Source organism: Paenibacillus sp. FW104-T2 (assembly GCF_058789975.1).
In genome coordinates, this window is sequence record NZ_JBYTCE010000008.1 from 114,959 (window position 1) to 172,629 (window position 57,671).

Genomic DNA, 57,671 nt, shown 5'->3' on the forward strand with positions numbered 1-57,671 from the left:
CGGATTAACCTCGGAGATGCCTAGGAAGGTTGCAACAACCGATGATCCTACAGATCCCCGGGAGCCTACCAGATAACCATCCTGATTCGATTTTTTCACCAGACGCTCCGAGATCAGATAGTTGGCGGAGAAACCGTATTTGATGATCGGCTGGAGCTCTTTCTCTAGGCGTGCCACTATGACTTCAGGCAGGTCTTCACCATATATCGACTTTGCCGTATTGTAGCAGGTGTTCCGAATTTCTTCATCCGCACCTTCCAGTATTGGCGTAAACAGTTTGTCCGGGAACAGCTTGATTTCCTCAAAGCGATCAGCAAGTTCTATCGTATTCGTGACGACAACCTCGTAGGCTTTGTCCTGACCCAGGAACTGGAATTCCTCCAGCATTTCTGCAGTGGTTCTAAAATGGGCATCCGGTTTGCGCTGGTCTTTCAGCGGACTGAAACCGGTAATTCCGTGGATGGTAATATCCCGATAGATTTTGTCCCTCGGCTCCAAATAATGCACATTGCCTGTAGCAATAACCGGCTTGTTCAATTTCGCTCCGATATCAACTACTTTACGAACCGCAAGTTTCAGTTCCTCCGGTGTGGCCACAAGTCCCTTGTCCACTAGATGCATATACATCGTGAGGGGTTGAATCTCCAAAATGTCGTAAAACTCGGCGATTTCTTCGGCCTCTTCCAGTGATTTATTCAGAACAGCCTCGAAGAACTCACCTTTTTCACATCCGGATATAATAACCAGTCCTTCGCGCAAGCCGACCAGTTTAGACTTCGGAATACATGGGACACGCTTGAAGTATTCCGTATGAGACAAGGAAACCAGCTTGTACAAATTCTTCTTGCCGACATCATTCAATGCATAAATCCCGCAGTGGAATGGACGTGTATTCGACAGATCAACCCCAACGTAATCGTTCAACCGGTCCAGCATGGTTAAGCCTTTTAACTGGGCTGCATCATTCACAAGTCCATTCAGGATTCCAGCAAGTGCAATCGTATCATCAATCGCCCGGTGATGGCTTTCCAGAGCGACTTTGTATTTGTCAGCCAGTGTGTTCAGTCGGTGGTTTTTCATCTTTGGATACAAAAGCCGTGCCAATTCCAACGTATCCAGCACAGGGTTGGGCAGCTCAGGCATACCCAAATTTTTAAGGGACGCCTGGATAAAGCCCATATCGAATCGTGCATTGTGCGCGACCAGCACGCCATCACCCGCAAACGCAACAAAGTCACGAATGACCGGTTCAAGCTCCGGTGCATCTTTGACCATCTCATCCGTAATGTTGGTCAATTGCTGAATGTTGTACGGAATTCGTTCATGTGGGTTTACAAAGGTGGCAAACCGGTCGATCTCTTTACCCTCTTGTACTTTGACTGCAGCAATCTCAATAATCTTGTTCTGTGTAACGGATAGACCCGTCGTCTCGATATCGAATACGATGTAGGTCGCTGTTTTCAGATCAATTGGCTGTGGTGCCAAGACAACGGCAACGGAATCATTCACTACATTGGCCTCTAGGCCGTATATCATTTTGATGCCGTTTTTCTTCGCTGCTTTGGCTGCCTCCGGATAGACCTGTACTCCACCGTGATCGGTGACGGCAATTGCCGTGTGTCCCCACTCCGCAGCAGTTTTCACATATTTATCGATGGAGGTTACAGCATCCATGGTACTCATGGTTGAGTGCAGATGGAATTCCACCCGTTTCTCCTGCGCGGTATCTTTTCGTGATGGAGGTGCTTTAATTTCGGTCAGATCCGAAGGGATCATGGCCAGTTCAGGAATTTGCATAAACCGGTCGTACTCTACGCGTCCGCGAACCTTGACCCATTTCCCATTGGCCAGAAGGCTCAAGATTTTAACATCCTCTTTTGTCTTCGCAAACATCTTCATCTGCATCGAATCTGTAAAGTCGGTCAGATAGAACGTAAACAGCGTATTTCCGTTCCGCAGCTCCTTGCGGTCCAGACCAAAGATCGAGCCCTGAAGCGTGATTTTCTTCTCTTCATCCTGAACTTCCTGCATCGGTACAGCTGGCTCCTTGATCTCATAGCCCATCTGCAAGCGTACATCGCCCTGATCTTCGTCTTCCGGAGCTTCCATTTCGGTCACTTCGCTCATCATCTGTTCGATGACCTGTCGCTCCTCAACCTTCTTCTGCGCCTGGAACTGCTCCATTGCTTCCTTATTGCTTCCCACTTCACCAACTTGTAGTTTAATGCGGAGCGGGAGATGAAAATACTTTTCATAGAAGGTTGAAATCGCTTGATCAATCTGTTTCTTACGCGCCAGCTCCATCGATGTAGAATCACTCATGGTCAATTGCAGCAAATCTGCTTCACATTCAAAGGTAGTCCGGTTCATCCATCCATTTACGGATGGAATCTCGCGAGTGACCCATTCCAGAAACAGATTCCAATATTCACTGACAATATCACTTGGCTGCACTTGATCAGTATACTTAAAACCAAATGTAATTTTGGCGATATGATTCATTTTCTCCTGAATATGCAGGCTAAACGTACGATAGATCGGTGCAGGAACCAACGTATCCTTACTGATCAGGATATGCCATTCCCGGTTGCTGCGATTCGTCTCTACCTGTTCAATCCATCCGTCCAGAAAATAGGGATCGGTCAGACCTGCAGGTAGCTCTGCCTGTTTCATCAACAATACAAACCGTTTTCGTTTCTCCTCGAATCCACTCATCGTGTTCCTCCTTGTACCCCCTTAAAACATGAAAAGCTTCTGCAATCAAAAATGTCCCCGATCCGAACCCGCACCGACTCATTTTATCCGACAGAAGCCTTCCATTACTTACTCATACGGTGAATATTCCTGTTAATGATGACCTAGTAGGCTCTTGCAAACACTACTGTGTTCTGCGCCTTTTCACCACAAGCCAGGCACGTATGCTTTTCTTCCGCAGGCTGGAACGGAATGTTCCGGCTTGTTGCACCTGTTACTTCTCTTACTTTATCTTCGCAAGCTTCCGAGCCGCACCAGCCGGCCAGCGTAAAGCCGCGTTTGTTTTCCATCAATTCCTTCATCTCATCGAGCGTATCTACAGAGTAGAAGTTATCCGACATAAATGTGCGTGCACGTTCCAGCATATCAGATTGAACCTGATTCAGCATATTCTGAATTTCTTCCACCAGATTCGCCTGCTCTACTACTTTTTTCTCACCTGTGATCCGAGACACAAGTACACATACACCATTTTCCATATCGCGAGGACCAATCTCGAGACGAACTGGAACTCCGCGCATCTCGTATTCATTGAATTTCCAGCCTGGACGAACGTCGCTGCGGTCATCCATTTTAACACGAATACCTGCTTTTTTCAGTTCAGCGAACAATTCGTCCGCACGACCCACAACGGCATCACGCGTTTTTGGCGGTCCAATCGGAATCATCACGACTTGGGTTGGTGCCACTTTTGGAGGAAGTGCCAGACCACGATCATCACCGTGTACCATGATCAGCGCACCGATCAAGCGTGTACTTACGCCCCACGATGTCGTATAAGCATGCTCAAGTACATTTTCACGGCTGAGATACTGAATCTCAAATGCTTTGGCAAAATTAGTACCCATGAAGTGAGAAGTTCCGGCCTGTACGGCACGTCCATCTTTCATCATCGCTTCGATGGAGTATGTATCCACCGCACCTGCAAATTTCTCTGAAGGCGTTTTTTGACCACTGATAACCGGGATAGCCAAATACTCTTCCACAACTTCGCGATAGATTTCAAGCATGCGCATCGTTTCTTCACGTGCTTCTTCTTCCGTCTCGTGAGCCGTATGACCTTCCTGCCAGAGAAATTCGCTTGTCCGTAGGAAAGGCAATGTTCTTTTCTCCCAACGAACAACGTTAGCCCACTGGTTGATCAGAACAGGCAGATCACGATAGGATTGAATCCATTTGGAATACATGTGACCAATGATGGTTTCGGAAGTCGGACGAATGGCCAGACGTTCTTCCAGCTTTTCACCACCAGCTTCGGTAACCCAAGGTAATTCCGGGTTAAATCCTTCAACATGCTCTTTTTCTTTTTGGAAAAAGCTCTCTGGAATGAACATCGGGAAATACGCATTGCGATGGCCCGTTTCGCGGAAACGACGATCAAGTTCATCCTTGATATGTTCCCAGATCTCAAAGCCGTCCGGCTTGAACACAATACATCCGCGAACCGGCGAATAATCCATCAGATCGGCCTTTTTAATAACATCAATGTACCAACGGGAGAAATCCTCGCCCTGTGGTGTGATTTCAGTCACGAATTGTTTATCATTTTCCTTTGACATAAGACTCCAGCGTCCTCCCATAACGACCCTCTCTGCAAATTCAGAGTGTAGTCAAACCATAATTATCCGTTAATTAAACGTAGTATATCATTATATGTTACAGCCAGCATCAGTACAAACAGCATGGCAAAGCCTATAAAGTGAACCATGCCTTCACGGTTAGGATCAACAGGACGTCCTCTCAGCGCTTCAATTCCAAGGAATACCAATCGACTGCCATCCAGCGCAGGTATTGGCAACAGGTTGAAGATTCCAAGGTACAAGCTCAAAATAGCAGCCCATCTTGTTAGCTGTTCAATGCCCTGTTTGGCAATCTGACCTGTTACTTCAAATGTACGTACCGGTCCACCAATGTCGTCCATGTTAAACTGATTAATCAGATGTTTGAAACCTTCAAAGATGACTTTTGTGGTATCCACCATGGCTAAGCCTGATACTTTGAACGTTTCTGCAAATCCAACAGATCGGGTTGGCAGTGTTGGCACGATTCCTACCTTACCACCCTCTTGTCCCTCTACAGTGCGGGGCGTAATCGTTATATTGAACGTTTCATCTCCCCGACGCAGGGTCCATTCCATCGGCTTGTCTTTCGACTCAGCAATCATAGCCACCATTTTTTGCGAATCAATACCTATAGCCGTACCATTGATGGTCTCAATGATATCTCCTTCTTGCAGGTTGGCCTGGTCGGCAGCGCCGCCCTCAAGTACTTCACCGATTTGCAGATTTTTAGGGTTTTCCACAGGAACTCCCGCCATTTGTGCATACACGGCAAACAAGACAAAAGCCAGAATGAAGTTCATCAATGGTCCAGCAAAAATCGCCATCGCCCGCTGTCCAACCGTCTTGCTGCCAAACTGCCGGTCTTTCGGAGCAATTTGTGTTTGTTTACCGCGACTAACGAGCATTGCTTGTGGATGTATGCGGTAGTGTTGTACCTCTCCATCAACATCCAATTGCAGTTTCAACGCATTCTCCATATCAATGGAGATCACTTCACCACGTATTACATTTTTACGATTATCCAATTGGTCCAGATAAATCATTTTCACTTGATCATCCATCGGTCTAACCGCAATGGTCTGACCCTCTTGGATTTCTACAAGCTCGGGGTCTTCACCAGCCATACGTGCATATCCGCCAAATGGAAGCAAACGCAATGTAAACTGGGTCTCGTTTCTTTTATATGAGAACAATTTGGGACCAAAACCGATCGCAAATTCCCTTACAAGAATACCGGCGCGTTTGGCAAAATAATAATGCCCCCATTCATGAACCGTCACGATGACAAAGAACATGAGCACCGTTAGAAATACAACTTGTATGGTTTCCAATCCCTATCCATCCTCCTTCACGGCACGAACCGAAGTCTGTCCCTTTAGATTATCATTATTCCAAGGTGCCGCACAAGAGAATCACTTCTTCCATATTTGTGATGAAAAAAGGATTACAGACTAAAAGCATGTTTACGACTTTCCTGGTCACATCTTGCAATTTCTTCGAGATCAGGATTGTCCACATTGCGGTGTGCATCCAGCACGGAAGCAATAATATCCTCTATTTTAAGGAACGAAATCTCTTTGCGCAAGAAGCGTGCTACAGCAACCTCATTTGCGGCATTAAATGCCGTAGTTGCAGTCCCTCCCATTTTACCACACTCATAAGCCAGTCTTAAACAAGGGAACCGTTCCATATCCATCTCACGGAATTGCAGCTTGCCTGCTTGGGCCAAAGATAGTCGCTGTGCTGGTGAAGGCAGCCGATCCGGATAAGTTAACGCGTACTGTATCGGAACACGCATGTCCGGATTGCCAAGTTGAGCAATGATGCTCGTATCCTCAAATTCAACATAGGAATGTATGATACTCTCTGGGTGAAGCAGCACGTCAATCTGGTCATAGGTCAACCCGAACAGCCAGTGAGCCTCTATCACTTCCAAGCCTTTATTCACCATCGTTGCGGAATCAATCGTGATTTTGGAGCCCATCGACCAATTGGGATGCTTCAGGGCATCTTCAACTGTAACATCCCGCAGCTGTTCACGTGAGAAATCGCGGAAAGAGCCCCCTGAGGCCGTAAGGGTAATTCCTGCTACCCGGTTACGGTTTTCTCCGTTCAAACATTGAAATATCGCAGAGTGCTCACTATCAATCGGCAGCAGAGAGACACCTTTTTCCACAGCTCGCGCTGTCACAATATGTCCTGCCGTCACCAGTGTTTCCTTATTGGCAAGCCCTATTTGTTTGCCAGCTTCAATGGCAGCCAGTGTTGATTCGAGCCCTACGCTCCCCATGACAGCTGTCACCACAGTATCTGCGTCTGTCCCGGCTGCTACTTCCACCAAGCCCTCTTTTCCATAGAAGAGCTGCGTTCCCGCAGGTAAGTGCGGGGCGACCGTCTCAGCTAACTCTTTGGTACCTACCGATACCTTTTTTGGCCGATAGTGATTGGCTTGTTTGATTAAAAGTTCAGTATTCCCTCCGGCAGCCAGGCCCTCCACCTGAAAAAGCTCAGGATGCATGTCAACGACATCCAATGTTTGAGTTCCAATCGAACCGGTGGATCCGAGAATTGCTATTTTCTTCATGCTGCACCTCATCTTTATTTATCCATTGCGTGCATAATTTCGAATCCATCTGTTATACACGTCTTATGTTCAAAACATTAGTAAGGCAGAAGCATTAGTATATGTACAAATGGAAACACAACAATCCAGCTGTCGCACCGATCCAGAATACCTCCATGCCCCGGAAGAAGGTTGCCGGAATCCTTAATATTGTACACACGTTTGTAAGCGGATTGGATTAAGTCTCCCATTTGGCCGACTACAGCACATGCGAGCCCAATCAATATTGCTCTCTGCCAAGATAACAAGCCATCTGATAACATCGCAAACACAACAGATGTTACAACGGCAATCACAATACCGCCCAACGCGCCCTCCACCGTTTTGTTAGGACTTATTGATGGCCATAATTTGTTTTTCCCCATAAGCTTCCCAACAAAGTAGGCACCAGCGTCACTGGCCCAGATCGAGCCTAATAATAGGAACGTCCAAAAGAGCCCGTGATGAAGATGTCTGGACTCAGCAATATAATAAAAACCGATGCCTGTATACAGCACACCCAAAAAGAGCATGCCTATTGTATTCACAGGAATCCTGTTCTTGGTTATCACCGAGGCCGTCATTAAAACAAGCATAACCAGCCAACTGATCTGGAACAGCGTTAGAGGTCTGCCTTCCCACACCATTTCCCATGGAAAGACAAGCGCAAAAACACCTGCATATCCAATCAGGGCTACACCTGAAAAAGGTTGTACCCCCGTCATTTTCACAAATTCATAATAACCGATGAGAGCCATAAGCAGTACCAGGCCATGATACCAAGGTCCACCCAGCATGCAAAAACCCAAAAACAACACACCTGCTACTATCCCTGTCGTTAATCGCTGTTTCAACGGCTTCATCCTCCATCTATTTCAAACCGCCGTAACGCCTTGTTCTGCGCTGATATTCGGCTACTGCTTCAAGCAAGTGCTGTTTGCCAAATTCGGGCCAGTATATATCCGTAAACCATAGCTCGCTATATGCAAGCTGCCAAAGCATAAAATTACTGAGCCTTAATTCTCCACTTGTCCGGATTAACAGATCCGGATCAGGCATATCCACAGTCAACATATGTTTGTCTATGAGCTCAGGTGTAATGTCTTCTGCCGAGAGTTCCCCTGACTGGACCTGCAGCGCAATCTGCTTCACACAGTCCGTCATTTCTCGACGACTTCCATAATTCATTGCAAAGTTCAATACAAGCCCCGTATTGTGTTCCGTGAGACGAATTGCTTCACGTAGGGCATTAACGGTATGTGAAGGTAACTTCTCTTCCTGCCCCATCATGCGTATGCGGACATTCTTTTCTATAAGTTCATCTAACTCAATCGCCAGAAATTCTTGTGGAAGTCTCATTAGAAAATCCACTTCTTCTTTTGGACGTGTCCAGTTTTCTGTCGAAAAAGCATACATCGTCAGATATTTGATGCCCAGTTCATCCGCCGCGATGGTTGCACGTTTCACTGCCTTCATGCCATTCTGATGCCCAGCTATGCGTGGCAGACCCAGACGTTTGGCCCATCGACCATTCCCGTCCATAATAATGGCAACGTGCTGCGGGATATTATCCTCGGATATAGTCAGCGTTTCCTGCTTTTCAGCCCCATTCCACCACGACCGAACCCGTTTGATCATTCCTGTTCCTCCAAAATCCCTGAAGTTTCTTCACCTGAAGACTAGAAAAAGAGACAAAACCCCACCGTATTGGAGGGGCTGCGCTTGTCTTACACTTCCATAATTTCTTTTTCTTTGGCAGCGAGTACCTTATCGACTTCAGCAATAAACTTGTCGGTCGATTTTTGGATATCGTCCTGATGTCTCCGGGACTCGTCCTCGGAAATCTCTGACTTCTCCATTTTTTTAATATCATCATTCGCATCACGACGAATGTTACGAATCGCAACTTTTCCTTCTTCGCCGAACTTTTTCGTCAGTTTTACGAGTTCTGTTCTGCGCTCCTCCGTAAGTGGAGGAATGGACAAACGAATCATATTACCATCGTTAGCCGGTGTTAATCCCAGATCCGACTTCATGATCGCACGTTCGATTTCGCCCATAGAAGATTTGTCCCATGGCTGAATCATCAGCGTACGGGAATCTGGTGTGCTAATATTCGCGAGTTGATTAAGTGGTGTCATCGCTCCATAGTACTCTACCTGAACCCGGTCCAGAAGAGCCGGAGTTGCACGTCCTGCACGCAAAGTGGCAAGATCACGACGTAACGCTTGAATTGCTTTATCCATACGTTCTTCGGCATGTTTTTTAACCGCTTCTGGCATTAATCTACACTCCCTTTAACGATTGTTCCGATGCGTTCACCGAGAACTACACGTTTGATGTTACCTTGTTCTGTAATGGCAAATACAATCAACGGAATGTTGTTGTCCATGCAGAGCGAGGACGCCGTCGAATCCATTACACCAAGATTTTTGTTAAGTACATCGAGGTAAGTCAATTGCTCATATTTCTCAGCTGTACTATCCTTGAACGGATCGGCCGAGTATACGCCATCAACTTTGTTTTTAGCCATCAGGATGACTTCTGCTTCGATCTCCGCTGCGCGCAGTGCTGCTGTTGTATCCGTGGAGAAGAACGGGTTACCTGTACCTGCTGCAAAAATAACGACACGGCCTTTCTCCAGATGACGAATAGCTCTTCGACGGATATATGGCTCTGCAATTTGCTGCATGGCAATTGAAGTCTGTACACGTGTAGGCACTTCAATCTGTTCCAATGCATCTTGCAGTGCTAGCGAGTTCATTACTGTAGCTAACATTCCCATATAGTCGGCTGTTGCTCGATCGATGCCGTTTTCGCTACCGGCGATTCCACGCCAGATGTTTCCGCCACCACATACGATGGCAACCTGCACACCAAGTTCAACAACTTCTTTTACCTGCTGAGCAATCGACGAGATCGTCTCTGCATCAATACCATAGCCGTTTTGACCGGAAAGGGACTCCCCACTAACCTTTAAGACAACGCGTTTGAATACTGGCTGTTCCAATTGTTCACCCTCCACTTTAAACTTGAGCACCTTCGGTGTTCAATCAACAAAACTTCTCGCGCATGGCCTCCTGCTTAAAAAGAAAGGAACACGACTGTGTTCCACTCTTTTAGAAAAACGATTAACCGGTTAGGCACTGTTTTCCTGAGATATAAGGGAGCTCTGCTTCGAAGTTTTATCATTCTTATATCTTCGAAAACCAATTTCTGCTTGCCGGTATAAAACCGTCTTATTTGTTCACTTGGGACATAACTTCTTCTACGAAGTTATCTACTTTTTTCTCCAAACCTTCACCTAGTTCGTAACGAACGAAACGACGGATGGAGATATTCTCACCGATTTGGCTGATTTTTTCATTCAGCAATTGGGAGATTGTTTTGTCTGGATCTTTAACGAAAGTTTGTTCCATCAGGCAGTACTCTTCGTAGTATTTACCGATACGGCCTTCAACCATTTTCTCAACGATTTTTTCTGGTTTGCCTTCGTTCAGCGCTTGAGCTTTCAAGATTTCTTTTTCTTTTTCCAGCTCTTCTGCAGGAACTTCTTCACGAGTTACGAATTTCGGACTAGCTGCAGCGATTTGCATAGCGATGTCTTTAACGAAATCTTTGAATTGGTCTGTTTTACCTACGAAGTCAGTTTCGCAGTTAACTTCTACCAGGACACCGATACGGCCACCAGCGTGGATATAAGATTCTACAGTACCTTCAGTAGCTGCACGTCCTGCTTTGTTTGCAGCTGCGGAAAGACCTTTTTCACGCAGAATTTCAGCCGCTTTTGTGATATCACCATTTGCTTCTTCCAGTGCTTTTTTGCAATCGAGCATACCAGCGCCCGTTTTTTCACGAAGTTCTTTTACTGCACTCGCGTTAACTGCCATTATTAATTCCCTCCAAAATAAGTATTGTACGTACACGTACACTCTAAAAAAAGGGCAGTGAGAGGTTATCCACCTACCAACCACCCTTTTCATTTAGTTCATTCGTTATGTTCGAATCTATTAAGCGGAAGTTTCTTCGCCTTGGTTAGCTTCGATCACGGCATCAGCCATTTTACCTGTCAACAGCTTAACAGCGCGGATTGCATCGTCGTTACCTGGGATAACATAATCGATTTCGTCCGGATCGCAGTTTGTATCAACGATACCTACAATTGGGATACCCAATTTGCGAGCTTCTGCAACAGCGATACGCTCTTTGCGTGGATCGATGATAAACAGGGCGCTTGGCAGGCCTTTCATATTTTTAATACCGCCGAGGAATTTCTCCAGACGATCTTTTTCTTTGCGAAGCAAGATAACTTCTTTTTTAGGCAATACAGCGAATGTGCCGTCTTCTTCCCAAGCTTCCAGTTGTTTCAAACGATCAATACGTTTTTGAATCGTTTGGAAGTTAGTCAGAGTGCCGCCCAACCAACGTTGGTTAATGTAGAATTGACCAGCGCGTTCAGCTTCTTCTTTAACAGAATCTTGAGCTTGTTTCTTAGTACCCACGAAAAGAATTGTACCATTCTCTCCTGCGATTCCTTTAACGAAGTTGTAAGCTTCTTCGACTTTTTTCACCGTTTTTTGCAAATCGATGATGTAAATTCCGTTTCTTTCAGTGAAGATATAACGATCCATTTTTGGGTTCCAACGACGAGTTTGGTGACCGAAGTGTACCCCAGCTTCGAGAAGCTGCTTCATGGAGATTACTGCCATCTTCACACACCTCCTAATATGGTTTTTTATTGTGTCCTCCGCCGGCATCATTTTTCGCCAAGACTCTCCATCAGGAAAGCACCCTCAACAAAATTAGCACATGCGTGTGTTTTAACACCGTTATCTAATATAGCATAACTGCTTGGCTGATGCAACAGTCTTTGAAAGCAAACATACCTAGTCGCACAACGTTTATATGTTATGTGGAATCTCCGACTATAATTATTGCCCAATTAGACTATAAAATAAAAGAACCGTCTTGCCTGAGTGTACTCAGCTTGACGGTTCTTGAGTAATTTTGGCGATGATGGATTCGAAGCTTTCCCCTTTTTCAAGTGCGTACGTTCCCACCTGAATCTTGGTGTTGATTCGCTCTGCCTTTCCCGCCTTAATGAAGGCCTGGGCATCATCTACTATGCCAGCTTTCTCGAGATTTCCAGCGACAATCGCCAAACTGTTACCAGAACGCACTCTAAATGTGACTGTTGTCTTTTGAGGCGTGTTCGGTGACGATGGCTCTGCTGCTTTTGGCTCGCTCGCATTATTCGGACTCTCATTGCCACTTGAAGCTGGCTGCTGAGGCTCCGTGGGAGCTGCAGGATCACTAGTATCCTCTGCTTTCTTCGGAGCAGCAGCCGTTTCTCCCTGCATTTCACTGCTCTCCTGCTTTTTCTTTTGTACCCATTCGGCTTCCGTATATAGTTCGTCCTCTGTACCGACAAGCTTCAAATCCATGCTTTTGGCAGCCAACTCCAGCTCTTCCTTCGTCAGATTGGCTGCAGTTGCAGCCGGATCCGTTTCCAAACTGCTGTCAGATAGGGCGTTTTGTCCCACTGTGGCAAGCTGAAGCAGCACTGCTCCAATGATCATGCCCGTTCCAATTCCAATCCATAGGGAGCGCTTGTCCATCTCTTAGCCTTCCTCCCGTTCTGCCAGCTGAAGAATCAGCTGTACTTCTCCACGTTGTATGCCGGTCTGTTTTGCGATCGCATCCACTGACTTGCCTTCATCATACAAATGAAACACTTCTGAATACCGATCTTTGATTGACTCTCGCTCATTGACAGGCTCTTGGCCACTTTGTGTTGGCTCAGTTTCTGAAATCTGCTTTGTGGCGTCATCTCTCATACTGGCCACAAGAGCCTGAGCCTGCAGCGCATCGAATTCATCCTTTGAAATATCTGAAACATGATGGGTTTCGGACTCTTTGCTTTTTTCAAGTTCATTGAGACGCTTCTGCAATTCTTCAAGCTGCATTTGCATGCGTTGATCTGCAGCTGCCGCCTCTCCCTTCATTTCAGCAACACGCTGAATAAGGGCATCATTATCGCTTTCGATCTCAGCCATATAATGTTCAAGTGTGGATTCCATCTCTTGCACTAATTGTTGGCTCGGTTCTGGTGTCTTATTTTTCTTGGGCATGATGAATGCATATGCAATGGCACAGGCACCTAATATGACAATAATAACCCATGGTGACAAATTGGTTCCTCTCCTTTGGATATCGCCTTCAAAGCTCAAGTCTTCATTTTTGTAATACGGAAAGGGTTACAATGACAGATCCACATGTTTTCCTTTGTACGGATGCTCCGCAGGTTTGACTTGCTCCGACATCTGGATCGTCTCCTGCTCCCGGGAACCCCCTTCGTGCTCTCCATTACTAGATTGACCGTCTCGTACACCTGTATGTGTTGTTTCTTCCATCGCTTCACTGCGCTGTCTTGCCTCTTCTGCTTCCTTGGCCGTTTGCACTGCCAGTAAATTCTGGTCCGTGACCGGCCGCTGCTGATATTCGCTCTGATACCGACCGGCTTCACTTGTTCGTGGTACTGCAATCTGCAACTCTACTGCCTTAAAACTCATACGCTCACCTCACGGTTTCGAATGGTTTTTTACCTGTGCCTGATGCTGTACTTAAACGAATGGAGTCATCGTAATGTCCCCGTCATAATAATAAAATGAAATTCTACTCACAGGATCTTTAATAAATTTGGTGTATCTGCCGATAACTATCTTAGAGCCTCCGTAAATCATCTTGAGAATATCCACCCGGGCTCTGCTCGTATCTTCCAATACTTTTTCAATTTCGAATATACGTGACTTGGTTTCCTCATTAAGACGAAGTGCCGACTTTTGTGTAGCCGTAAGCTTAACTCGCATAGCCATTTTGTCAGGACTCAGTTGTCCAGCAGCAGCTAATTGATCCAGCAGTACCAATGCTTTTTTCGTTTTGTCTAATGAATCCATCTGTTCCCTGAGCCCTTTACGCAATTCACTCAGTTCGTTACGCAATTTGGGTAGAACACCAACTTCAATCGAAGTTACTGTCGACATGCTGTTCCCCACAATTCGAGCTGAAACATTCTCACCGGCTTGAATGGATCCACCAACAATAAGACCTTTGGTGCCGGCACAGATCACGCTCCTGCCTGCACGGATATTGGAATGCATAATGCTTTGAGAGACGAGAACATCTTCACCTGCATCTACGTTACCTTCCTGAATAAAGGTGCATTTGACATTGTGACCCGCCTGAACAAGCCCTTTGTTATATCCGATAATACCACCAGTGATCTCAACAGAGCCCCCTGCTTCTAGCTCTGCACCTTCGACACCGCCGACAACGCGAATGTCACCCGCTGCTTTTATTTTAAAACCAGTCAGTACATTGCCACGTATGACCACCGTACCTACAAAATCAATATTACCTATATTGTAGTCTACATCGCCATTAATTTCGTATACCGGGAATACATTCAGTTTGTTCCCTTCCGTTTTGGTCACGAGTCCATCCAAAGCGGCATACATTGCAGATCCATCCGGATTAATAACAACATTTTTCCCCACTTTGAATCGTGCGTCTTTCCCTGGTCGAAAAGGAATTTCCTCACCAGTAACGGCCTGGCCTACTGAGCCATCCACTGGAGGAATGCGCTCGGCAATGATTTGACCTGATTTTACATTATTCAACCGAGTTACTTCTTTGTAATCCACCTTGCCATCTTCCGCTTCCAGAGGCCGCCGTTCACTCGCATCGTCCATGCCAACCAATACCTTGATGTACCCGTCTGTTCCAGGAACAGCCGCGATGCCTTCGGCGATCTTCAACTGCGTATTCATATATGTTTCAGGTTGATTCACAAACACGACAAGTGCCTCACGCAGCACACCATACTTAATGCCCTGACCCGCAATAAACTGTTCCAGGTCATCCAGCGTGCAGTTGAAACCTTCTTCCTGCTTGGAAAACTCAAGGTAGGCCGTACTTTTATCTTCCGATAAAACAACGCTAAGGCATTGTTCCAAAGCAATTCGCTGTGTCAATGCAGTTCTTCCTCCTTTTCGACTTTCCACTCCCCGAAATCCGTGTAATCAAGCTTTCTATTAATCTTTGCGCATTAACAGATCCTTCTGTTTTTCGAGCGTACCACGGAGTCTCAAAATGGCTTTGGAATGCAGCTGCGATATACGCGATGGTGAAAGAGACATCACTTCAGCGATTTCACTAAGCGATAAGTCTTCATAATACAAGAGGGAAACTACCGTTCTCTCTTTAACTGTCAGCTTATCGAGTCCCTGAACCAAAGCATCCTTTAAATAAAACTCGTTCACTTTGTAATCTGGATTTTTGGCCTTTTCATCGACCATTAAAGAAAGACGAGTCTCTGACTCTTCTTCCCGAATCGGGTCTTCAAGAGAGCACAGTGACATTACCGCCACTTCCTGGAGCATATGTTGGAAGTCCTTAGTCGACACGTCAAGATACTGACTCATTTCTTCATCACTTACTGACCGTAGATAGGTTTGCTCCAGCTGCTGATAAGCATCTTCGATTCGTTTAGCCTTTTCTCGCACGGAACGGGGAACCCAGTCTCCTTGACGCAAACCATCCAGGATCGCTCCACGAACTCGCCATGAGGCGTACGTCTCAAATTGAAGACCTCGTTCATAGTCGAATTTCTCAAGAGCATCGATTAGTCCCATGACGCCGTTGCTCTCCAGATCATCTTTTGGGACATTTTTGGGTAATCCGACAGCCAAACGACCGGATACATAATTCACAATGTGAAGATATTTCTCAATTAAAGCTTTTTTGGCTTCAAGATCTCCGTGTTCTTTCCACTTTTCCCACAGATCTGCATGGTTCAAATGTGAAGCTTTACGCTCGTCCAATTGCTTTCACCCTCCTTATTTGTCTGTCAGGTGACGAACGGCCTGCGCCAATTCTTCCGGATCCTTGGTCCGGACCAGTTTAGGCGGATCCAATGGGGCGAAACCCGTTGGAGCTTTCGTCTCGGATGGCGGAATCTCTTCCCCAGAGGAGGCGTTCTGTCCATTCTTGAGCAAGTCGTTTAGCTCTTGTCCATCGTCTTCGAGTTTAATGTCAACCTGCGAACCTCTCATTTCTGGACCAATTTGGGGATCATAATCGAAACCCTTACTTCCTGCGGACGGGGTCAACAGCAACCCCAGCCCCCAGCGCAAACCAAAAGCAAGGGCGTACCAGGCTACGAATCCGATTAACCCGCGAATTAAACTGGTCATCAACAAATTGCTGCTGTATGCTACAAAAAAAGTCAGAATAAATCCGACTATGCCTGCTCCAAGATTAATGCGGTAGTTTCCTATCATAGTTTTATAATTCCTTTACACCCATTTGTACACTTCTAATATTTAAAATCCCTGTTTCACAGTCCATTTCAATGGTCCGGCCATAATTTCCACCAGTGTCTTCAGCTAGAAGAGGAATATTAAGCTTTTGCAACCATTCCCGGCAAGATTCCGCATTCCTCGGCCCAATACGCATGGTATCTCCAGCTCCTGAAAAAGCAAACATCTGAGCACCACCTGCCATTTTGGACACGATACGTGAACGAGATGCACCGAGTTTTAACATCTTTTCTAATAACTCAGGCAACGCCGTATCGGCATATTTAGCTGTGTTCAATTTTCCTTCTCTTGCAATCTCTGAAGAAGGAAGCATCACATGCGCCATTCCAGCCAGCTTCAAATGCGGATCATACATCGTTAACCCCACACAAGAACCAAGCCCTGTCGTGCGGATTATGCCAGGAAGGTGAGCAATGTTCAAATCCGCCATACCGACTTTAACGACGCTTTTTTCTTCAATCATGATCCAGAGGCACCCCTAAAGATTCAAATATCTTGGCAAATGACAATGGATCGGGAATCAGGAAAAATTGACCTTCCACCTGATCTTCTCCTTCGAAGAACGATGTGTCAATCAAAAGTGCATCGTCTCCCATTTCGCCAAATTGCAGCAGCCCATAGCTGAGTATTGCCCCTGCCATGTCAATGGCAAGTCCGGGAACCGTTGGATACATCGACAGTTTGGTGAAATCTGCAAGTGATGAAAGATATGATCCAGCCAGAATATTACCGATTTCCGATAACGCAGACTGTTCCATATCCGTAAACATGAGGCCGTCTTTCAGATCAAAACCAGCAAGCCGGTTTAGCAGCATTTTGGCGGCTTCCGGGGTCATCATGAAGAACAGATTACCTGGCGCCTCGCCTTCAACACGTAAAAAGACAGTCACCACGATTCGTTCGTCCCCGCCCACTTTTTCAGCTACTTCTTCAAAAGGGAGCATCTGTACTGTCGGCACGCCCATGTCAATCGGTCTATTTAGAAGTTGAGACAACGCCGTTGCGGCGTTGCCTGCTCCAATGTTACCGACCTCTTTGAGCACATCCATTTGGAATCCCTCAAATCGGTTGAACATCTCCACGTGTTAGCCCTCGACACTTTCCAGCTGTACAACTTCGCTTTTATTCAATACTTCATGCAGATTAAGCATGATCAACAAACGCTCATTTTCCAATTTAGCCACTCCGCGCAGATATCTCGCTTTGACTCCACCCACTACTTCCGGCGGACTATCAATTGCGCTGCTCTTAATGTCAATTACGTCATTGGCTGCGTCAACGATGAATCCAACCTGCATGTCACCTACAGCTACAATGACAATTCGAGTTTGATCCGTATATTCTGTTTCTGGCAGAGAGAAACGACCACGCAAGTCGATAACAGGGATAACAACCCCGCGAAGATTAATAACCCCTTTTACGAAGGAAAATGTCTTAGGGACACGAGTAATCGGCATCATGCGTTCAATCGTCTGAACTTTATCAACCTCAATACCGTATTCTTCAGATCCTAGTTTAAAGACGATGACTTTCAATTCTTCCATGAATAAAACCTCCCTATAAGTGTAAGGCTTAATTGCTTATTTAATAAATGCGTTAGGGTCAACGATGAGAGCTACTTGTCCATCTCCCAGGATGGTTGCTCCGGAGATTCCTTCAATGGAAGGAAGATAGGTTCCCATTGATTTGAGAACAATTTCGCTCTGTCCGATAAACTCTTCCACAGAAACCGCTGCTAGACGATCTCCTTTGCGGATGACAACGATTTCTGTTTCCGACTCATCCTCATCATTGAAATCAGGTACGCCAAACACTTCGTTTAGCGACAAGTACGGAATGAGGGACTCACGGAACGTAATCATTTTATTACCATGAATATTACGAACTTGTTCACGCTGCACAATGGCCGTCTCCACGATGGAGGACAACGGAATTGCATATTTCTCGGAACCAACTCGTACAAGCATTGCAGCGATAATTGACAACGTCAATGGCAGTTGAACCGAGAAATTAGTGCCTTTGCCTGGTGTGGAATGAATGGTTACATTACCGCCAAGTGAAGTGATTTTGGATTTTACAACGTCCAAGCCTACTCCGCGACCAGAGATATCCGAGATTTTGTCAGCTGTACTGAAACCAGGAGCGAATAAAAGCTGATTAACTTCATCGTCGCTCATCTTCGCACCCTGTTCTTCCGTCACGACACCGCGTTTAATGGCTGTTTGTAAAAGCTTCTCACGATAAATTCCTTTGCCGTCATCTTCAATTTCAATGAAAACATGGTTGCCACTGTGGAAAGCTCGAAGGTTAACTGTGCCCATTTCCGGTTTTCCGGCAGCAACACGTTCTGCGATTGATTCGACACCGTGGTCCACAGCGTTACGCAGCAAATGCACCAATGGGTCACCGATCTCGTCAATGACAGTACGATCCAATTCCGTTTCAGCACCGGTAATGACGAGGTCAATTTTTTTATCCAAAGTTTTGGCTAGGTCACGAATCATTCGTGGGAACCGGTTAAATACGGTATCTACAGGTACCATGCGCAGCTTGAGAACGATATTTTGCAGGTCTGAGCTGACTCTGCTGAGATGAGCCACGGTATCGGATAGATCATTATTACCCGTTTCACTTGCTAACTGCTCCAGACGCGACCGATCAATCAGCAATTCGCTGAATAAATTCATCAGTACATCCAATCGCTCAATATCCACTCGGATCGTACGCGAAGGTGCGGCTGCCTGTTTCGTTGGTGCAGCAGGTTTGGCTGCTGGTTTTTCTTCTGTTTTAACCGCAGTTGCGATCTCTTGTGATACAGCTGTTGCTATGGCGACTGTTTCAGCTTCAACTGCTGCCGCAGCCTGATTGGTCATCTGCTGAAGAGTTTCTTGATCCAGCTGAATGACTTTGGCACTTTCTATCTCTGAAATGCTTAAAATGCTTTTTTCCAGTTCCTGCGCTTCTTTGGTTGTTATGTAATACAACGAGAAACTGCGCTCAAACTTCTCCTGCTCAATATCCTGAACCGTAGGGAAAGACTTCACAACTTCACCCGAACGCTCCAAGAGATCAAAGACCATGTAGGCACGTACACCTTTCAGCTGGCTATCCTCACTAACAAGCACATCAATGTAGAAAACTCGATGCCCTTCCGCGATAGACTGGTCCAGAACAGAATATTGGAATTCGTCCAGATCAACAGCCGATGAAATGGTTTCTACCGGCTTAGCCGTTGTTGTAGCAGCTGGAGTTTCACCACCTGTCCATTCACCACTTTCAATAGCTTGAAGGGAAGCGACAATTGCGGAAACATCGGCTTTACCTTCTCCACCACTGGTAATATCCTGAACCATGGATTCAAGCGCGTCCAAACTCTTAAACAGAGTATCAAAAATATAGTCCTGCATTTTCAATTTCTCATTACGCACAAGATCTAACACATTCTCCATTTTGTGTGTCAATGATGCCAAATCCTCAAAGCCCATTGTTGCGGCCATACCTTTCAAAGTATGAGCAGAGCGGAAGATGACTTGGACTATACCCAGATCCTCCGGATTGCCTTCGAGTTGAAGCATGTTGTCGTTAAGGGATTGCAGATGATCATTAGACTCATCAATAAACATGGATAAGTATTGGTTCATGTCCATTGTGAGGCACCTCCTCCATGAGTTACACTCCGTTTATTTCACTGCTTGAACAAGTTTTGGGGCGATCTCCTGCAAAGGCAGAAGATGACGTACGCATTGCAGCTCTACAGCAGAACGCGGCATTCCATACACCACACAGGTCTCTTCATTTTCCGCAAAGGTAGACGTTACACCCGCTTCATACAGCTTCTTCATCATTCTCGCTCCATCACTGCCCATACCGGTCAGCAAAACCAAATGCCGCTGAAGCGACGTAAAAGGCAATAAGGACTCAAACATCGTATCCACTGAAGGCCGATGGCCATTCACCGGATGTTGCTCCGTAAGCTTCAGAATATACTTTCCATCGGTTGCTTTACTTACGACGATGTGATATCCACCAGGAGCGATATAAGCAGAACCTTTCTTGAGAACCATACCTTCTTCAGCCTCAACGACATGCAGCGGACTGAAGGTATTTAGCCGTTGTGCCAGAGACCTTGTAAAGTTGGGCGGCATGTGCTGCACAATGATGACAGGTGCAGGCAAATCAGCAGGCAGTTCCTCAAGCAAAGTTTTAAGGGCCCTTGGACCTCCCGTAGAGCAGCCAATTGCGACAATTTTGTTGAATGCACTATCAGTCCCCGTTACTGCTTTTGTTAGTGGTTGACTTGAGGTTGCAGCCGTTTGCTCCATTGCTGCCCGTATTGGCTCAGCATTCCGCAACTCCTTCGGAGTATGAAGGGGCTTAATAGGTTTAGACACCTTAGCTTCTCTTGTATTAGGAACACGATCTGGGCTCTTTGCAGCTTCCAGTTTTTTGTCTGGCCGCTCTTTTTTCTGATCCGCCAGCGGCATGTTTCGCTGCAGCACTTTGGACTGCGGTCGCTCACTTGGTTCACTATTTGGCCTTGTAACTGGCTGAACAGGATCAATCTTTTTGTGAGCGGGTTCTCTGCGAACTTGTGCAGGAGCATCACGCTGTACTCGCTGAGATTGACGCAAGAGATGTTCCTGGATCTCTTTCGTCTGTTTCAAGGATTCCTCACGCTCTGCTTTTCGCTTGATTTCGTTCATGGCCGCCCGCATCCGCTCGACGAGGGCCTTGCCTACTTGAGCAATATCCTGATCATGTGAAATGGAAGGCTTGCGTATAAAATCAAAGGCTCCTGCCTCAAGCGCCATGATGGTTTCCTTCATACCTTGTTCATTGATACCTGATAGCATAATTACAGGCACCGTTGACTTCTGCATGATCGACTTCAGTGCATCCAGCCCGTTCATCTCAGGCATTTCTACATCCATCGTAATTACATCAGGCTTTAAATCCACTGCTTTTTCAATTGCTTCCCTGCCGGTTGAAGCTGTGGCCGCAACTTTGAATTCCGGGTCAGCTTCAATTAAATCCGTGACAATTTTGCGCATAAAAGCGGAATCATCGACAACCAATACTTGATACACCGCCATGTTTTGTCCACCTCTGTTTCCTTTTTTCAAGAATCATGTTGTCTTCCTGAGCCACTTTTTCATAAATCCCCTGATTCCTGTCAAGGTTCCGGCTTCGTTAACCCCAGGTTCAGCCAAATAGCGAAGGGCGAGTCGCTGTATGTCTCTGGAAGCCTTTGAATGGGGATAAGCCAAGCTGTAGGGCACTTGTCTCTTCACCGCTTTAACAACATTCGGATCTTCTGAAACATACCCAAGCAGGGGGATATCCGTTTGCAAAAAACGCTTGGCTACTCCTGCTATTTTGTCCGCCACCTGTTCCGACTCCTGTTCATTTTCAACACGGTTAACGATCATCCGAAAAGGTGTAGCATTTTCCTGACCATGCATCACTTTAACCAGTGCATATGCATCTGTTATGGAAGTGGGTTCAGGTGTAGTTACAATCATACATTCGTCAGCTGCACCAATAAACTTCATATTCTCGCGGGAGAGCCCCGCTCCAGTATCAAATATGACATAATCCATTTCCTGCGCAACCATTTCCACTTGCTCTGCAAAGAATTCCAAATCACGGTCCGACAACGAAAATAACTCTTTCATGCCAGATCCACCGGCAATGTAAGGTAGTCCGTTCGCACCAAGCTGAATGATTTCCTGTATGGACTTCTGCCGATACAATAAATGATACAAATTATAGGGAGATGAAGTCCCCATAAGGACATCAATATTGGCCATACCGATATCTGCGTCAAATACGAGTACCTTCCTGCCCAGCGTTTGCAGCGCAAGGGCAAAGTTCAACGTGAAATTGGATTTCCCTACCCCACCTTTGCCGCTGGCAATCGTTAAGATTTTTGAGGAGCGGCCACTGGGCTGGGTTTTGTCCAATCCGCTCGGTGCTGACACCAAACTTCGAAGAGAGGCTGCCTGGTCCTTCATTTTGCGAGTTCTCCCAGCAATTGTTTAGTCAATGAAATCGGATCTGGTTTGAGCAAGTCATCCGGAACATTCTGTCCATTGGTCACATAGGCAAGTTTCAACGGGAAGTGATGCAGCAGATTAATCATTGGACCACAAGTGCCCGTTTCGTCCATCTTGGTGAAAATGATTTTATCCAACCCATACTTGCTGAAATGTTCGGTAATTTCAAACATGTCCGCGCTTTTGGATGTCATGCTCATGACGAGAAAGGTTTCACTGTTCTCTACTGGTGCAAGCAGGCTTTGCAACTCAGAAACGAGCAATTCGTTTCTATAATTTCTTCCTGCAGTATCCATGAAGATCAGGTCACAATCCTGCAAACGAGATATGGCTCGTTGTGTATCTCCTGGAGACTGTACAACCTCAAGTGGAACATTCAAAATGGAAGCGTACGTTCTAAGTTGTTCTACTGCTGATATACGGTACGTATCCGATGTAATGAATCCAACTTTCCGATGATGCTTAAACATCTGCTCAGCCGCCAGTTTGGCAATGGTTGTTGTTTTCCCCACACCTGTAGGTCCAGCAACATAAACAATACGAGTGCCAGGCAATATCCCCGCATCGATACGTTCCTCCAGAAACATTAAAATCTGTTTCTGAACGGTTTGAACAATCTCAGTTTCGTCCAGCTCTTTAGCATTCAACTGCGTCTGAACCGTTTCAAACCATGACTCAAAAACTTCCGTCCGCACCTCTTGATTACTCAGCCGCTCTCTAAGAAAAAGAAACGCTTCAGGTACAGGGTCAGCCAATTCATTCTGTCTAGATAATTGAGTCATCATCTTTTTGAGTTCTTTCAGTTCAGACATCAGTTCTTGTTGGCCCTGTTTGTTTGGTTCTTGCACGGCAGGAGACGATGAACCCGAAAAATCCGCCCCTTCCGGTCGCGGTTTATAATCCGTGCTTGACTCAAATTTACCGCGCGCTCTATCTGAATCAATGTTCATCGATTCAGCATGAGCAGCGGTTTCCTTACGTTTTTCATCGGCGTGTTGCTCAACAACCTGGGCAGCCGATTCCGATTCACTCGCTTCGTTCACAAATGAACGAGCCGTCTGCCTGTACGCTTCAGGAACATACGAACGAGGCACTGACGCAACTTGGTTCTGCATCTGCTTCTTGGCTTCTTTTTTATCTTCCTCTTCAACAGCAGCTACAACTTCAATTCTCTTTTTGCGAAACATTCCCATCATTCCGCCCACCTTAATTTCTTTGGTGGACAGAATGACAGCGTTACTTCCCAGGTCTTTCCGAATTTGAAGCATAGCTTCGGGCATGGTCTCAACAATATATTGTTTTACTCTCATAAGTTCACCACTCCGACACTTTGGATTTCAACATTCGGTTCCAACTCACTATAGGAAAGCACCGGTATGTCCTGCATGGTACGTTCAATGACTTGACGCAGGTACATACGAATAGTTGGAGAAGTTAATACAACAGGTTGTTGACCTGATTGGATTAATCGATTGACCTGCTCGGTCAATTTTTGATACACACTTTGTGTAGACGCAGGATCCAGTGCAAGGTAACTTCCTTGATCGGATTGTTGTACACTTTCGGCAATTTTCTTTTCCAATCCAGGCCCAACGGTAATCACTCTAAGAGTTTCACCTTTTTGGGAGAACTGTTGGGTAATTTGACGGGAAAGCGATTGTCTTACGTACTCTGTCAGAACATCAGGGTCTTTGGTATACGTCCCGTAGTCAGCCAGTGTCTCGAAGATTGTAACCATATCCCGGATGGAGATTTTCTCGCGCAGAAGTTTTGCCAGCACTTTCTGTACATCCCCAATGCCCAAAACCGATGGAATCAGTTCATCGACAAGTGCAGCATAGTTCTCTCTGAGATTGTCCACAAGCGCCTTCGTCTCTTGTCGGCCGAGAAGCTCATGTGCGTGTTTCTTAATCAGTTCCGTCAGATGGGTAGCCACCACGGATGGCGGATCCACAACGGTGTAACCAGCAAGCTCAGCTCGGTCTTTGGTCACTTCGTCGATCCATAGAGCAGGAAGGCCAAAAGCCGGTTCCGTAGTTTCAATTCCTGTCACAGATTCTTCTTCGTACCCAGGGCTCATAGCCAGATAATGATTAAGCAGCAATTCACCGCCACCCACCACATTACCCTTGATCTTAATAACATACTCATTAGGTCTCAATTGAATATTGTCTCGAATCCGAATGACAGGAACAACGAGCCCTAATTCAAGCGCACATTGCCTACGTATCATAATAATCCGATCCAGTAGATCTCCGCCCTGCTGGTTATCGGCCAGAGGAATCAAACCGTAACCAAACTCGAACTCGATTGGATCAACCTGAAGCAAGTTAATTACACTTTCTGGATTTCTAACCTCTTCGATCTGTTGTTCCTCCTCCATCTGTTCTTCTGCCTCTTGTTTGGATTTCAGCGTATTTTGCATCCTCCATGCGGCAAAAGCCAGTATACCTGCCAAAGGTATGGTCGTAATGGCGTGAATTGGAGTGAAGAAACCAAGCATTGCTATTACAAAAGCTACAATATATATGAGCGTCGGGTATGTAAACAACTGCCCCGTAATATCATCTGCCAAGTTACCTTCGGATGACGCTCTAGTGACGATAAGACCCGCTGCTGTAGAAATCAGAAGTGCAGGAATCTGACTGACCAATCCATCCCCGATTGTTAATACAGAGTAGGTGGACAACGCATCTGCAAATGAGAAACCATGTACGGTCATACCGATAATAAATCCACCAATGAGATTGATTAGCAAGATGATAATACTCGCGATCGCGTCTCCTTTTACGAATTTACTCGCACCGTCCATTGCACCGTAGAAGTCAGCCTCTCTCTCAATTTTGGAACGTCGCTCACGGGCCTGTTGTTCATTGATCAAGCCTGCATTTAAGTCCGCATCAATACTCATCTGTTTACCAGGCATCGCATCGAGTGTAAACCGTGCTGCTACTTCAGCTACACGTTCCGAACCCTTGGTGATAACGATAAACTGAACAACGACCAGTATGAGGAAGACGATGAAACCAATAGCAATTTGACCGCCTGCGATCCAGCTACCAAAAGTGGCTACGACAGACCCGGCGTCTCCTTCTCCAAGGATCAGCTTAGTTGTTGAAATATTTAATGCTAGGCGAAACAGTGTAGTAATCAACAATAATGCCGGAAAGATGGAGAATTGCAACGCTTCCTTGCTGTTCATCGCTACGAGCAATATCATCAATGCAAGTGAAATGTTGACAACAAGCAGCATGTCCAACAACCAGGTTGGGATCGGGAGAATCATCATCAACACAATGCCAATGATACCCGCAAGGACAGCAATATCTTTTGTTTTCAATGAATGTACGGCCTCCGATCCCTTTTATTTCGTTCTGCCCTTTAATTTATATACATAAGCCAGCACTTCGGCTACCGCTTGAAACAAATCAGCCGGTATGGCGTCGCCAATCTCGGCCCTCTGGAACAATGCCCGTGCCAGCGGCTTGTTTTCCATTGTAATGACACCGTGCTCTTTGGCAATCTCCCTGATGCGCAAGGCGACGTAATCCTGACCTTTGGCAATAATCTGAGGTGCTTCCATCTCAGACCCTTCATACTTCAGCGCTACAGCGAAGTGCGTCGGGTTTGTGATGATCACATCTGCATTTGGAACCTCCTGCATCATGCGCTGTACAGCCATGCGACGCTGACGTTCCCTGATTTTACCCTTGATCAGCGGGTCACCTTCCATTTTTTTGTACTCGTCCTTGATGTCCTGTTTGGACATCCGAATGTTTTTCTCGTAATCATATTTCTGATACATATAGTCGAACACTGCGAGTACCATTAAGGCAACAGCAATTTTGACACCTAGATTGAGGGTGATTGAAGCCGAAAAATGTAATATGGCATCCAAAGAAAAATGAGAAAGTGAAGCAATATCCGATTGATAACTTGTAATCGTACTGTAGACTAGATAACCGATAATCGACATTTTCAAAATGGATTTTGCAAACTCCACTAATGAACGAAGAGAGAAAATGTTTTTGAAACCTTTGATTGGATCAAGCTTCTCAAGCTTTGGCTTCAACCCTTCTCCTACAAGCAGAAAACCAACCTGCATATAATTGACGATCAAGGCAACAACCGCCGCACCTATCAGTACGGGTGCTAGCAGCAGCATAACTTCAATGCCGTAGCGCATCATAAGCGCCATTACATTTTCGCCGGTAATCTCCAAGCTCAGCCGATTCATAAAGATATCTGTAAATAACCGAACAATGCGTTCTTTGTAAAAATCACTGAAAACCATCATGATTAAAAAGGTGAACAGGAGAATGGATGCTCCGGAGATCTCCATACTTTTAACAACCTGTCCCTTTTTGCGGGTATCCTGCCTTTTTTTCGGGGTGGCTTTCTCCGTCTTCTCCCCTGCGAATAACTGAAGGTCAAGTTGAAATTTCATTTAAATCCTGTCCTCCGTTTCCTTTAGCCCGGCCTCTGTCCGATCGTTCCAAGCAACTTTTCCATAGATCTAAACATCGCTTCGAACAATTGGCTAAATACAAAGGCGAAGCTCGGAACCATCAAAAGCAATATGGCGATTCCCACCAGGACCTTTAACGGCATACCGACAGCAAACACATTGAATTGAGGAGCAGTTTTAGCCAAGAAACCCAATCCCACATCCGTCAAAAACAAAGCCACTACAATGGGTGCCGACATTTGGAAGGCAAGCATAAAGGCCTCACCTAACGTACGAACGAGAAACTCAGCAATACTACCGTCAGCCAATCGTATGAAAAAGGCATTGGATAAAGGTATCCAGCGATAGCTGTACACTATGGCGTCCAGAAGGTAGTGGTGTCCATTCATCGTCAGGAAAAGCAGCATAGCAAAAGCATATTTGAAATTACCTGTCAGCGGTGCAGAAGCACCCGTCATCGGATCAAATACATTCGCCATACCAAAGCCAATCTGAAGATCAATGAATGTTCCCGCCGTTTGCACGGCTGTCATGATCAAATAGGCTACGAAACCTAGCAGCAACCCTATTAATATCTCCCGGATAATCAACAGAATGTAACTCAGATCGGTAGGCACTTCCTGATTCATGCCATATACTACATAAACCGTTAATGTTACAAATGCCGAAAGACCAACCTTAATGGAATTCGGCACATTTCGAGCTGAGAATACTGGAGCAGTTACAAAAAATGATGCAATTCGACAAAACATAAGCAGAGCGACAGGAAAACTTTGCAACAATGTCTCCATGTGCGAAAGCCTACCCTATATATCTGTATAAATTATCGAGAATGTTATACGTAAAATCTACCAAAATATTTAAGATCCAAGGTCCGAATAAGAGCACTGCCAGAAGAACGGCAATAATTTTCGGTACAAAGGCTAATGTCTGCTCCTGAATTTGGGTCGTTGCTTGAAATACACTGATAATGAGACCCACAACTAGAGCAAGTATAAGCATGGGTGCGCTAGCCAGCAGCGACGTATATACTGCTTTCCCGGCCAGACCTATAATAAATTCTGAAGTCATGACCGTCCTCCTTCAACTTTCCTGCTCATGTGTTAAAGCTCAGCAGCAGTGACTTCACTACAAGATACCAACCGTCCACAAGGACAAATAGCAATATCTTAAAAGGTAATGAGATCATGACCGGTGGTAGCATCATCATCCCCATAGCCATGAGTGTACTTGCAACCACGATGTCTATGACTAGAAACGGAATGAAAATCATGAATCCCATCTGGAATGCTGTCTTTAATTCACTGATTGCATACGCTGGCACCATGACAGTGATCGGTATATCTTGATATGTTTCTGGTTTTTCGGTCTGATTATATTTCATAAAAAGCAGTAAATCTTTCTCCCTTGTGTGGGAGAACATAAACTTCTTAATGGGATCTTGTGCCTTTTCAAGCGCTTCCGTTTGCGTAATGTCTCCTTTGAGATAAGGCTGAAGAGCTACCTGATTAATGGAAGACAGCGTCGGTGACATGATAAACAGTGTCAGGAAGAGCGCTAAACCGACAAGCACCTGATTGGGTGGCATTTGTTGCGTCCCCAAGGATGTCCGTATAAAACCGAGAACGATAACAATTCGGGTGAAGCTGGTCATTAATACCAATATTGCAGGCGCTATACTTAACACCGTAATTAATAGTATTATGGACAGAGAACTCGTACTTGGTGTTCCCCCATCTCCGCTTCCGATTTGGATATCGATGTTCGGTATTGGTTCGGCAAAGGCAACCGTCACAGATGCCAGGCTGATAAGCCCCATCAAACAACATGCTAGCCAAATCTTTTTCTTCATGAATCCCTCGACCGATCTGTAGTATTGTCTTCTTCCAGGAGCTTGTCCATCTTTTCTTTTCGGTTAGGCATCTGCCGCAGCTTCGACTCGAATAGCTCGTGAAAAGAGGCTGTATCCTCAAGTTCCATTTCCCTTGGTGGTTCTTTCTTACGCAAGCGGGATGCCAGCTTGTTGATTAATGGTGAAAGGCTTCCCTGTTGTGAAGAAGCTTCTCTCTCAAATGAATCAACAATTCTCTGTGCCTCTTCCAAATCTGAAATTTTGTCTAGCAATTGTATATTTTCGCCAACACCGACCAGATAAACATTGCCACCAATTTCTATGATCTGAAGTGACTTGTTCGGCCCCAGCCCCACACCACCCAAAATGCGGACTGTACCACTTCGGAACCACTGCTGATTCCGTTTGTTCAAAAAGCGGAGCAGGTAGACGATAAGGACCAGGATGACGGCCAGGACGACAATCACCCATACAAGCTGAAAATAATAGTTGGTCCCAATGTCAGCTCCTCCAGGAGTATCACCCTGCGCCATCATCATGTGTCTTAAACTCCCAGCGTTTTGCTGATCGCTTCGATGACCCGGTCAGACTGGAATGGCTTAACGATGAAATCTTTGGCACCAGCCTGAATCGCATCAATTACCATCGCTTGTTGTCCCATAGCTGAACACATAATGACTTTAGCGTTCGCATCGATTTTTTTGATTTCTTTCAGTGCTGCAATACCATCCATCTCAGGCATGGTAATATCCATCGTGATCAGATCAGGACGAAGTTCCTTAAATTTCTCAATTGCTTGTGCTCCATCCTGAGCCTCGCCAACGACCTCATATCCGTTTTTGGACAAAATGTCCCGGATCATCATTCTCATAAACGCAGCGTCGTCCACGACTAAAATTCGGTTTGCCATCTTGATTCAAGTCCTCCCTAAATTGTGCTTATTGTAATTTCTGAATTCGGTCCCATTGGCTTACGATATCTATAACACGAACACCAAAATTTTCATCGATAACGACGACTTCTCCCTTGGCGATCAGTTTGTTATTGACCAAAATATCGACAGGTTCGCCGGCCAGTTTATCCAGCTCGACAATTGAACCTTGTGAGAGTTCCAATATATCCTTAATTTGCTTCTGGGTCCTTCCTAATTCTACGGTGACTTTAAGGGGAATGTCCATCAATAAATTCAAATTATTTTCGTCCACCTGACCGTAAGCCCCATTTTGCAAATTGGCGAATTGGACGGGTTGTACATTCACATTCCTGTTTGGCATACCGCCGTAGTGTTGTGGTGCACCATACGGTTGCTGTGGTGGCATCCCGTAAGGCTGTTGTGGCGGCATTCCTTGCGGCATACCCATCGGTGCCTGTCCATATCCATTATAGTCTGGAGCAGGCTGTTGAGGCGCCTGTGGAGGCATTTGTTGTTGAACCGGTGGTTGCTCCGGCGCCACAGGTGGAGCTGCCGCTGCTGGTGCTGCATGCGATGGTGTTGTCACAGGTGCATTAGCCGTTGATTCTTGTGCTCCGCCGATCAACATATCCACCATGTGTTTGGCAAAATCAACAGGCAAAAGCTGCATCAGATTGGAGTCAATCAGATCACCAATCAGGAGGCGAAACGACACTTGAATTAACGTTTCGTCATGCGGCAGACTGCTTACACCCTCGCCACTTTCCATATTGAGAATATCAATGCCTGGCGGAGAGATATTCACAAATCGGTTGAAAATCGTAGACATGGAGGTTGCTGATGAACCCATCATTTGGTTCATTGCTTCCTGCACTGCACTAATATGGATCTCATTCAACTCTTCATCCGCAGGATTGCCTTCGCCTCCAAGCATCAGATCAGCAATTACTTGAGCATCACGCTTTTTGATAACTAGTGAATTGATCCCTTCAAATCCATCCACATAATTGACATGTACTGCAACATGTGGCTTGGGAAACGCTTCTTCGAATTGTGAACGGCTGATAATGGATACCTTAGGTGTTGTAATATCTACTTTCAACCCCAATAGCGTGGACAGTGCTGTCGCTGCGCTACCAAACGTAATATTACCGATCTCCCCCAATGCATCTTGTTCCAGCTCAGTCAGAAAATCATCAACTGTTTTTTCAGCAGGTTCCGTGCTACCCATCGATTCGGATTGCCGGAGCAAAGCATCGATTTCTTCCTGGGACAAATAATCCTTACTCGTCAAATTCTTCAACTCCTTCGGTGACAATCTTATCTATTTGTACAGCCACACGGTCTTTTATCGTTCCCGGACTGCCCATATACTTCAACCTGTCGCCCACTTTGATGGATAATCCCTCATCAACCGGTTTGTTCAACGTAATGACATCGCCGACCGAAAGGCCAAGGAATTCCGAGATTGAAATCCTGGATTCACCCAGTTCCGCAACAACTGGCAATTTGGCTTTGTTCACACGTTCTCTAAGGGCATCGTATTCCTCCGGCGCCCTAGTTTTCTTCTCTGAAACAAACCACTGATGTGTCGACAGCCTTGACATAATAGGTTCAAGAACGACATGTGGGATACACAAATTGATCATGCCCGTAGTGTCACCGATTTTGGTGCTCAGCGAGATCAAGGCAATTGTTTCGTTCGGTGATACGATCTGCATAAACTGTGGATTCGTCTCCAGTGCTTCCATTCTCGGCGATATGTCGAGCACTGTTTTCCAAGCTTCCTGCAAACTTTCGAACGCTCGGCTAAAGATCCGCTCCATAATTGTCGTTTCTATTTCAGTCATTGAAGCTATTTTAGTCGGCGCACTTCCCGTACCACCCAGCAATCGATCCAACATCGCATAACCAACATTGGGGTGGACCTCCAGCACCATTCGTCCTTGCAACGGTTCTGCTTCAAATATGTTTAATATCGTCATTTTAGGGATTGAACGAATAAATTCATCATAAGGTAACTGTTCGACCTGAACGACGTTAATTTGAACGAATGTCCGTAATTGAGCTGAAAAATAAGTGGTGAGAAAGCGTGCAAAGTTCTCATGAATTCGAGTCAAACTTCGGATATGATCTTTGGAAAAGCGAACCGCCCGTTTAAAATCATACGATCTAATTTTTTTCTGAGTTTCTTCCTTTTTTAATTCCTCGGCATCCATCTCACCTGAGGAAAGTGCTGCTAATAGGGCATCAATCTCATTTTGTGATAATACATCCACCATGTTCTCACCCCCTTACCGTTTTACAGCGTGCTCTGTTCATTACATTGATGCCATCAAAAAATAAGTAAAGTTCGTGCTGCTCAGCTTCGGTTCAGGCAATGCTTCATTGATTAGTTTCGTCAGTTTTTCATTAAACTGAGAACGTCCCTTGGCTGTTTTTAACTCTTCTGGCTGTGCATCCGCAAAAGTCTGAACAATAATTGGTTTTACGGTAATTTCTTTAATTTTCTCGAAGTCTTCTTTTGCTGTAGCGTCAGCCAGTTTAAAAGCCAGGTTGACTTGTACAATGTGATTGGTGTCTGCCAAATTGGTTTTTATGTCGGTAATCTCGGAAGTAACCTCGACAATTTCATCGGCAGTCATCTTTTTGACTTCAGCAGCCGAAGCTACGTCTGTTTCAGCTTTGTTACCCGTCTGTCCTTGCATAAATACAAACACAACCACCACAATGAGTGTTATGGCAAGCAATATCGTTGCCATCCAGGGCATCATCTTTTTCATCAGGATTCCTCCGTTTGCTGCACTTTGATAGTGGCTGCCTGAACCCCGATTTCACGGTTGTAATCTTTGATTTTGGAAATGACTTCATCTGCCTTTTCAAGGACAATCAGTCTCTTACCAGTTACCAGAGTAATATACGTATCCGGCGTTTCTTCTACAATCTCTACCATCAGCGCATTTAACCACATGGGAGAACCATTTAACCGCGTTACCGAAATCATGCTAAGCCCCCTCTCGATCAATGTGGAGGAGCGAGCTCCTCCACGCATTAAAACTTTCTAATCAGCTATTAACGTTTCAGGTTAACAACTTCCTGAAGCACTTCATCGGATGTTGTGATGATCCGTGAGTTCGCCTGGAAACCACGTTGAGCGACGATCATCTCTGTAAACTCACCCGTCAAATCCACATTGGACATTTCCAGTTGGCCTGCAATAACCGCGCCTGTTCCAAATTCGGTGCTGTTCGCTGTTACAATTTCGAATTCGCCATCAGCATTGGCATTTGCAGTAATGCGGTACAAGTTACCACCGATCTTTTCCAGACCTTCCGGGTTGGTTACTTTACCGATCCCCAGTTGTGCACCAGCTTCAGTTGTACCATCATCCATCGTTTGGTTGATGATTCCATCTTGACCAATGGTGAACGAAACTACGGCATCATCCAGAGTGATAGGCTCGCCACCACTATCCACAACGAACAAACCGTCTGAAGTTACAAGGTTACGGTTAGCATCCACATGGAAATCTCCTGCACGAGTCAAGAAAGGAACTTCTTGCTCTCCGCCAAGTGTTACCAGGAAGAAACCATCACCGTTAAGACGCAAGTCGGTTGGATTGTTCGTGGTCATTGGACTCCCCGCTAGATGCAGCGTATCAATCGAACCCACGGATACACCCAAACCGATTTGTTTTGCATTTACACCACCGTTTTCATCTCCAGGCGCTGTTACTCCCGCCGTTGTTTGGCTCATAATATCTTTGAACATTACACGGCTACCCTTGAAACCAACGGTGTTTACGTTCGCGATATTATTACCTATGACGTCCAGTTTTGTTTGAAAACCCCGCATCCCGGAAACGCCAGAGTACATCGATTTCAACATGATTATAAATCCTCCCAGCCTTAATTTGGTTACCGCATCAGTCGGTCAGCGGTGTTCCGGCTCCCGAGAAGGGCCAGCCGGTTAAGATATGATTACTGCACTATCGATTTGAGTAAATACGTTATCCTTCATGCTTTCGCTATCCATAGCTGTAACTACAGTGCGATTCTTGACATTGACGATAAAAGCCATATCCTGCATCAGGATCAGAGATTCTTTAGCACCTTTGGCCGCAGCCTTGTCCAGTGCCGTTCCAATCTGCTGCATCTGCTCACTTTTCAGCTCAATTCCCCGCTGTTCCAATCTTTTGGCTGCATGGTTGCTTAGCTTAAGGAGATTATCCTCTAGCACTTGGGCAAAAGGTCTTTCAGGAGTGATTGTTGTTTCACTCTGTTTAGTGCGATTAAGCAAGTTCGGTGTTACTGGGCCTGTATATAGTTGTCCTACCGTTATTCGTTCACTCATAACGTATTCCCACTATCTTGACCTGATGTTTTAGCTTCCTCGCTTTCGCTCACTGGTGTTGAACCATCAACAGTACTCTGATCTTGGGATGCTTTTTCCTCGATTGGAGCAGGATTCGAAACCTGGATTATTTCATTCAGCTCGATTTCGTCTTCGCCCACTTTAGCGTACTGTACACCATCCCGTACGATGATCGAATCAACAATTCCCTGACGAAGCGTTCCGCTGTCTTCTTTATTAGAAGAAAGCCAGCTGATTTCCCGTCCGATCATGCTTGAAACCGCACCAAGAGACTGATTCAGCGTTTTGAGCTGGGACGAAATGTTAACCAGCTGTTCAACCGAACTGAACTGTGCCATTTGAGCAATAAATTCCTTATCCTCCATAGGCTGCATCGGATCCTGATTTTGAAGTTGGGTGATTAGTATCTTAAGAAACTGATCCTTCCCTAACTCCTTGGTAGCTGCACTGGTTGTGGCCGTGTTCGAAGCCGAGTAGTTCGGCCATGTATTATTGGTAGAAACAATTTCAGTAGCCAATATTTTCACCTCATTTCTAGTTAAGCTTTAGCAGTAAACGAGCCTCCCTGGAAGTCGTTTCCTTCCTCATTTTCACTGCGCCAATTCCGCAGTTCTTCCTGAAGGGTTGCCGTAGTTATTGCATCCTCTGTTTGCTCTTCACGTTCCCGTGAACGGCGCTGATCCTGCGAGTTATTTCCTTGCTGACGTCCGTCGTCATGATACATCTCAGAACCTAGGGAGCTGCTCTGAGTGACTTCGATTCTCTCCACTTGAATACCTTGGGATTGAAGCGAGGTACGAAGCTGAGTCATTTGCTGTTCAAGCATATCCTTCGCCATCGCATGTTCAGTCATGAAGCGTGCAACCAATTGTCCGTTCTGCAAGGTAATCTGTACATCCAGCTTACCCAGATGTTCGGGTCGAAGTGAGATTGTAGCTTCTGAAAAGCCCTTTTGTTGCACGATATCCAGCTTATTCACCACAAATTGCGTCATTTCCTTTGCAAACTGTGATGCCTGCATTACAGGTTCAGCTGGCTTAGCTACCGCTGTGCCCGAAGTACGCATGGATAACTCACCGGCTGTAATCACTTTTGAATGATCCATTTCTCCACCTACACTTGCAGTCGACGAAGTGTTCACATCTGTTTCACCTGTCACTTTAAGCTCTTTGGTAGAAGACGAAATTACAGTCAAATCTTTCTCCGTAGATGGAGTAGCTTTGGTTTGTACACCTTGATCTTTTAATGAATCCATGGAATCAACGATAGTTTTAAGTTCTGTCCATCCTTTATTGCTGCTCAGATCAACTCCAGCCTCCTGCAGCTGATTCTGGAGGGTTTGAAGCAACTGCTTAAACTCAGCTGTATTTTTGGCTATAGGACTATCTGGTTCAGTCATGCTTGCAACCAACTGAGTAAGCACATCCTGCAGCACAAAGCGAACTGCAGCTGGGTGTTCAGTAAGATCCATCACCGCAGTAGCGTTAACAGTTGTTGGCGCATTTACTGTTCCATCCGCTTTTTCCGTTTCAACGGAGGCACTGTTTAATTGGGCATACAGCTGTTGAATCAGATTTTGCAAGTCTGCCAGTAATGTCGGGTCATTTTCCAAAACTTCATCTAACGAATCCAAGTCACCAAACAAGGAGTCCAGAACAGCTGTAAGAGAAGTTTCTTCCCCTTCTTCACTAGTTGCAAGGGCTATAGCTAACGGATTTACAGTTAAACCCCCAGCAGTAGCCGAGTTGTTTTCTTCCGAAGTGGTACTATTCAATGACTGTGCCAGTGTTTGCAAAAAACCACCATCGGCCCCTGTAACCCCACCTTTAGATTGCGTTCCAGACGAAGTTTGTGCTGCTCCTGTTGCCTTTGAAGTGGATACTGAGGTCATTTGGTATACGATTGACATTTGTTTCACCTCCTTTCGGATTAAGAGAATTCTACCTACTTATTTCCCATTAACCGGTTTAAGATTTTCGCTGTTTCAGCTGAATCCTCTGTAGACATATTCTCAAGTAATTGTGAGCGTGTAGCATCGTCTACCGAGTTTAAAATGGTCAATGTTTTATCTGGACTGAGTTTATACGTCTCTAGCAGCAATTTTGCTCCGCTTGAGGCTGACATCGAAGAGAACGTTTGGCTGAGCTGGGTTTTGTCCAGGTTTTTCGAATTGGTAGTTGATGTTGTTGTAGTTGCTGCCGTTTCTTTCTTCAATCTGGATTGCAGCGCATCCAGTGCCAGATCTCCGGAAGGTTTTGCATCCTTCATCATCATCGTGACATCTGCCGCCGTTTTCGGATCCATTTTCTCCAACACTTTCGTACGGGCAGTCGACTGCATCGCACTCAGAAGAAGCACCATTTCTTCATTGGTCATGTTCTGTAAAATCGGTGCCGCTTTGCTTGGACTCATGTCTGCGTACATTTTGGCCAAATCTTTAATCTGCTTCTGATATTCAGATTCGGTCTCCGGAACTTCGGCAGCCGCCGTTTCCGCCGCTTTTTCTGCTTCATCCAATTTCGCTTGAAGATCGCTTGCTTTTTTTGCTTCTGCCGTAGTAGCCTCTTTTGCTGCCTGTAGCTCTGTTTCTTTAGCTGCTACTTGAGACTTCAACTTTTCGATTGTTGCTTCAGCACTCTCAACTTGCTTTTCGCTTTCGTCCAGCTTTTCTTTTTCAGGATCCAGAACAGGATCAGGCACCCAATTCTTGACTACCGGAATTTTGTTAGCTAGCTCAAGCATGTTATTGCGAATATCTACATTAAATAAGGTCAGCAGTACACCGAGCAACACTACGGTGAAAACAATCGGGATTGAAATCATCAGAAACTTCTCCCAACCGCCACCTGACTCTTTCTCGATATCTGTGTCTTTAACAGCCATTAGTTCATTCCTCCTTCACGAGACAACTTCGCTTGCGAAGCCCATCAGATTGCGCGTCCGGCCTTTGCAGCGAAGCGTACAGTAGCCATCTCGTCCAGATCGTTCTGTTCCCGGAGGAGCATCTCCTGCTGAAATTTGATCTTGGCTTTGTCTCTCGCTTCAAGCCACACTTTTTCATCAACCATCTTACCGTTCAAGAACGTCTGATTCCGCTGCACATTGACCTGAGCGTGTTTAACATCCGTATTCTTTTTGGAGATGCACTCATCCAGGTGATACACGTATCGCTGCATTTCTTGCAGACTGGATACAGAAGCTGTGCTCTCCGTTGCGGATTGAATGACACTAATCAGTTCGTTTTTATCATTCATAAGTTGTAGAAGGTGTTCTTCCTCTGTTTGAAGTTTGCCGATTGCTGTGGATAACATCCACTCCGCTTGTGTTTTTTCATTGCTTTTCAGGTCAACTACCTTCTGGAAATGATATCGAAATTTCATCGCTTAACCTTTCATCTCCTTGCAAATTCAAGAATCAAACGTTCCTGCACTTCACTCAGCGTTACTTTTTCGTCCACTTTTTGCTTGGTAAAGTTCCATATGCTTTCGATCTGATCCATCGCTTCATCAATAGCTGCATTCGACCCTCTTTGATAAGCCCCAATGTTGATCAAATCCTCGGATTCTTTATAGACGGCCATCAATCGCTTCATATTATTAACGGCTTCCAGCTGCTCTTCAGGCGCAATATCTTTCATGACACGACTAATGCTTGCGAGCACATCGATTGCCGGAAAATGCCCTTTGTTCGCAATGGACCGATTCAGCACAATGTGACCGTCCAGAATCCCCCTAACGGCATCCGCTATCGGTTCATTCATATCGTCACCATCGACGAGCACCGTGTAAAATGCTGTTATGGAGCCGGTTGGCCCCGTCCCTGCACGTTCCAGCAATTTAGGCAAACTCGCAAATACAGAAGGTGTGTAACCTCTCATCGCTGGAGGTTCACCTACAGCAAGTCCAACTTCCCTTTGAGCCATGGCATAACGAGTAACGGAATCCATCATCAACATGACATTCATGCCTCTGTCCCTGAAATATTCCGCTATCGTGGTGGCAATGACTGCCCCCTTAATTCGAATCAATGCAGGTTGGTCTGAAGTAGCAACGATGACCACCGAGCGTTCCAGCCCTTCCGGCCCCAGATCTCGCTCAATAAAATCACGAACCTCGCGTCCCCGTTCACCTACGAGTGCAATAACATTTACATCAGCTGCCGTATTGCGAGCAATCATGCCCATCAATGTACTCTTACCCACACCCGATCCGGCAAAAATACCAACCCGCTGACCTTTACCAACGGTTAACAGACCGTCAATCGCTCTAACGCCTACACCCATGGTTTCCAGTACACGCGGCCGTTCCATTGGATTCACAGGTTTATTCGATGTGGAGAACATCGGCATTCTTGAAGGCAGTAACGATCCATCCAGAGGTTGACCAAGTCCATCAAGCACTTTGCCGAGCAGCTCTGAACCAACCTGAACTCCAAGCGGCTTCCCGGTACCTACGACATCACACCCCGGACCAATCGATTGCAATTCACCCAAAGGCATCAGCAGCACTTTGTTATCCCGGAAACCAACGACTTCTGCTTGAATCGGCTTCTCAGATTTACCCGGGTAGATGTAGCATACGTCACCGATGCTTGCGTCAGGACCTTCGGATTCAACCATAAGCCCGATAACCTGTGTGACCTTACCATTAACCCGAACAGGATCAAATTGGCGTAAGTGCTCCATGTAACGCTGTGAACTAAGAACCTTCATGTTGATTTTTTCGCCCCTCATCCTCAAGTGCTATGCGGATCAGTTCTTTTTTTATTTCAGAAAGCTGTGTATCAATACGGGCATCGACGCTGCCAAACGATGAGCGAATGACACACCCTTTGTCTTTCACCGTTGCATCAGGCAATATTTGAAGTTCGGCCTGTGAGTCGATCGATAAGGACAACTCCTCACGCGCAGCTTGTACAAACGCAAACTGCTCTGGTGCTACACACAAGGCAATCATTCCTTGTTCACGTTTCCGTGACAGATTCTGACGGATCAATTCGAGAGTATGCTCTGGTTCAACAGTAAGCTGCTTATCAATAACCTTCTCTGCAATTCCGCATGCCAGCTCTACAAGGAAAGGCTCTGCTTCCTGGATAATTTGATCTTTTGCTACATAAGCCTCTTGCAGTACTTCCTGGGCTTCTTTCATCATCTGTTCGATCTGCACTTGGAGATCCAGTTCAGCTTGTACTTTGCCTTCATCAAAACCCTGCTGAAAACCTTGTGAGCGCATCGCTTCAATTAAATGTTCATCCTGCTGACGCTGTTCCTGCCACCAGGTATCGATCTGCTCACGGGCTTCTTTAAGCATGCGTTCCGCTTCCTCGGAAGCTTCGCGTACCTGCTTTTCTGCAAACTCCTTGGCATCCTCCAGCATCTCCGCAGTCAGACGTTTAGTTTCTTCGTCTACACGAGCCTGTAACGCCTCTGTCTCTGCACCTTCTATTTCACTATCTGTTCCTTCAGTTTCAGGACCACCATAATGATGATGATTTTCAAGACGTTTGCGGTCATCAACCGGCACATACTGGAAAGATTTAATCAAATTAGACAATGATATCATCTCCTCCGCCGCGAGCGATAATGATCTCACCAGCTTCTTCCAGTCTGCGGATCGTTCCTACGATACGAGTCTGGGCTTCTTCCACATCACGCAACCGAACAGGTCCCATGAATTCCATTTCTTCCTTGAATGTCTCGGACATCCGTTTGGACATGTTGCGGAACACTGCATCGCGAACTTCTTCGCTCGCCACTTTGAGTGCAAGCTGCAAGTCTGCGTTGTCGATATCGCGGATGATACGTTGAATTGACCGATCGTCCACGTTGACAATATCTTCGAATACAAACATGCGTTTTTTGATTTCTTCGGCAAGTTCCGGATCCTGAATTTCCAGAGAATCCAAAATGGTACGTTCCGTACCCCGGTCGACCCCATTCAAAATCTGTACGATCGACTCGATGCCGCCCGCGTTTGTATAATCCTGTGTAACCGTTGACGACAACTTTTGTTCCAATACACGTTCCACCTGAGAGATAACCTCAGGGGAGGTGCTGTCCATGACAGCGACTCTTCGTGCAACATCAGCCTGCTTCTCCTGAGGCAATGAGGATAGAATTGCTGCTGCCTGCTCGAATTGCAGGTAGGATAGTACCAAGGCAATCGTCTGTGGACTTTCGTTTTGAATAAAGTTTAATATTTGGTTTGGATCGGCTTTGCGTGCAAAGTCAAATGGTCTAACCTGCAGCGTAGCTGTCAAACGATTAATAACTTCAAGTGCTTTTTGCGATCCAAGTGCTTTTTCCAATATTTCTCTCGCGTAAGTAATACCGCCTTGAGAGATGTATTCCTGAGCCAGACAGATCTGGTGAAACTCCGCCATAATCATATCTTTTTCGGAAGCATCAACTTTGCGAACATTGGCAATCTCCAATGTCAATTGTTCAATCTCCTCATCACGCAGATGCTTGAAGATTTGTGCCGACACTTCCGGACCTAGTGTAATCAACAAAATTGCTGCTTTTTGTCTTCCAGTCAAACCTTGACTGCTTGCCTTTGCCAATGCGTTCACCTCTATTCGTCAGCCAGCCACGTACGCAGCAGATTGACGAATTCGTCTGGCTTTTTCTTCGCCAAACTCTCCAATTGTTTGCGCACTTGACTTTCGTTCGTTACACTGTCCAACGTAATGGACGGGAACTCTGTTGCTACTGGGAGAGGAATATCTTCTTCTTCCTCTTCGTTTTGTTTGCGTCGACGGCGTACCAGGAGGATAACGACTGCTGCGATTAACGCGGCCACCAATGCTCCTGCGCCCCACATCATACCTGTTGATAGCTGGAATCCTGTTTCTGCAGCAGTTGCAGTCTGGAAACCTTGTGATATAACCGAAACTTTCTTGGTCAGATCAGCGTCTGTAATTACATCACCTGAATCTGCAAGTGAAGCTCGAACGATGTTCACCAAAATATTCTCAATTGCATCCTGGACAGGTTGTTGTAATTCTGTTTGTCCTTCAGGTGGTTCAACGGCTACGTTAATGGTTAAATCTTTTACAGTATAAGGACTAGAAATGATATCTTTGGCAATTCGATTGACTTCGTAGTTTACAGTGCTTGATGATTCCTCAGAAGTTGAATTCCCCGTTGCATCCGCTGAAGGATACCCAGGAACTTCTTCTTGACCGGTACCTGCGACACCGCCTGTTGGAGTACTTGCACCTGTATAACTCTTTTGAATCTCCTGAACACTGATCTCTATGCCCTTCATGTTCTCTTCATCAACAGGTGTAACCAGATTCTCTTTGCTTGTCACTTTATCGAAGTTAAGCTTGGAAGCAACGAGTACATTTACTTTGTCTTCGCCTACGATTTGAGACAGAAACTGTTTTACATTGTTGCGTACATCATTTTCGAACTTCTTCTGCAAAGCCATGTTTTCCTGGACTTCGGAAGATAATCCACCACTGCCTCCACGGGCAGTTGGAATCAACTCGGCTTCATCCGTGTTGGTGATCGTAATATTTTCAATCGGCAGGTTGGGAATAGCGGTTTTCACCAAGTTAAAATATCCATCCACTGCTGCCTGATTCGGGTGGTATCCTGGTTTAAACTGCAATGCTACGGAAGCGGATGCTTTGTCTTGCTCTTCCAGGCCGGCAAAGATATTATCTTTCGGCATATTGACCAAGACTTTTGCATCTTGAATGCCCTGCATGCGCTGGAGTAACTGCTCGACCTCTCCGTTAATGGCATTGTTGTATTTAACATCGAATTCTTTGTCTGTCATCCCGATCGGCGATGAAGATTCCTCGAATGATTTATATCCCAATGAACCATTCTGAATAATCCCTTGTGATCCTATGTTGACTTTTGCAAGTGCAACATCCGTGCTTGGTACCGATATGGTTTTCCCGTCTGCGCTTAATTTGTAGGGGATATTGGATGAATCCAGGTAGTTAATGACTCCTGCTGAGTCACTGGAATTCAAATCAGTAAATGCCACTTCATATTCTGTTTTGGACAGCTGCATAGTTAGTACAACCGCTGCCAGAATTAAAAATAAAAAGGTGGAAACCAGTAAAACTTTCTGTTTTTTGCTGAAGCTATTCCAATACTGGGTTACTTTATCCCTGTACTGGGCGATTCTCTCATTCACTCTGTCACCCCATCCGAAACTTTGCTTAGTCTGTCCCGAGCCATTAAAGTACTTCATGACTAAAGTACGAGATCTGCCTCAGGAGCAGCATCGCAGCTGCTTGTTGTAATGATCAGCGCTGTTATCGAAGCGCAATCATGCTCTTTTTACATTTGCGTACGCATAATCTCTTGATACGCTTCGACTACTTTGTTTCGGACTTGCGACGTGAGTTGCAGACTCAACAGGGCCTGTTCTGAAGCGATCATTACCTGATCCACGTTCACATTCCCCAATAGAAATTGATTGGACATTTCATGCGCCTGAGTCTCCTGCGTTGCCACGGACCCTAATGCCTCTTGTAAGTATGTACCGAAGCTCTGAATGGTTTCGGCTGGTGTTGATGTTTTGCTAACGGAAGCATTTTGCATCTGCAACGGTTGAACTACCTGTGTGTTAAACATGTTGTTCTGAATCATCAATGTCTCCCCTTTATCCCATTATTCATGTTAAAACCTCATTGACATTACCGTAATCTATCTTCCGATCTCTAAAGCTTTGGTTATCATTGCTTTGGTTGAATTTAGCGCTGTTACGTTTGCCTCGTAGGACCGAGAAGCTGATATCATGTCAACCATCTCTTTCGCAATATCCACATTTGGCATATACACATACCCTTCAGCGTTGGCATCAGGATGAGAAGGATCATATACAGGTTTCAGAGGAGACTGATCTTCACGAATCTCTGATACTCTAACTCCCTCACCCGAGGACTTACCCCCCATCTGATTTTGCAGGATACTGCTAAACGAAGCTTTGTTTGGTTCGAGAACTACCATTTTTCTTTTGTAGGGAACGGCTTCACCATTCGAAACACTGGCGCGAGTCGTCTCAGCATTAGCGATGTTTGAAGATATTACGTCCATCCTCAAACGTTGTGCTGTCAGGGCCGAGGAGCTAATGTTAAAACTGTTACTGATATTCACCTAAGTTATCTCCCTTCCACTCCAACACGCATCATTTTAATCTGTTCATTCACTTGTTGAATATAAGCGTTGTAACGCAACTGGTTCTCCGCCAGAAGACTCATTTCTTTGTCGATATCGACATTATTCTGGTTATTATTCATGGATGTCGAATGATCCATTGTTACTACAGGTGTAGGAACGGAAGAGGAAGGTCCTATGACAAAATGCCTTGAGTCCGTTACTTTCCCCTTAAGAACTGGCATATCTCCATCCGTTTGCTGCCTTAAAATCTCTTCAAAAGATACGTCAGAACGCTTGTAGTACGGGGTGTCCGCATTCGCAATGTTGTCTGCAATTGTTTGTTGTCTAGTGTTGGACGCATCGAGTGCACCTTGTAATCTTTTAAAGCTAATATCATTCAAAAGATTCACGATTTCCCTCCTCTCCTTAGAAATTATGGAAAAAGATTCAATCTTTTTCCCTTAAATTCGCTTATGTTTTTCGACAAAAACATTCGCCTTTTCACGTTTTTCTAGGACTTAAGTAGAATTAACTCTGATGTTGTCGTATAACATAAGTTTCTTCGAGATTGGCATTTATTACAATAAGAAAAAAGCCCTATCTTTTCTGAAAGAGAGGGCTTTTTGTGTATTTTCTGCAAATTATGATTTTTTTCGCAAATGTTGAGGCCCAAAACAAATTGGAGTTCACATCTACAAAACACACACTTAAACATTCTTAAAATTTATAACAGGCTCTTCCATCTTATTCCTGCCGTCACTTCATCGACTTCATCTACAATTGGGAAAATTTCTCTTAATTGTGTTAGCAATATTTGCCGTTGCAACAAGGTTTTTATTCATCATAACTTTAGAAGGAAACATTCAATACATTAAATAATGGACAAGCTAGCCTTCTTGCTTTACTTGTTTACCCTGATATAACACAACACTTTCTTAACAATTAAAAATTTGGTTACACCAGGTAGTCAACGAAAATATTTTACTACATCAGCTTATTACTCCGATCGACTTTTTGCGCATTTGCGCAAGTTTTGTCGGCAATGTAATTAAACCGATAACCAGACTTGGATAAAACAGACAACCTTATATTGGAAGCTATTCCACCCACAAACATGATATTTTTCAGATTCTTACGCCACCGGATCCAGACAACTGCGGCACAAGTCCTATTTTTTACTACTCTAAATGTAACTTCAATCTTTTTATCGGCTTTTCTCTGGAAATCCATTAGTCGGGAACAAAAAAAGGCAGCATCCATCTGCCATAAAGATAAGCAATCACCAACCGATCAGGATTATTCCTTCAACAGTAGTTCGTCTTATTTCTATTAAACAGTGAATACCACCATTAAACTTCAATATTATATATTGCTTCTGTTTATTAAGAAAGTCTTATTACAGAATATATTGACTCAGGTCACGATCCTGTGCAATATCGTTCAGTTTCTCGCGTACATACTCCGGAGTAATGACCATTCGCTCCAGCGTGAGCTCAGGTGCCTCATAGGACAAATCCTCAAGGAGTTTCTCAAGAATAGTATGCAGACGCCTAGCGCCAATATTCTCCGTATTTTGGTTTACGGATTCAGCAAGCTTGGCAATCTCACGAATGGCCTCATCCGAGAATTCGATTTCAATATTTTCGGTCCGCAGCAAGTCGACATATTGTTTAGTCAACGCATTTTGAGGTTCTGTCAAGATAGATACGAACTCCTCCAGAGATAAGCTATTCAACTCAACCCGAATTGGGAAACGACCTTGAAGCTCTGGGATCAGATCCGAAGGTTTGGCCACATGGAATGCTCCAGCCGCCATAAACAGAATATAATCGGTTTTGACAGGTCCGTACTTGGTCATCACAGTAGAACCTTCCACGATAGGCAAAATATCCCGCTGTACCCCTTCACGAGATACATCCGGGCCGCTGCCGCGTCCCTGGCTGGCCACCTTGTCGATTTCGTCAATAAAAATGATACCCGTCTGCTCAGCTCTGCGAATGGACTCTTGTGTAACGTCATCCATGTCGATCAGCTTGCTTGCTTCTTCCTGGATCAGCACTTTACGAGCTTCTTTGATCGCCAGCTTGCGTTTTTTGGTGCGTCGCGGCAGCAGGCTCCCAAACATCTCCTGCATATTCATGCCCATCTGGTCATTTCCCTGCCCTGCAAACATATCCATCATATTCGGAGCTGTATCCTCAACATCAATCTCGATAATGTCTTCTTCCAGCTTACCGGATAACAAGTCGAATTTGATCTTGCGACGCCGCTCTGCGACATTGGTGTCCGGCTCTGGTTCTTCCTGCTCGGGCGTATTGTTTCCGTTATTGCCAAATATCATTTCAAACGGGTTACGTTGATTTTTGGACTTGGATTGAGAAGGAGCCAGAATATGTACGATGCGTTCATTGGCAGCTTCTTCAGCCTTGTCTTTTACCTTTTCGGTCCGTTCCAGCTTAACCATCCGCATGGACGTTTCAATCAGGTCACGGATCATGGATTCAACATCACGACCAACATAACCCACTTCCGTGAATTTCGTTGCCTCCACCTTTACAAAAGGGGCTCCCACCAGTTTAGCCAGGCGGCGGGCAATTTCCGTTTTACCAACACCTGTCGGTCCAATCATTAATATGTTTTTAGGTACAATATCATCCTGCGTATGCTCTGGCAAAAGGCTGCGGCGATATCGATTGCGCAAGGCAACAGCCACCGATTTTTTGGCCTGTTTCTGACCCACAATATACTTATCAAGCTCTGCAACAATTTGTCTTGGTGTTAACGCTTGTGTTTGCATTTCGCTTCCCTCCTACCAGTCTACTTAAAATCCTGCATAGAAATATGTTATCAAAATTAGGGATAACCCCGCAAATTGATAGGAATAGCCCTAACGGCCATGCTCTATGTTTCAGTTTGCGGGGTTATCTTACAGTTCTTCTACAATGATATTATTGTTGGTATACACACATAACTCTGCTGCCACCTGCAATGACTCACGGGCAATGTCTTTGGCTTCTAGGTTTGTTGCATGACGTTTCAATGCACGTGCAGCAGACAGAGCGAAGTTCCCACCAGAACCGATCGCAATGACATCGTCATCCGGCTCAATGATTTCGCCTCCACCAGAGATGAGCAGCATCCCCGTCTTATCCATAACGATAAGAAGTGCTTCAAGCTTGCGCAAAATGCGATCCTGCCGCCAGTCCTTGGCAAGCTCCACCGCGGCACGCTGCAGATTGCCATGATGCTCTTCCAGCTTACCCTCAAACTTTTCGAATAGTGTAATGGCATCCGCTACTGAACCGGCAAAACCAGCTACAACCTGTCCGCGGTATAAACGTCTTACTTTTTTGGCCGTATTTTTCATCACAACGCTTTGCCCCATAGTCACCTGACCATCTCCGGCAATCGCTGCCTTGCCATTATGACGAACTGCACAGATCGTTGTAGCATGAAATGACATATCCATGATTCAGCCTCCTCCCACGAAACTAATTTATACGCGTCCCGGAACGGTTAGACCTTCTGCAGCTGCAAAACGGGCAATACCATCCAATGCGCGCTGTGCAAGAGCTTCATTTTTTTCTTTTTTGTTACGGATCTTCGTTTCCAGTTTCGGCAGCAAGCCAAAGTTTGCATTCATCGGTTGGAAGTGTTTGAAGTCAGCCGTAGTAATGTACTGTGCCATACTGCCCAGCGTTGTCTCTACAGGCAACACTACAAGTTCCTGTCCAAGTGCCGCTTTGGCTGCATTCATACCCGCAATCAGACCTGAAGCGGCTGATTCAACATACCCTTCAACACCTGTCATTTGTCCTGCAAAGAACAGATTTGGACGTTCCTTGAATTGATACGTCGGACGCAGCAATTTGGGAGAATTAATGAACGTATTGCGGTGCATAACACCATAACGTACAAACTCCGCATTTTCCAGGCCAGGGATTAGCGAGAATACACGTTTCTGCTCTCCCCATTTCAGATGTGTCTGGAATCCAACCAGGTTATACAGCGTTCCTGCTGCGTTATCCTGTCTGAGCTGTACTACTGCGTGTGGCAGCTCCCCTGTATGCGGGTTAATGAGACCAACAGGCTTCATCGGACCAAACAGAGCCGTTTGTTTTCCTCGCCTCATCATGACTTCAATCGGCATGCAGCCTTCGAAGTAAATTTCCTTTTCAAACTCTTTTAATTGGGCAACCTCTGCCGTAATCAGAGCATCATAGAAGATATCAAACTCTTCTTCTGTCATCGGACAGTTTAGGTAGGCTGCCTCCCCTTTATCATAACGGGAAGCAAGGTACACCTTGTTCATGTCAATGGAGTCTTTTTCAATAATCGGAGCAGCCGCGTCGTAGAAATAGAAGTATTCCTCGCCCATCAGTGCCTTGATTTGTTCGGATAATGCTGGCGAAGTCAGTGGACCGGTAGCAACAACAACGATACCATCCTCTGGTAAGGAGGTCAGTTCTTCGTTGACCACCTCGATGAGTGGATGCTGATGAAGCGTGGAAGTAATCTCTCCCGAGAATCCATCGCGGTCAACAGCCAGTGCTCCTCCCGCTGGAACTGCATTTCGATCGGCTGCACCCAGTACCAGGGAGTTCAGCATTCTCATTTCTTCTTTCAGCACACCAACTGCATTAGTCAAACCGTTGGCACGCAGCGAATTGCTGCACACCAGTTCTGCAAATTTATCAGTATGATGAGCCGGTGTTTTTACAACCGGTCTCATCTCATATAGCTTCACACGTACACCGCGACTTGCAATTTGCCAAGCTGCTTCAGTTCCTGCCAGCCCGGCACCAATTACCGTTACTACTTGTTCATTCGTCAAAATCATTTACCCCCATATATGCTAATCCGCTGTTTCTTCTTCCGGTTCCTCTACCGGTTCCTGATGGTCACAGGATGTACATTGCAAACGCGTCCCCTGCTTGTTTCGTTTCTCAACCATGAGAGAACCACAACTTGGACAAGGTTTGGCCGACGGTTTATCCCACGATACGAAATCACACTCTGGATACTTGTCGCAGCCATAGAAGATACGTCCTTTTTTACTACGACGTTCAACCACATGTCCTTCCTTACATTTCGGACAAGTTACGCCAATATCTTTAATAATCGGTTTGGTGTTCCGGCAGTCCGGAAATCCGGAGCACGCAAGAAACTTGCCGAACCGACCCAGTTTGTACACAAGCGGCTTGCCGCATTTTTCGCAGATTTCGTCCGAGACCTCATCTTCAATCTCAATCTCTTTCATTTCTTCTTCTGCGAATTCGAGTCTTTTCTCAAATGATTCATAAAATTCAGCAAGTACCTTGACCCAGTCTTCCGAGCCTTCCTCCACATGGTCAAGATCACCTTCCATATTGGCAGTGAACTCTACATTCAGAATTTCAGGGAAAAACTCCTCCATCTGTTCGATGACCAGTTCTCCAAGCTCGGTCGGCATGAATTTTTTCTCTTCGATTGCCACATATCCACGCTTCTGAATGGTTTCCAGGGTTGGTGCATATGTACTTGGACGCCCTATGCCCAGCTCTTCCAGCGTACGTACAAGTCTTGCTTCCGTATATCGGGGCGGCGGTTGAGTGAAGTGCTGTTTCGGTTCAATCTCCTGCTTCTCTAACCGATCACCATTTTTTAGTGGAGGCAGCAAACGATCTTCTTCCGTAGTACCATCATCGTTTCCTTCCACATAGACCTTCATGAAGCCTTGAAAGCGAACCTTGGAGCCTGCTGCACGGAAAATGGTATCTCCAGCTGCGATATCCACAGAGAGTGTATCGAGGACAGCAGAAGACATCTGGCTAGCCACGAAGCGCTCCCATACCAGTTTATACAGTCTGAACTGATCACGGCTCATAAATGATTTGATGGAATCCGGATCACGCAAAATGGATGTAGGACGAATAGCTTCGTGAGCATCCTGCGCATTGGCTGCCTTCTTGGAATAGTTTCTTGGCGTCTCAGGTGCAAAAGCTTCACCGTACTTGCCAACAATATATTCTTTGGCTTCTTCCTGAGCTGATGCCGCAATCCGGGTGGAGTCTGTACGCATATACGTGATGAGACCCACTGTGCCTTCTTTTCCGAGGTCTACGCCCTCATAGAGCTGTTGAGCAACCGACATCGTTTTGGAAGCCCTGAAATTCAATTTCCGTGCAGCCTCCTGCTGCAAAGAACTTGTCGTAAACGGAGCGGATGGATTCCGGCTGCGTTCTTTCTCTTTCACTTCTTTGACGGTAAAATCCGCGTTCTCAATTTGTTTCAAAATAGCTTGTACTTCGGCTTCGCTTCCCAGTTCGGTTTTTGCACCGTTCAATTGATGGAACTTCGCTTCAAATGGATTGCCGTCAGCAGTCAGCTTCGCCGTAATGCTCCAGTATTCTTCTGGAATAAAGTCATCGATTTCATTTTCGCGATCCAAAATGATTTTGACTGCCACCGACTGTACACGTCCAGCGGACAATCCTTTTTTGACTTTCTTCCATAATAAAGGACTGATTTTATATCCGACAAGCCGATCCAGAATTCGTCTGGCCTGCTGTGCATTAACCAAGTCCATGTTAATCTTGCGTGGTGTTTTGAACGCATCCTTGACTGCCTGCTTCGTAATTTCGTTGAAGACAACACGGCAATCCTCCGTGTCATCCAGTTCAAGTGCATGAGCCAAGTGCCATGCAATAGCCTCGCCTTCGCGATCCGGGTCAGCTGCGAGGTACACTTTTTTCACTTTCTTTCGTGCATCCTTCAGTTCTTTCAAAATCGAACCTTTGCCGCGGATCGTAATATATTTCGGATTAAAATCATTCTCCACCTCAACGCCGATCTGACTTTTCGGCAAATCGCGCACATGTCCCATCGAAGCCTTCACGATGAACTTGCTGCCTAAATATTTGCCGATTGTCTTCGCCTTTGAGGGCGACTCCACGATTACGAGTGAATCCGCCATAGGTTCATCCTCCTCTCAGTCATGAAACTGCTTGTTCCTTTTCATCCTTGTCAGCAATTAAATAACTTCCGTTAATAATCTATTTTCACATGCCGCGTGGTCACAGCATTGTCATACCCTTGCATATTTGGTTCCAGGTAATTGGCTAATCTGTTTTTTTATGATTAAAGATAACAGAACTGAATGCAAATGTCCAAAATCCCAACCGAGCTGCTCTACAAGTTGATCCAAAGATCTTTCGTCCTGCTCCAGCAGGGAGATGATCCTTCTCTCATCAGATGAGAGACTCACCTCAGGAAACATATTCGGATGATTACCTTCTCCCTTTTCTGGGGAACGTCCTCTATTGTAAGGAAGTTGTTCGGGATTTGGCAAGTCCATTCGGTACTCTTCAAGCAGATCATCCGCGCAAGTGACCAATTTTGCCCCCTGACGAATCAGATTATGTGACCCTCGACTCTTGGGTGATGTAATGGGGCCCGGAACAGCAAATACATCTCTTCCTGCCTCCAGCGCAGCATCTGCAGTAATAAGAGAGCCGCTTCGGATATCCGCTTCTACAACCAGCGTTCCAAGTGTCAAACCGGCAATAATTCGATTACGCTCCGGAAATAGTCCTTGATGAGCACGTGTGCCTGGTGGATATTCCGACAGCAATAGACCTGTTTCAGCAATTTGCTCAGCTAGTTTTTTGTTCTCAGGTGGGTAGATCTTATCAATTCCTGTGCCAAAAACGGCAATGGTTTTACCTTTTGCGCGAAGAGCGGCCTCATGACAAGTGCTATCAATACCACGGGCAAGACCACTTACTATGGTCAACCCTGCATGACAAAATTCTGTCGTCAGTTTCTCGCCTACTTTGCGCCCATATACTGTTGGCATTCGAGTTCCTACCATGGCAATTGCCTTTGAATGTAACAAATTCATGTCTCCACGGCCGTACATAACCCAAGGTGCCTGAACGGTTTCCTTCATTAATATGGGGTATTGTTCATCCAGATAGGTAATAACCTGAATTCCTTGTTTATAAACCGCTTCACGCCTATGCTCAATCCAGTCTTCATCGAAAGTATTTACAAGCCTGGCGGCCTGATCTTTACGCAACCCAGCTTGAATCCAATCTCTTTCGTCATAATGAAGCAAATCCGGAAGGTTATGCCCCCCTGTTACTATTTTCGAGATCGTTTTCTTCCCAACACCATCCATTTCATGCAAACCAAACAGAATCAAGCTTTTCTCCATTCTATAAGCCTCCCGAGCGGGAAGAACACTTCCCTCATATTGTGTAGGTTGTGACGACAGAATGCAAGCGTTTACTTTTAAGAGAGTAACTCAGCTCTCTCATTTGGTAAGTAATTCAACGCAAAAAAGCAACCCTTCACCCAGTTTATGGGCAAAAGGTTGCTTACCTTTTCCGTATCACAATAGTCGGTTACGACAGTAATAACATCTCCGCACCGTTTCTACTATTATAATGGAAAAGAATTAATGTGTCGTGCACAAATTTAAAATACCACGCTCTTCCAGTACGCTTACCAGAGTGGAGCCCATCTCGGCAGGCGTAGGCGCAACTTTGATACCGCAGGATTCAAGCTTCGCGATTTTTTCTTTGGCTGTACCTTTACCTCCTGAGATAATGGCACCAGCATGACCCATCCGCTTGCCTGGAGGCGCAGTAACGCCACCGATAAATCCAACAACCGGTTTGGTCATATTGTCGCGTACCCACTCTGCAGCGTCTTCCTCTGCTGTACCACCGATCTCCCCGATCATGATGACAGCATGAGTCTGAGGATCTTCATTGAAACGTTTGAGGATATCAATGAATTCGGAACCTTTAACCGGGTCTCCCCCGATTCCTACCGCTGAAGACTGACCAATTCCACGTGTAGTCAATTGATGAACAGCTTCATAGGTGAGCGTTCCACTACGGGAAACGACGCCAACATGTCCAGCCATATGGATATAGCCAGGCATGATCCCGATTTTACATTCACCCGGTGTAATAACACCAGGACAGTTCGGTCCGATCAATACAGTCTTTTTGCCTTCCATGAAACGGTCTACCTTCACCATATCAAGGACAGGGATACCTTCTGTAATACAGATTACAAGATCAAGCTCTGCGTCAACAGCTTCCATGATGGAATCCGCTGCGAATGCTGGTGGCACATAGATAACGCTCGCTGTTGCACCTGTAGCTTCCTTCGCTTCTTGTACCGTATTGAATACCGGAAGACTAACGACTTTGCCATCTTCCAGCGTGATATCAACATTGGTCCCGCCTTTGCCTGGTGTAACACCGCCTACCATCTGGGTTCCGTAATCCAATGCGCCCTTCGTGTGGAACATTCCCGTTGAACCCGTAATGCCTTGCGTAATGACTTTTGTATTTTTATCGATCAAAATACTCACGTTGCTTCACATCCTTACGGTTATTTTTCAAGTTCCGGACAGCTCCGGCACTAAGAAAGCAATTTATATCATTCGATTCCATCGCTAGCGGGAACATGAATTAGACGGATTGAAGCATTCCGATCCAATTCATAAAGATTGCGAACCGCTCTTTGGATTGATATAAATGGCCCAGGAATGAACTTATTTTACGAGGGCAACGATTTTTTGTGCACCGTCGGCCATGGAATCAGCAGGTACGATATTCAGGCCAGATTCACCCAAAATCTGTTTGCCAAGCTCCACATTCGTTCCTTCAAGACGAACAACCAGCGGTTTCGTGAGGCCAAGCTGCTTCGCTGCTTCAACGACACCGTTTGCAATGACATCACAGCGCATGATTCCGCCGAAAATGTTAACGAAGATGCCCGCCACTTTGGCGTCAGACAGAATGATTTTAAAAGCTTCTGTTACTTTCTCCGTTGTTGCACCGCCCCCAACATCAAGGAAGTTGGCAGGGTCTCCGCCGTAGTATTTGATGATATCCATCGTAGCCATCGCAAGTCCCGCACCGTTAACCATACAGCCGATGTTGCCATCAAGTGCTATGTAGCTGAGGTCGTATTTGGAAGCCTCGATTTCTTTTTCGTCTTCTTCATCCAAGTCGCGCAGTTCCAAAATATCCTTATGACGGAACAATGCGTTGGAATCAAAATTCAATTTCGCATCCAGCGCGATAACGTTTCCATCTCCAGTAACAACAAGAGGGTTGATCTCAGCAATGGAGCAATCTTTTTCCACAAATGCAGTGTACAATGCAAGCATGAATTTGACTGCTTTGTTCACCAATTCATTCGGAATATTAATGCTGTAGGCCAATTTACGTGCTTGGAACACTTGTAATCCAATAGCAGGGTCAATAACTTCTTTGAAGATTTTCTCAGGAGTAGCTTCAGCCACTTCTTCGATCTCCGTACCGCCTTCTTCGGATGCCATCATCACGACACGGCCCGTTGCACGGTCAACAACAACACCCACGTAGTACTCTTTGCGGATATCGCAGCCCTCTTCGATCAAAAGACGTTTTACTTCCTTGCCTTCCGGTCCGGTCTGGTGTGTCACCAGTACTTTTCCCAAAATTTCGGAAGCATACGCTCTAACTTCGTCTGCGCTCTTCGCTACCTTTACGCCGCCGGCTTTTCCCCGGCCACCAGCGTGAATTTGCGCTTTGACTACAGTCACCGGACTGCCCAGTGCCTCTGCGGCCGCAACCGCTTCATCGACTGTATAAGCAACCTTCCCATTAGGAACGGCAACTCCATACTGTTTCAGTACTTCTTTTCCTTGATATTCATGGATATTCATTCTCGAATCCTCCTATCAACATGACTGCAACAAGGCGGGTTGGTTGACTACCAAAAGACAATTGTTGACTATTTTCACTTAAACCCAATTCATTGTAACACGTTTTTAAAACGCTTTCCTTAAAAAAGTAATGGTTAATAGACAGCTTTTTGATATGGATATCATCCCATATTGTGAATGCTTGGATATTAATGGAAAAAACCTCAGACTAATATGTCTAAGGTTTCTCCTTTTCGTTATATCAAGATTATTTCCAGGTTATTTTCTAGCTTCTTTCATATTCGTCTCATGTACCTTCTGAAGAAGCCCTTTAAACTGACCAAGCAACGATTCAAATTCCGTACTGCTCAGGCAAGCATCCCCCTGAATAGAATCCGGAATGGACAGAGCCTTATTGCGAAGCTCCTTACCTGAATCAGTTAACGTAATAAGCACTTTGCGCTCATCCTGTGCTGAACGTTCACGATGAATGAGTCCGGCAGACTGCAGGCGTTTTAATAGCGGTGTCAACGTACCCGAATCCAAGTAGAGTGCCTCTCCGATTTCTTTAACCGTGCATTCCTCTCGCTCCCACAATACCATCATGACCAAATACTGCGAGTAGGTGACACCCAGTACCTCGAGATATGGCTGGTACATCTTCGTGATTTCACGTGAACAAGCATATATGGCAAAGCATAATTGGTTATCCAGCTTCAAAGCATCCGTTTGCATAAATTAATCCCACCTGCCTATTTTACATTTAATTGCTTATAGAAAGCGCTGTGTTAAGCCTGCCTTTTGCAGGCTAATCTGCACATACTAAAAACTCTCTCTATATATATTATCACAAATTAGAAAAAAAACAGAATAATTGAGCACAAGGGATTTTACTTTTCTATTTTATTGTGTTAAATTAAATTGTATAAAATATAATCGTATACATAAAGGAGCGAATTAACATGATGACTATTCAACAAAAAATGTATGAAACTACGGTAAAAGCAGTTGGAGGACGTAACGGTTATGTAGAATCCTCCAGTCCCGAACTTCGTTTAGATGTACGCACACCGAAAGAAATGGGCGGTGCAGGTGGAGAAGGTACCAACCCAGAGCAATTGTTTGCAGCAGGTTATGCGGCTTGTTTTGATAGTGCACTAAATATGGTTGCTCGCATGCAAAAAATCAAGTTAGAAGGTACTGAAGTCACAGCTACAGTTCATTTCGGAAAAGTGGAAGACGGTGGCTTCGGCATTGCGGCAACACTTGACGTTCTTGCAAAAGGCGTAGACAAGGCTACAGCAGAGAAGCTGGTAGAAGCGGCTCATCAAGCCTGCCCGTACTCCCGTGCAACACGCGGCAACATTGATGTCAAACTAAACGTACTTTAATTAAATTCGTAAAACAGTCTCATTTCCTCTACTTTGAGATGGTTTTTATGATTAACGATATACCCTATTCAGACAATGATTTTCTGATGATATCCACGAGAGCAGATAGATAAAAATTCAGAATTCAGGGTTGGAATTGCAGCGATGATGAAGACAGGTTGACGCCCTGATTTCTTTTATATACAATGCTTATTAGAAGCTGAGGAAGCACCTTAATTCGCACACTGGCCCGCATTATGCGCAGCCAAGTACGAAGTGAGGTGTTTCTTTTTATTATGTATGGAAAATTATATAGTGCATGTTTATATGGAATTGACGGGGTATTAATCGAAGTGGAAACGGATTTGTCCAATGGATTGCCCCAGACTTCCATTATCGGCTTGCCGGACTCGGCGATTCGTGAAGCGGTTGAGCGTGTTCGTGCTGCTGTCAAAAATTGCGGTTATCAATATCCATTACAACGGATTACGATTAATCTTGCCCCTGCTGACCTGCGTAAAGAAGGCTCTTCATTCGATCTTGCCATTGCTGTAGCTTTGCTAATGACAAGTGGGCAGCTCGTGCTGCCGTCCCAGGAAAGAACACTTTTACTCGGCGAACTCGCTTTGGATGGCTCGGTTCGATCCGTACCAGGTGTACTTGCCATGGTGGATCTGGCCAAGCGTCAAAGCTTCACTTCCGTTCTCCTCCCCGTTGATAATCTGGCAGAAGCTTCGTTAATTAGCGGTATTAACGTATATGGAATCGGCCATTTAAGAGATATCGCGCCAGATAAGCCTGATTCCCAGACGAAAGATGGGGTCTTGTCCAAAGCGGGAACGGTTGTTTTGAATAACTTCGCTCACCTTATGAAACCAGCTGCATATGAACAGGGTCTCTCCAACACCAAGACTCAGATTCCGGCTTCGTTAAGCGATGACTACAGCGACGTTCTCGGCCAACATCATGTGAAGCGTGCGCTGATGATTGCCGCAGCCGGGATGCATAATATATTGCTCGTGGGACCACCAGGGACTGGCAAAACGATGCTGATCAAACGTCTGCCCACGATTCTCCCTCCGTTATCCGAGGAAGAATCACTTGAAGTTACCAAAGTGCTAAGTGCTGCAGGGAAACTGAAAGAAACGTCCAACGGTTTGGTTACGGAACGCCCCTTCCGGTCACCACATCATACGATATCCACCTCCGGCCTCATCGGTGGGAGCGGTATTCCGAAGCCCGGTGAAGTCAGCCTTGCACACCGCGGTATACTGTTCCTTGATGAGCTTCCTGAGTTTCATCGTCAAGTGCTCGAAGTTTTACGTCAGCCGCTGGAGGATCATACAGTCACCATAAGCCGGGCAAGAGCTGCTTTTACATTTCCTGCTCAGTTTATGCTTGCATGCTCCATGAATCCCTGCCCATGCGGGTATTTGTCTGCTCAATCCGAGGATCAGCGCTGTATCTGCAGCCCTTCCCGCGTTGCAGCTTATCGGGCCAAAATCTCGGGCCCTTTGCTGGATCGGATAGATCTGCAGGTCGAGGTTCCTCCACCTGGCGAATGGCGGAAGGCAGCACCTTCCCCCACTTCTGCCGAGATGCAAGCCAAAGTTGTCCACGCTCATCATATCCAGGCTAAGCGTTATGCGAGCAGCTCTGTGCGTTGGAATAGTCAGTTATCCGGAAGACTGCTCCGCCGAACTGCACGTCTTCCCTCGGAAGCAGACCATCTGCTCCAGCAAACACTGCAGGCCCTTAACTTAAGCATGCGTGCTCACGATCGCATTATCAAGATGGCTCAGACGATTGCCGATCTGGATCATGATGGCGAAATTTTAACAGCTCATGTGGCTGAGGCGATTCAGTATCGGCAGTTGGATCTGAATTTGTTTTAGACCCTTAAATTTGTTTTAGACCCTCCACAGCCCCAGCTCATAATATATAAATTCACTTTAATGACGACACTAAAAAAACCGTTCAGGTTATCTCCTTCGTTTCATTGAAAAGGAGACCTTGAACGGTTTATTGGTTAAGACACAGACAGGGCATTCTATTTTATTTAATCAAAAAGGGTAAGTTTGTCTTTGGCCGGTGTGCGTTCTTTCGCAGAAGGGATGACCTCCGGATAACCCATGTAGACCATACCGACAATTTTCTCACCAGCCTGAATCCCCAGTGGTTTGCGGAATTTCGGTGCATACAGGAAAGGCTTGGTTACCCAAAAGGTTCCAATATCTTCACTCCATGCGGCCAGCATAAAGTTCTGTACCAGTGCACTTACTGCAGCAAAGTCCTCATCCCATATATTTTGTCTTGGATCCTCTTCCAGAACCACAAGCATGATCGACGGTACCTGCATAACATTGGCTGAAAATTTGTTATCCTCGCCCATCTCTGCCTCAATCGCATCTGCAAGCTTCTTCCGTCCATCTCCGGTAAATAACAAAAATCTCCACGGCTCACGCAATTTATGGTTTGGTGCCCAGACAGCGGTATCCAACAACTCGATAATCTGTTCTGTAG

The 57,671-nt window shown here is 45.6% G+C and carries 58 protein-coding genes (2 of these 58 running past the window's edge); 2 read left to right on the forward strand and 56 right to left on the reverse strand.

The window, feature by feature from the left end; translation table 11 throughout:
- From AC3WQ3_RS12435 to AC3WQ3_RS12705, 55 genes are all read right to left on the reverse strand, one after another.
- On the reverse strand, positions 1-2,715 hold the 5' portion of the coding sequence (locus AC3WQ3_RS12435) for a PolC-type DNA polymerase III (RefSeq protein ID WP_492472421.1). 1,608 nt of this gene lie to the left of the window's left edge; 2,715 of the gene's 4,323 nt are visible here — the first part of the coding sequence; it begins with the start codon at positions 2,713-2,715; its stop codon lies beyond the left edge, outside the window.
- 143 nt (positions 2,716-2,858) lie between these two features.
- A complete protein-coding gene (gene proS, locus AC3WQ3_RS12440) occupies positions 2,859-4,313 on the reverse strand; it encodes a proline--tRNA ligase (protein WP_492472422.1) in 1,455 nt (484 codons plus the stop codon).
- A 62-nt stretch (positions 4,314-4,375) separates the two neighbouring features.
- On the reverse strand, positions 4,376-5,647 hold the full coding sequence (gene rseP / locus AC3WQ3_RS12445; protein WP_336779644.1) for an RIP metalloprotease RseP: 1,272 nt from the start codon (positions 5,645-5,647) through the stop codon (positions 4,376-4,378).
- A 113-nt stretch (positions 5,648-5,760) separates the two neighbouring features.
- Positions 5,761-6,900, reverse strand: coding sequence for a 1-deoxy-D-xylulose-5-phosphate reductoisomerase (locus AC3WQ3_RS12450; RefSeq protein ID WP_336779643.1), 1,140 nt, complete (start codon positions 6,898-6,900; stop codon positions 5,761-5,763).
- A 77-nt stretch (positions 6,901-6,977) separates the two neighbouring features.
- Positions 6,978-7,772 (reverse strand): phosphatidate cytidylyltransferase, encoded by a 795-nt coding sequence (locus AC3WQ3_RS12455; protein WP_492472423.1) that lies wholly within the window; start codon positions 7,770-7,772, stop codon positions 6,978-6,980.
- A gap of 16 nt (positions 7,773-7,788) precedes the next feature.
- Positions 7,789-8,556, reverse strand: coding sequence for an undecaprenyl pyrophosphate synthase (gene uppS / locus AC3WQ3_RS12460; RefSeq protein ID WP_095358604.1), 768 nt, complete (start codon positions 8,554-8,556; stop codon positions 7,789-7,791).
- Between the two features lie 89 nt (positions 8,557-8,645).
- Positions 8,646-9,200, reverse strand: a complete 555-nt coding sequence (gene frr, locus AC3WQ3_RS12465) for a ribosome recycling factor (protein WP_095287800.1) — start codon at positions 9,198-9,200, stop codon at positions 8,646-8,648.
- Positions 9,200-9,928, reverse strand: coding sequence for a UMP kinase (pyrH, locus tag AC3WQ3_RS12470; RefSeq protein ID WP_095287801.1), 729 nt, complete (start codon positions 9,926-9,928; stop codon positions 9,200-9,202). Before pyrH ends, frr begins: the two co-directional genes overlap by 1 nt.
- A 229-nt stretch (positions 9,929-10,157) precedes the next feature.
- Positions 10,158-10,808: a translation elongation factor Ts gene (gene tsf, locus AC3WQ3_RS12475; RefSeq protein WP_095287802.1), complete on the reverse strand. Its 651-nt coding sequence runs from the start codon at positions 10,806-10,808 to the stop codon at positions 10,158-10,160.
- Positions 10,809-10,928: 120 nt separating this feature from the next.
- The gene (gene rpsB / locus AC3WQ3_RS12480; protein ID WP_047842496.1) at positions 10,929-11,627 is read right to left on the reverse strand and encodes a 30S ribosomal protein S2; all 699 of its coding nucleotides are present in this window, start codon (positions 11,625-11,627) and stop codon (positions 10,929-10,931) included.
- Positions 11,628-11,900: 273 nt separating this feature from the next.
- Positions 11,901-12,536 carry an endolytic transglycosylase MltG gene (locus AC3WQ3_RS12485; protein WP_492472424.1) on the reverse strand — a complete coding sequence of 212 codons (636 nt, stop codon included), beginning with the start codon at positions 12,534-12,536 and terminating at the stop codon, positions 11,901-11,903.
- A 3-nt stretch (positions 12,537-12,539) separates the two neighbouring features.
- Positions 12,540-13,049, reverse strand: coding sequence for a hypothetical protein (locus AC3WQ3_RS12490; protein WP_492472425.1), 510 nt, complete (start codon positions 13,047-13,049; stop codon positions 12,540-12,542).
- A 126-nt stretch (positions 13,050-13,175) separates the two neighbouring features.
- On the reverse strand, positions 13,176-13,490 hold the full coding sequence (locus AC3WQ3_RS12495) for a hypothetical protein (RefSeq protein ID WP_127536244.1): 315 nt from the start codon (positions 13,488-13,490) through the stop codon (positions 13,176-13,178).
- A gap of 51 nt (positions 13,491-13,541) precedes the next feature.
- Positions 13,542-14,951, reverse strand: coding sequence for a flagellar assembly protein A (locus AC3WQ3_RS12500; RefSeq protein WP_336779639.1), 1,410 nt, complete (start codon positions 14,949-14,951; stop codon positions 13,542-13,544).
- Between the two features lie 60 nt (positions 14,952-15,011).
- The gene (locus tag AC3WQ3_RS12505) at positions 15,012-15,800 is read right to left on the reverse strand and encodes a FliA/WhiG family RNA polymerase sigma factor (RefSeq protein WP_095287807.1); all 789 of its coding nucleotides are present in this window, start codon (positions 15,798-15,800) and stop codon (positions 15,012-15,014) included.
- A gap of 15 nt (positions 15,801-15,815) precedes the next feature.
- On the reverse strand, positions 15,816-16,259 hold the full coding sequence (locus AC3WQ3_RS12510; RefSeq protein WP_110822604.1) for a hypothetical protein: 444 nt from the start codon (positions 16,257-16,259) through the stop codon (positions 15,816-15,818).
- A 4-nt stretch (positions 16,260-16,263) separates the two neighbouring features.
- On the reverse strand, positions 16,264-16,761 hold the full coding sequence (locus AC3WQ3_RS12515; protein ID WP_095287809.1) for a chemotaxis protein CheD: 498 nt from the start codon (positions 16,759-16,761) through the stop codon (positions 16,264-16,266).
- A complete protein-coding gene (locus tag AC3WQ3_RS12520; protein ID WP_095358695.1) occupies positions 16,754-17,374 on the reverse strand; it encodes a chemotaxis protein CheC in 621 nt (206 codons plus the stop codon). Before AC3WQ3_RS12520 ends, AC3WQ3_RS12515 begins: the two co-directional genes overlap by 8 nt.
- A gap of 9 nt (positions 17,375-17,383) precedes the next feature.
- The gene (locus AC3WQ3_RS12525; protein WP_127536247.1) at positions 17,384-17,842 is read right to left on the reverse strand and encodes a chemotaxis protein CheW; all 459 of its coding nucleotides are present in this window, start codon (positions 17,840-17,842) and stop codon (positions 17,384-17,386) included.
- Positions 17,843-17,878: 36 nt separating this feature from the next.
- Entirely contained in the window at positions 17,879-19,945 is a 2,067-nt protein-coding gene (locus AC3WQ3_RS12530; protein ID WP_354485394.1) for a chemotaxis protein CheW, read from the reverse strand.
- Between the two features lie 33 nt (positions 19,946-19,978).
- Positions 19,979-21,391: a protein-glutamate methylesterase/protein-glutamine glutaminase gene (locus tag AC3WQ3_RS12535; protein ID WP_336779637.1), complete on the reverse strand. Its 1,413-nt coding sequence runs from the start codon at positions 21,389-21,391 to the stop codon at positions 19,979-19,981.
- Positions 21,392-21,424: 33 nt separating this feature from the next.
- On the reverse strand, positions 21,425-22,312 hold the full coding sequence (locus AC3WQ3_RS12540) for a MinD/ParA family protein (protein ID WP_336779636.1): 888 nt from the start codon (positions 22,310-22,312) through the stop codon (positions 21,425-21,427).
- On the reverse strand, positions 22,309-23,664 hold the full coding sequence (gene flhF, locus AC3WQ3_RS12545; protein WP_492472426.1) for a flagellar biosynthesis GTPase FlhF: 1,356 nt from the start codon (positions 23,662-23,664) through the stop codon (positions 22,309-22,311). The genes AC3WQ3_RS12540 and flhF overlap by 4 nt, the downstream gene beginning before the upstream one ends.
- On the reverse strand, positions 23,661-25,694 hold the full coding sequence (gene flhA / locus AC3WQ3_RS12550) for a flagellar biosynthesis protein FlhA (protein WP_492472427.1): 2,034 nt from the start codon (positions 25,692-25,694) through the stop codon (positions 23,661-23,663). The genes flhF and flhA overlap by 4 nt, the downstream gene beginning before the upstream one ends.
- A 24-nt stretch (positions 25,695-25,718) precedes the next feature.
- Positions 25,719-26,801 carry a flagellar biosynthesis protein FlhB gene (gene flhB, locus AC3WQ3_RS12555; protein WP_095287816.1) on the reverse strand — a complete coding sequence of 361 codons (1,083 nt, stop codon included), beginning with the start codon at positions 26,799-26,801 and terminating at the stop codon, positions 25,719-25,721.
- A 23-nt stretch (positions 26,802-26,824) separates the two neighbouring features.
- Entirely contained in the window at positions 26,825-27,613 is a 789-nt protein-coding gene (gene fliR, locus AC3WQ3_RS12560) for a flagellar biosynthetic protein FliR (RefSeq protein WP_127536254.1), read from the reverse strand.
- 10 nt (positions 27,614-27,623) lie between these two features.
- Positions 27,624-27,893, reverse strand: a complete 270-nt coding sequence (gene fliQ, locus AC3WQ3_RS12565; protein WP_024630226.1) for a flagellar biosynthesis protein FliQ — start codon at positions 27,891-27,893, stop codon at positions 27,624-27,626.
- Between the two features lie 25 nt (positions 27,894-27,918).
- Positions 27,919-28,674, reverse strand: coding sequence for a flagellar type III secretion system pore protein FliP (gene fliP / locus AC3WQ3_RS12570; RefSeq protein ID WP_095358618.1), 756 nt, complete (start codon positions 28,672-28,674; stop codon positions 27,919-27,921).
- Positions 28,671-29,207 carry a flagellar biosynthetic protein FliO gene (locus AC3WQ3_RS12575; RefSeq protein ID WP_236146800.1) on the reverse strand — a complete coding sequence of 179 codons (537 nt, stop codon included), beginning with the start codon at positions 29,205-29,207 and terminating at the stop codon, positions 28,671-28,673. The genes fliP and AC3WQ3_RS12575 overlap by 4 nt, the downstream gene beginning before the upstream one ends.
- An 11-nt stretch (positions 29,208-29,218) precedes the next feature.
- Positions 29,219-29,584 carry a response regulator gene (locus tag AC3WQ3_RS12580; RefSeq protein ID WP_095287820.1) on the reverse strand — a complete coding sequence of 122 codons (366 nt, stop codon included), beginning with the start codon at positions 29,582-29,584 and terminating at the stop codon, positions 29,219-29,221.
- A gap of 28 nt (positions 29,585-29,612) precedes the next feature.
- Positions 29,613-30,881, reverse strand: a complete 1,269-nt coding sequence (fliY, locus tag AC3WQ3_RS12585; RefSeq protein WP_336779633.1) for a flagellar motor switch phosphatase FliY — start codon at positions 30,879-30,881, stop codon at positions 29,613-29,615.
- Positions 30,871-31,869, reverse strand: a complete 999-nt coding sequence (fliM, locus tag AC3WQ3_RS12590) for a flagellar motor switch protein FliM (protein WP_095287822.1) — start codon at positions 31,867-31,869, stop codon at positions 30,871-30,873. The genes fliY and fliM overlap by 11 nt, the downstream gene beginning before the upstream one ends.
- Positions 31,870-31,908: 39 nt before the next feature.
- Complete coding sequence (locus tag AC3WQ3_RS12595; RefSeq protein ID WP_492472428.1) at positions 31,909-32,370, reverse strand: flagellar basal body-associated FliL family protein; 462 nt, start codon at positions 32,368-32,370, stop codon at positions 31,909-31,911.
- Complete coding sequence (locus AC3WQ3_RS12600) at positions 32,370-32,591, reverse strand: flagellar FlbD family protein (protein WP_024630220.1); 222 nt, start codon at positions 32,589-32,591, stop codon at positions 32,370-32,372. The genes AC3WQ3_RS12595 and AC3WQ3_RS12600 overlap by 1 nt, the downstream gene beginning before the upstream one ends.
- A gap of 68 nt (positions 32,592-32,659) precedes the next feature.
- Positions 32,660-33,475: a flagellar basal body rod protein FlgG gene (gene flgG / locus AC3WQ3_RS12605; protein WP_336779631.1), complete on the reverse strand. Its 816-nt coding sequence runs from the start codon at positions 33,473-33,475 to the stop codon at positions 32,660-32,662.
- 81 nt (positions 33,476-33,556) lie between these two features.
- Entirely contained in the window at positions 33,557-33,940 is a 384-nt protein-coding gene (locus tag AC3WQ3_RS12610; protein WP_492472429.1) for a TIGR02530 family flagellar biosynthesis protein, read from the reverse strand.
- Positions 33,937-34,479: a flagellar hook capping FlgD N-terminal domain-containing protein gene (locus AC3WQ3_RS12615; protein ID WP_492472430.1), complete on the reverse strand. Its 543-nt coding sequence runs from the start codon at positions 34,477-34,479 to the stop codon at positions 33,937-33,939. Before AC3WQ3_RS12615 ends, AC3WQ3_RS12610 begins: the two co-directional genes overlap by 4 nt.
- 20 nt (positions 34,480-34,499) lie before the next feature.
- Positions 34,500-35,870 (reverse strand): flagellar hook-length control protein FliK, encoded by a 1,371-nt coding sequence (locus tag AC3WQ3_RS12620; RefSeq protein ID WP_492472431.1) that lies wholly within the window; start codon positions 35,868-35,870, stop codon positions 34,500-34,502.
- Between the two features lie 35 nt (positions 35,871-35,905).
- The gene (locus AC3WQ3_RS12625) at positions 35,906-36,844 is read right to left on the reverse strand and encodes a MotE family protein (protein WP_492472432.1); all 939 of its coding nucleotides are present in this window, start codon (positions 36,842-36,844) and stop codon (positions 35,906-35,908) included.
- Between the two features lie 44 nt (positions 36,845-36,888).
- On the reverse strand, positions 36,889-37,341 hold the full coding sequence (fliJ, locus tag AC3WQ3_RS12630; RefSeq protein ID WP_127536262.1) for a flagellar export protein FliJ: 453 nt from the start codon (positions 37,339-37,341) through the stop codon (positions 36,889-36,891).
- An 11-nt stretch (positions 37,342-37,352) separates the two neighbouring features.
- Positions 37,353-38,672 carry a flagellar protein export ATPase FliI gene (gene fliI, locus AC3WQ3_RS12635; protein ID WP_095287830.1) on the reverse strand — a complete coding sequence of 440 codons (1,320 nt, stop codon included), beginning with the start codon at positions 38,670-38,672 and terminating at the stop codon, positions 37,353-37,355.
- Positions 38,659-39,513 (reverse strand): FliH/SctL family protein, encoded by an 855-nt coding sequence (locus tag AC3WQ3_RS12640; protein ID WP_492472433.1) that lies wholly within the window; start codon positions 39,511-39,513, stop codon positions 38,659-38,661. Before AC3WQ3_RS12640 ends, fliI begins: the two co-directional genes overlap by 14 nt.
- Positions 39,506-40,522, reverse strand: coding sequence for a flagellar motor switch protein FliG (fliG, locus tag AC3WQ3_RS12645; RefSeq protein WP_095287832.1), 1,017 nt, complete (start codon positions 40,520-40,522; stop codon positions 39,506-39,508). The genes AC3WQ3_RS12640 and fliG overlap by 8 nt, the downstream gene beginning before the upstream one ends.
- An 11-nt stretch (positions 40,523-40,533) precedes the next feature.
- A complete protein-coding gene (gene fliF / locus AC3WQ3_RS12650) occupies positions 40,534-42,117 on the reverse strand; it encodes a flagellar basal-body MS-ring/collar protein FliF (RefSeq protein WP_336779626.1) in 1,584 nt (527 codons plus the stop codon).
- A gap of 146 nt (positions 42,118-42,263) precedes the next feature.
- Positions 42,264-42,575: a flagellar hook-basal body complex protein FliE gene (gene fliE / locus AC3WQ3_RS12655; RefSeq protein ID WP_127536266.1), complete on the reverse strand. Its 312-nt coding sequence runs from the start codon at positions 42,573-42,575 to the stop codon at positions 42,264-42,266.
- 57 nt (positions 42,576-42,632) lie between these two features.
- A complete protein-coding gene (gene flgC, locus AC3WQ3_RS12660) occupies positions 42,633-43,082 on the reverse strand; it encodes a flagellar basal body rod protein FlgC (protein WP_127536267.1) in 450 nt (149 codons plus the stop codon).
- Positions 43,083-43,087: 5 nt separating this feature from the next.
- Entirely contained in the window at positions 43,088-43,495 is a 408-nt protein-coding gene (gene flgB, locus AC3WQ3_RS12665) for a flagellar basal body rod protein FlgB (RefSeq protein ID WP_127536268.1), read from the reverse strand.
- Between the two features lie 986 nt (positions 43,496-44,481).
- Positions 44,482-45,882, reverse strand: a complete 1,401-nt coding sequence (gene hslU / locus AC3WQ3_RS12670; RefSeq protein ID WP_095287837.1) for an ATP-dependent protease ATPase subunit HslU — start codon at positions 45,880-45,882, stop codon at positions 44,482-44,484.
- Between the two features lie 129 nt (positions 45,883-46,011).
- A complete protein-coding gene (gene hslV / locus AC3WQ3_RS12675) occupies positions 46,012-46,554 on the reverse strand; it encodes an ATP-dependent protease subunit HslV (protein ID WP_095287838.1) in 543 nt (180 codons plus the stop codon).
- Positions 46,555-46,581: 27 nt separating this feature from the next.
- Positions 46,582-47,925, reverse strand: coding sequence for an FADH(2)-oxidizing methylenetetrahydrofolate--tRNA-(uracil(54)-C(5))-methyltransferase TrmFO (gene trmFO / locus AC3WQ3_RS12680; protein WP_419719971.1), 1,344 nt, complete (start codon positions 47,923-47,925; stop codon positions 46,582-46,584).
- A gap of 15 nt (positions 47,926-47,940) precedes the next feature.
- Positions 47,941-50,040 (reverse strand): type I DNA topoisomerase, encoded by a 2,100-nt coding sequence (topA, locus tag AC3WQ3_RS12685; protein ID WP_154893594.1) that lies wholly within the window; start codon positions 50,038-50,040, stop codon positions 47,941-47,943.
- Between the two features lie 111 nt (positions 50,041-50,151).
- Entirely contained in the window at positions 50,152-51,282 is a 1,131-nt protein-coding gene (gene dprA, locus AC3WQ3_RS12690; RefSeq protein WP_336779623.1) for a DNA-processing protein DprA, read from the reverse strand.
- 243 nt (positions 51,283-51,525) lie between these two features.
- The gene (gene sucD / locus AC3WQ3_RS12695) at positions 51,526-52,455 is read right to left on the reverse strand and encodes a succinate--CoA ligase subunit alpha (RefSeq protein WP_095287842.1); all 930 of its coding nucleotides are present in this window, start codon (positions 52,453-52,455) and stop codon (positions 51,526-51,528) included.
- Between the two features lie 183 nt (positions 52,456-52,638).
- Positions 52,639-53,799 carry an ADP-forming succinate--CoA ligase subunit beta gene (sucC, locus tag AC3WQ3_RS12700; RefSeq protein WP_095287843.1) on the reverse strand — a complete coding sequence of 387 codons (1,161 nt, stop codon included), beginning with the start codon at positions 53,797-53,799 and terminating at the stop codon, positions 52,639-52,641.
- 258 nt (positions 53,800-54,057) lie between these two features.
- Complete coding sequence (locus AC3WQ3_RS12705) at positions 54,058-54,513, reverse strand: MarR family winged helix-turn-helix transcriptional regulator (protein ID WP_095287844.1); 456 nt, start codon at positions 54,511-54,513, stop codon at positions 54,058-54,060.
- A gap of 227 nt (positions 54,514-54,740) precedes the next feature.
- Between AC3WQ3_RS12705 and AC3WQ3_RS12710 the strand changes: the two genes are divergently transcribed.
- Together AC3WQ3_RS12710 and AC3WQ3_RS12715 are read left to right on the forward strand one after the other, a co-directional pair.
- Complete coding sequence (locus tag AC3WQ3_RS12710) at positions 54,741-55,169, forward strand: organic hydroperoxide resistance protein (RefSeq protein WP_492472434.1); 429 nt, start codon at positions 54,741-54,743, stop codon at positions 55,167-55,169.
- Positions 55,170-55,444: 275 nt separating this feature from the next.
- Positions 55,445-57,043, forward strand: coding sequence for a YifB family Mg chelatase-like AAA ATPase (locus AC3WQ3_RS12715; RefSeq protein WP_492472435.1), 1,599 nt, complete (start codon positions 55,445-55,447; stop codon positions 57,041-57,043).
- A 164-nt stretch (positions 57,044-57,207) separates the two neighbouring features.
- Here AC3WQ3_RS12715 and AC3WQ3_RS12720 read toward each other — a convergent pair whose 3' ends face one another.
- Positions 57,208-57,671, reverse strand: the 3' portion of a protein-coding gene (locus tag AC3WQ3_RS12720; RefSeq protein WP_154893597.1) for a nitroreductase family protein. 94 nt of this gene lie beyond the right edge of the window; 464 of the gene's 558 nt are visible here — the last part of the coding sequence; the start codon falls outside the window, past its right edge — the gene reads right to left on this strand; its stop codon occupies positions 57,208-57,210.

Excerpts from the sequence above, each read along its gene's own strand:
- AC3WQ3_RS12715 (WP_492472435.1), top strand. The coding sequence starts at position 55,445 with ATGTATGGAAAATTATATAGTGCATGTTTATATGGAATTGACGGGGTA.
- proS (WP_492472422.1), bottom strand. The coding sequence starts at position 4,313 with ATGTCAAAGGAAAATGATAAACAATTCGTGACTGAAATCACACCACAG.
- AC3WQ3_RS12625 (WP_492472432.1), bottom strand. The coding sequence starts at position 36,844 with ATGGCTGTTAAAGACACAGATATCGAGAAAGAGTCAGGTGGCGGTTGG.
- hslV (WP_095287838.1), bottom strand. The coding sequence starts at position 46,554 with ATGGATATGTCATTTCATGCTACAACGATCTGTGCAGTTCGTCATAAT.
- AC3WQ3_RS12490 (WP_492472425.1), bottom strand. The coding sequence starts at position 13,049 with ATGCCCAAGAAAAATAAGACACCAGAACCGAGCCAACAATTAGTGCAA.
- flhF (WP_492472426.1), bottom strand. The coding sequence starts at position 23,664 with ATGAGAGTAAAACAATATATTGTTGAGACCATGCCCGAAGCTATGCTT.
- fliP (WP_095358618.1), bottom strand. The coding sequence starts at position 28,674 with ATGAAGAAAAAGATTTGGCTAGCATGTTGTTTGATGGGGCTTATCAGC.
- fliR (WP_127536254.1), bottom strand. The coding sequence starts at position 27,613 with ATGGAGACATTGTTGCAAAGTTTTCCTGTCGCTCTGCTTATGTTTTGT.
- rpsB (WP_047842496.1), bottom strand. The coding sequence starts at position 11,627 with ATGGCAGTAATCTCCATGAAGCAGCTTCTCGAAGCTGGGGTACACTTC.
- AC3WQ3_RS12530 (WP_354485394.1), bottom strand. The coding sequence starts at position 19,945 with ATGGACATGAACCAATACTTATCCATGTTTATTGATGAGTCTAATGAT.
- AC3WQ3_RS12595 (WP_492472428.1), bottom strand. The coding sequence starts at position 32,370 with ATGAAAAAGATGATGCCCTGGATGGCAACGATATTGCTTGCCATAACA.
- AC3WQ3_RS12525 (WP_127536247.1), bottom strand. The coding sequence starts at position 17,842 with ATGGAAGAATTGAAAGTCATCGTCTTTAAACTAGGATCTGAAGAATAC.
- AC3WQ3_RS12450 (WP_336779643.1), bottom strand. The coding sequence starts at position 6,900 with ATGAAGAAAATAGCAATTCTCGGATCCACCGGTTCGATTGGAACTCAA.
- topA (WP_154893594.1), bottom strand. The coding sequence starts at position 50,040 with ATGGCGGATTCACTCGTAATCGTGGAGTCGCCCTCAAAGGCGAAGACA.
- AC3WQ3_RS12580 (WP_095287820.1), bottom strand. The coding sequence starts at position 29,584 with ATGGCAAACCGAATTTTAGTCGTGGACGACGCTGCGTTTATGAGAATG.
- fliI (WP_095287830.1), bottom strand. The coding sequence starts at position 38,672 with ATGAAGGTTCTTAGTTCACAGCGTTACATGGAGCACTTACGCCAATTT.
- fliJ (WP_127536262.1), bottom strand. The coding sequence starts at position 37,341 with ATGAAATTTCGATATCATTTCCAGAAGGTAGTTGACCTGAAAAGCAAT.
- uppS (WP_095358604.1), bottom strand. The coding sequence starts at position 8,556 with ATGATCAAACGGGTTCGGTCGTGGTGGAATGGGGCTGAAAAGCAGGAA.
- fliE (WP_127536266.1), bottom strand. The coding sequence starts at position 42,575 with ATGATTCAGAACAACATGTTTAACACACAGGTAGTTCAACCGTTGCAG.
- trmFO (WP_419719971.1), bottom strand. The coding sequence starts at position 47,925 with ATGATTTTGACGAATGAACAAGTAGTAACGGTAATTGGTGCCGGGCTG.
- AC3WQ3_RS12575 (WP_236146800.1), bottom strand. The coding sequence starts at position 29,207 with ATGGCGCAGGGTGATACTCCTGGAGGAGCTGACATTGGGACCAACTAT.
- AC3WQ3_RS12535 (WP_336779637.1), bottom strand. The coding sequence starts at position 21,391 with ATGGCGGTGTATCAAGTATTGGTTGTCGATGATTCCGCTTTTATGCGC.
- AC3WQ3_RS12600 (WP_024630220.1), bottom strand. The coding sequence starts at position 32,591 with ATGATTTCGGTAACGCGGTTAAATGGTTCTCCCATGTGGTTAAATGCG.
- tsf (WP_095287802.1), bottom strand. The coding sequence starts at position 10,808 with ATGGCAGTTAACGCGAGTGCAGTAAAAGAACTTCGTGAAAAAACGGGC.
- AC3WQ3_RS12620 (WP_492472431.1), bottom strand. The coding sequence starts at position 35,870 with ATGTCAATCGTATACCAAATGACCTCAGTATCCACTTCAAAGGCAACA.
- fliQ (WP_024630226.1), bottom strand. The coding sequence starts at position 27,893 with ATGACTTCAGAATTTATTATAGGTCTGGCCGGGAAAGCAGTATATACG.
- AC3WQ3_RS12495 (WP_127536244.1), bottom strand. The coding sequence starts at position 13,490 with ATGAGTTTTAAGGCAGTAGAGTTGCAGATTGCAGTACCACGAACAAGT.
- flgG (WP_336779631.1), bottom strand. The coding sequence starts at position 33,475 with ATGTTGAAATCGATGTACTCTGGCGTTTCCGGGATGCGGGGTTTTCAA.
- AC3WQ3_RS12520 (WP_095358695.1), bottom strand. The coding sequence starts at position 17,374 with ATGTTCAACCGATTTGAGGGATTCCAAATGGATGTGCTCAAAGAGGTC.
- AC3WQ3_RS12610 (WP_492472429.1), bottom strand. The coding sequence starts at position 33,940 with ATGAGTGAACGAATAACGGTAGGACAACTATATACAGGCCCAGTAACA.
- AC3WQ3_RS12540 (WP_336779636.1), bottom strand. The coding sequence starts at position 22,312 with ATGAAGGACCAGGCAGCCTCTCTTCGAAGTTTGGTGTCAGCACCGAGC.
- AC3WQ3_RS12705 (WP_095287844.1), bottom strand. The coding sequence starts at position 54,513 with ATGCAAACGGATGCTTTGAAGCTGGATAACCAATTATGCTTTGCCATA.
- AC3WQ3_RS12515 (WP_095287809.1), bottom strand. The coding sequence starts at position 16,761 with ATGATTGAAGAAAAAAGCGTCGTTAAAGTCGGTATGGCGGATTTGAAC.
- fliM (WP_095287822.1), bottom strand. The coding sequence starts at position 31,869 with ATGGTGGATGTATTATCACAAAATGAGATTGATGCCCTATTAGCAGCA.
- AC3WQ3_RS12710 (WP_492472434.1), top strand. The coding sequence starts at position 54,741 with ATGATGACTATTCAACAAAAAATGTATGAAACTACGGTAAAAGCAGTT.
- hslU (WP_095287837.1), bottom strand. The coding sequence starts at position 45,882 with ATGCAAACACAAGCGTTAACACCAAGACAAATTGTTGCAGAGCTTGAT.
- AC3WQ3_RS12485 (WP_492472424.1), bottom strand. The coding sequence starts at position 12,536 with ATGGACAAGCGCTCCCTATGGATTGGAATTGGAACGGGCATGATCATT.
- frr (WP_095287800.1), bottom strand. The coding sequence starts at position 9,200 with ATGCCAGAAGCGGTTAAAAAACATGCCGAAGAACGTATGGATAAAGCA.
- dprA (WP_336779623.1), bottom strand. The coding sequence starts at position 51,282 with ATGGAGAAAAGCTTGATTCTGTTTGGTTTGCATGAAATGGATGGTGTT.
- sucC (WP_095287843.1), bottom strand. The coding sequence starts at position 53,799 with ATGAATATCCATGAATATCAAGGAAAAGAAGTACTGAAACAGTATGGA.
- flhB (WP_095287816.1), bottom strand. The coding sequence starts at position 26,801 with ATGAAATTTCAACTTGACCTTCAGTTATTCGCAGGGGAGAAGACGGAG.
- AC3WQ3_RS12510 (WP_110822604.1), bottom strand. The coding sequence starts at position 16,259 with ATGATAGGAAACTACCGCATTAATCTTGGAGCAGGCATAGTCGGATTT.